Annotated in this window: 53 protein-coding genes (1 of these 53 cut by a window edge); 27 read left to right on the top strand and 26 right to left on the bottom strand. The window is 63.2% G+C overall.

Translation table 11 applies throughout. From position 1 onward, the window contains the following. The 3 genes from QRN22_RS00620 to QRN22_RS00610 all read left to right on the top strand — a co-directional run. Positions 1-449 carry the end of a LacI family DNA-binding transcriptional regulator gene (locus QRN22_RS00620; RefSeq protein WP_042552803.1) on the top strand. 580 nt of this gene lie to the left of the window's left edge, so only the last 449 of its 1029 coding nucleotides appear in the window; its start codon lies off the left edge, out of view; it ends in the stop codon at positions 447-449. 227 nt (positions 450-676) lie between these two features. Next, positions 677-1660, top strand: coding sequence for a 2-hydroxyacid dehydrogenase (locus tag QRN22_RS00615; RefSeq protein WP_042552802.1), 984 nt, complete (start codon positions 677-679; stop codon positions 1658-1660). 9 nt (positions 1661-1669) lie between these two features. Next, positions 1670-2869 (top strand): mandelate racemase/muconate lactonizing enzyme family protein, encoded by a 1200-nt coding sequence (locus QRN22_RS00610; RefSeq protein ID WP_042552801.1) that lies wholly within the window; start codon positions 1670-1672, stop codon positions 2867-2869. A gap of 8 nt (positions 2870-2877) precedes the next feature. Here QRN22_RS00610 and QRN22_RS00605 read toward each other — a convergent pair whose 3' ends face one another. From QRN22_RS00605 to QRN22_RS00530, 16 genes are all read right to left on the bottom strand, one after another. Beyond that, positions 2878-4092 carry an MFS transporter gene (locus QRN22_RS00605; protein WP_042552800.1) on the bottom strand — a complete coding sequence of 405 codons (1215 nt, stop codon included), beginning with the start codon at positions 4090-4092 and terminating at the stop codon, positions 2878-2880. A 158-nt stretch (positions 4093-4250) separates the two neighbouring features. Next, the gene (locus tag QRN22_RS00600; RefSeq protein ID WP_042552799.1) at positions 4251-4766 is read right to left on the bottom strand and encodes a GNAT family N-acetyltransferase; all 516 of its coding nucleotides are present in this window, start codon (positions 4764-4766) and stop codon (positions 4251-4253) included. 122 nt (positions 4767-4888) lie between these two features. Beyond that, positions 4889-5881 carry an ABC transporter permease gene (locus tag QRN22_RS00595; protein ID WP_042552798.1) on the bottom strand — a complete coding sequence of 331 codons (993 nt, stop codon included), beginning with the start codon at positions 5879-5881 and terminating at the stop codon, positions 4889-4891. 1 nt (position 5882) lies between these two features. Then, positions 5883-6875, bottom strand: coding sequence for an ABC transporter permease (locus QRN22_RS00590; protein WP_042552797.1), 993 nt, complete (start codon positions 6873-6875; stop codon positions 5883-5885). Next, positions 6859-8427 carry a sugar ABC transporter ATP-binding protein gene (locus QRN22_RS00585; protein ID WP_042552796.1) on the bottom strand — a complete coding sequence of 523 codons (1569 nt, stop codon included), beginning with the start codon at positions 8425-8427 and terminating at the stop codon, positions 6859-6861. Before QRN22_RS00585 ends, QRN22_RS00590 begins: the two co-directional genes overlap by 17 nt. Before the next feature lie 31 nt (positions 8428-8458). After that, positions 8459-9445 carry a sugar ABC transporter substrate-binding protein gene (locus tag QRN22_RS00580; RefSeq protein WP_042552795.1) on the bottom strand — a complete coding sequence of 329 codons (987 nt, stop codon included), beginning with the start codon at positions 9443-9445 and terminating at the stop codon, positions 8459-8461. A gap of 47 nt (positions 9446-9492) precedes the next feature. Then, positions 9493-9852 (bottom strand): hypothetical protein, encoded by a 360-nt coding sequence (locus QRN22_RS00575; protein ID WP_042552794.1) that lies wholly within the window; start codon positions 9850-9852, stop codon positions 9493-9495. Between the two features lie 10 nt (positions 9853-9862). After that, a complete protein-coding gene (locus tag QRN22_RS00570) occupies positions 9863-11095 on the bottom strand; it encodes an SfnB family sulfur acquisition oxidoreductase (RefSeq protein WP_042552793.1) in 1233 nt (410 codons plus the stop codon). Positions 11096-11293: 198 nt separating this feature from the next. Continuing rightward, positions 11294-12070 carry an ABC transporter ATP-binding protein gene (locus QRN22_RS00565; protein WP_042552792.1) on the bottom strand — a complete coding sequence of 259 codons (777 nt, stop codon included), beginning with the start codon at positions 12068-12070 and terminating at the stop codon, positions 11294-11296. A 73-nt stretch (positions 12071-12143) separates the two neighbouring features. Next, on the bottom strand, positions 12144-13478 hold the full coding sequence (locus tag QRN22_RS00560; protein WP_042552791.1) for an ABC transporter substrate-binding protein: 1335 nt from the start codon (positions 13476-13478) through the stop codon (positions 12144-12146). A 77-nt stretch (positions 13479-13555) separates the two neighbouring features. Then, a complete protein-coding gene (locus QRN22_RS00555; RefSeq protein ID WP_042552790.1) occupies positions 13556-14896 on the bottom strand; it encodes an ABC transporter substrate-binding protein in 1341 nt (446 codons plus the stop codon). 80 nt (positions 14897-14976) lie between these two features. Continuing rightward, entirely contained in the window at positions 14977-16041 is a 1065-nt protein-coding gene (locus tag QRN22_RS00550) for a branched-chain amino acid ABC transporter permease (protein WP_042552789.1), read from the bottom strand. Between the two features lie 4 nt (positions 16042-16045). Beyond that, positions 16046-16927 (bottom strand): branched-chain amino acid ABC transporter permease, encoded by an 882-nt coding sequence (locus tag QRN22_RS00545; RefSeq protein ID WP_042552788.1) that lies wholly within the window; start codon positions 16925-16927, stop codon positions 16046-16048. Further along, positions 16927-17706, bottom strand: a complete 780-nt coding sequence (locus QRN22_RS00540; protein ID WP_042552787.1) for an ABC transporter ATP-binding protein — start codon at positions 17704-17706, stop codon at positions 16927-16929. Before QRN22_RS00540 ends, QRN22_RS00545 begins: the two co-directional genes overlap by 1 nt. Further along, positions 17703-18662, bottom strand: a complete 960-nt coding sequence (locus QRN22_RS00535) for an AMP-binding protein (RefSeq protein ID WP_042552786.1) — start codon at positions 18660-18662, stop codon at positions 17703-17705. Before QRN22_RS00535 ends, QRN22_RS00540 begins: the two co-directional genes overlap by 4 nt. 16 nt (positions 18663-18678) lie before the next feature. Next, positions 18679-20082, bottom strand: coding sequence for an LLM class flavin-dependent oxidoreductase (locus tag QRN22_RS00530; protein WP_042552785.1), 1404 nt, complete (start codon positions 20080-20082; stop codon positions 18679-18681). Between the two features lie 350 nt (positions 20083-20432). On the opposite strand from QRN22_RS00530, the gene minC reads away from it, so the two are divergent. From minC to QRN22_RS00505, 5 genes are all read left to right on the top strand, one after another. Then, the gene (gene minC, locus QRN22_RS00525; RefSeq protein WP_042552784.1) at positions 20433-21164 is read left to right on the top strand and encodes a septum site-determining protein MinC; all 732 of its coding nucleotides are present in this window, start codon (positions 20433-20435) and stop codon (positions 21162-21164) included. Positions 21165-21387: 223 nt separating this feature from the next. Next, complete coding sequence (minD, locus tag QRN22_RS00520; protein WP_042552783.1) at positions 21388-22203, top strand: septum site-determining protein MinD; 816 nt, start codon at positions 21388-21390, stop codon at positions 22201-22203. Beyond that, positions 22200-22454: a cell division topological specificity factor MinE gene (gene minE / locus QRN22_RS00515; RefSeq protein WP_042552782.1), complete on the top strand. Its 255-nt coding sequence runs from the start codon at positions 22200-22202 to the stop codon at positions 22452-22454. Before minD ends, minE begins: the two co-directional genes overlap by 4 nt. A gap of 185 nt (positions 22455-22639) precedes the next feature. Further along, a complete protein-coding gene (locus QRN22_RS00510) occupies positions 22640-23275 on the top strand; it encodes an RluA family pseudouridine synthase (protein ID WP_042552781.1) in 636 nt (211 codons plus the stop codon). Beyond that, positions 23275-23847, top strand: coding sequence for a class I SAM-dependent methyltransferase (locus QRN22_RS00505; RefSeq protein ID WP_197076965.1), 573 nt, complete (start codon positions 23275-23277; stop codon positions 23845-23847). The genes QRN22_RS00510 and QRN22_RS00505 overlap by 1 nt, the downstream gene beginning before the upstream one ends. 80 nt (positions 23848-23927) lie before the next feature. Here the strand turns inward: QRN22_RS00505 and QRN22_RS00500 are convergent, their stop codons facing one another. From QRN22_RS00500 to QRN22_RS00490, 3 genes are read right to left on the bottom strand one after another with little or no spacing between them, the layout of a single operon-like run. Then, the gene (locus tag QRN22_RS00500) at positions 23928-24827 is read right to left on the bottom strand and encodes a TauD/TfdA dioxygenase family protein (protein ID WP_042552779.1); all 900 of its coding nucleotides are present in this window, start codon (positions 24825-24827) and stop codon (positions 23928-23930) included. A gap of 54 nt (positions 24828-24881) precedes the next feature. Next, a complete protein-coding gene (locus tag QRN22_RS00495) occupies positions 24882-25781 on the bottom strand; it encodes a TauD/TfdA dioxygenase family protein (RefSeq protein ID WP_042552778.1) in 900 nt (299 codons plus the stop codon). Between the two features lie 20 nt (positions 25782-25801). Next, on the bottom strand, positions 25802-28177 hold the full coding sequence (locus QRN22_RS00490; RefSeq protein WP_082045730.1) for a TonB-dependent receptor: 2376 nt from the start codon (positions 28175-28177) through the stop codon (positions 25802-25804). A 330-nt stretch (positions 28178-28507) separates the two neighbouring features. Here QRN22_RS00490 and QRN22_RS00485 point away from each other — a divergent pair, with 330 nt between their 5' ends. Next, positions 28508-29431, top strand: coding sequence for a LysR family transcriptional regulator (locus QRN22_RS00485; RefSeq protein WP_042552777.1), 924 nt, complete (start codon positions 28508-28510; stop codon positions 29429-29431). 73 nt (positions 29432-29504) lie between these two features. On the opposite strand, the gene QRN22_RS00480 is transcribed toward QRN22_RS00485, so the two are convergent. Next, entirely contained in the window at positions 29505-30563 is a 1059-nt protein-coding gene (locus QRN22_RS00480) for an ABC transporter substrate-binding protein (RefSeq protein WP_042552776.1), read from the bottom strand. A gap of 381 nt (positions 30564-30944) precedes the next feature. Between QRN22_RS00480 and QRN22_RS00475 the strand changes: the two genes are divergently transcribed. The 7 genes from QRN22_RS00475 (at position 30945) to QRN22_RS00445 (ending at position 40796) form a co-directional block, all read left to right on the top strand. After that, a complete protein-coding gene (locus QRN22_RS00475; RefSeq protein WP_042552775.1) occupies positions 30945-33095 on the top strand; it encodes a TonB-dependent siderophore receptor in 2151 nt (716 codons plus the stop codon). Between the two features lie 198 nt (positions 33096-33293). Next, entirely contained in the window at positions 33294-34127 is an 834-nt protein-coding gene (locus tag QRN22_RS00470; protein WP_042552774.1) for an HAD family acid phosphatase, read from the top strand. A 546-nt stretch (positions 34128-34673) separates the two neighbouring features. After that, a complete protein-coding gene (locus QRN22_RS00465; RefSeq protein WP_156152666.1) occupies positions 34674-34847 on the top strand; it encodes a hypothetical protein in 174 nt (57 codons plus the stop codon). A 26-nt stretch (positions 34848-34873) separates the two neighbouring features. Further along, the gene (locus QRN22_RS00460) at positions 34874-37789 is read left to right on the top strand and encodes a ribonucleoside-diphosphate reductase subunit alpha (RefSeq protein ID WP_042552773.1); all 2916 of its coding nucleotides are present in this window, start codon (positions 34874-34876) and stop codon (positions 37787-37789) included. Positions 37790-38105: 316 nt separating this feature from the next. Next, the gene (locus QRN22_RS00455) at positions 38106-39359 is read left to right on the top strand and encodes a ribonucleotide-diphosphate reductase subunit beta (RefSeq protein WP_042552772.1); all 1254 of its coding nucleotides are present in this window, start codon (positions 38106-38108) and stop codon (positions 39357-39359) included. Positions 39360-39723: 364 nt separating this feature from the next. After that, on the top strand, positions 39724-40164 hold the full coding sequence (locus QRN22_RS00450) for an REP-associated tyrosine transposase (RefSeq protein WP_231570118.1): 441 nt from the start codon (positions 39724-39726) through the stop codon (positions 40162-40164). A gap of 107 nt (positions 40165-40271) precedes the next feature. Beyond that, positions 40272-40796, top strand: coding sequence for an REP-associated tyrosine transposase (locus tag QRN22_RS00445; protein ID WP_042552771.1), 525 nt, complete (start codon positions 40272-40274; stop codon positions 40794-40796). 119 nt (positions 40797-40915) lie between these two features. On the opposite strand, the gene QRN22_RS00440 is transcribed toward QRN22_RS00445, so the two are convergent. Both QRN22_RS00440 and QRN22_RS00435 read right to left on the bottom strand, forming a co-directional pair. Next, a complete protein-coding gene (locus QRN22_RS00440) occupies positions 40916-41101 on the bottom strand; it encodes a DUF1289 domain-containing protein (protein WP_042552770.1) in 186 nt (61 codons plus the stop codon). Next, on the bottom strand, positions 41085-41420 hold the full coding sequence (locus tag QRN22_RS00435) for a hypothetical protein (RefSeq protein ID WP_042552769.1): 336 nt from the start codon (positions 41418-41420) through the stop codon (positions 41085-41087). The genes QRN22_RS00440 and QRN22_RS00435 overlap by 17 nt, the downstream gene beginning before the upstream one ends. Positions 41421-41570: 150 nt before the next feature. Between QRN22_RS00435 and QRN22_RS00430 the strand changes: the two genes are divergently transcribed. The 3 genes from QRN22_RS00430 (at position 41571) to QRN22_RS00420 (ending at position 43725) form a co-directional block, all read left to right on the top strand. Then, positions 41571-42263 carry a GNAT family N-acetyltransferase gene (locus QRN22_RS00430; protein WP_042552768.1) on the top strand — a complete coding sequence of 231 codons (693 nt, stop codon included), beginning with the start codon at positions 41571-41573 and terminating at the stop codon, positions 42261-42263. 96 nt (positions 42264-42359) lie between these two features. After that, positions 42360-43100 carry a hypothetical protein gene (locus QRN22_RS00425; protein ID WP_042552767.1) on the top strand — a complete coding sequence of 247 codons (741 nt, stop codon included), beginning with the start codon at positions 42360-42362 and terminating at the stop codon, positions 43098-43100. Then, positions 43066-43725, top strand: a complete 660-nt coding sequence (locus QRN22_RS00420) for a hypothetical protein (RefSeq protein ID WP_285400802.1) — start codon at positions 43066-43068, stop codon at positions 43723-43725. The genes QRN22_RS00425 and QRN22_RS00420 overlap by 35 nt, the downstream gene beginning before the upstream one ends. Before the next feature lie 47 nt (positions 43726-43772). On the opposite strand, the gene QRN22_RS00415 is transcribed toward QRN22_RS00420, so the two are convergent. After that, positions 43773-45872, bottom strand: coding sequence for a TonB-dependent receptor (locus QRN22_RS00415; RefSeq protein ID WP_042552765.1), 2100 nt, complete (start codon positions 45870-45872; stop codon positions 43773-43775). A 250-nt stretch (positions 45873-46122) separates the two neighbouring features. On the opposite strand from QRN22_RS00415, the gene QRN22_RS00410 reads away from it, so the two are divergent. After that, on the top strand, positions 46123-47151 hold the full coding sequence (locus QRN22_RS00410) for a hypothetical protein (RefSeq protein WP_042552764.1): 1029 nt from the start codon (positions 46123-46125) through the stop codon (positions 47149-47151). Positions 47152-47286: 135 nt separating this feature from the next. On the opposite strand, the gene QRN22_RS00405 is transcribed toward QRN22_RS00410, so the two are convergent. Then, entirely contained in the window at positions 47287-48030 is a 744-nt protein-coding gene (locus tag QRN22_RS00405) for a class I SAM-dependent DNA methyltransferase (protein WP_042552889.1), read from the bottom strand. A gap of 159 nt (positions 48031-48189) precedes the next feature. Here QRN22_RS00405 and QRN22_RS00400 point away from each other — a divergent pair, with 159 nt between their 5' ends. The 3 genes from QRN22_RS00400 to QRN22_RS00390 all read left to right on the top strand — a co-directional run bounded on the left by QRN22_RS00400 (position 48190) and on the right by QRN22_RS00390 (position 51059). Then, on the top strand, positions 48190-48723 hold the full coding sequence (locus tag QRN22_RS00400) for an REP-associated tyrosine transposase (protein ID WP_042552763.1): 534 nt from the start codon (positions 48190-48192) through the stop codon (positions 48721-48723). Positions 48724-48960: 237 nt separating this feature from the next. Beyond that, positions 48961-49623, top strand: a complete 663-nt coding sequence (locus tag QRN22_RS00395) for an ion channel (RefSeq protein ID WP_042552762.1) — start codon at positions 48961-48963, stop codon at positions 49621-49623. A 260-nt stretch (positions 49624-49883) separates the two neighbouring features. Further along, complete coding sequence (locus QRN22_RS00390) at positions 49884-51059, top strand: GGDEF domain-containing protein (RefSeq protein ID WP_042552761.1); 1176 nt, start codon at positions 49884-49886, stop codon at positions 51057-51059. A 26-nt stretch (positions 51060-51085) separates the two neighbouring features. Here the strand turns inward: QRN22_RS00390 and QRN22_RS00385 are convergent, their stop codons facing one another. Together QRN22_RS00385 and QRN22_RS00380 are read right to left on the bottom strand one after the other, a co-directional pair. Next, a complete protein-coding gene (locus tag QRN22_RS00385) occupies positions 51086-51883 on the bottom strand; it encodes an SDR family NAD(P)-dependent oxidoreductase (RefSeq protein WP_042552760.1) in 798 nt (265 codons plus the stop codon). A gap of 202 nt (positions 51884-52085) precedes the next feature. Then, a complete protein-coding gene (locus QRN22_RS00380) occupies positions 52086-52748 on the bottom strand; it encodes a DUF2076 domain-containing protein (RefSeq protein ID WP_042552759.1) in 663 nt (220 codons plus the stop codon). A gap of 233 nt (positions 52749-52981) precedes the next feature. Here QRN22_RS00380 and QRN22_RS00375 point away from each other — a divergent pair, with 233 nt between their 5' ends. The 4 genes from QRN22_RS00375 to QRN22_RS00360 all read left to right on the top strand — a co-directional run bounded on the left by QRN22_RS00375 (position 52982) and on the right by QRN22_RS00360 (position 56317). Further along, positions 52982-53329 (top strand): cupin domain-containing protein, encoded by a 348-nt coding sequence (locus tag QRN22_RS00375; RefSeq protein ID WP_042552888.1) that lies wholly within the window; start codon positions 52982-52984, stop codon positions 53327-53329. A 139-nt stretch (positions 53330-53468) separates the two neighbouring features. Further along, on the top strand, positions 53469-54191 hold the full coding sequence (locus QRN22_RS00370; protein ID WP_156152665.1) for a hypothetical protein: 723 nt from the start codon (positions 53469-53471) through the stop codon (positions 54189-54191). A gap of 119 nt (positions 54192-54310) precedes the next feature. Beyond that, positions 54311-55363: a GGDEF domain-containing protein gene (locus QRN22_RS00365; RefSeq protein WP_042552757.1), complete on the top strand. Its 1053-nt coding sequence runs from the start codon at positions 54311-54313 to the stop codon at positions 55361-55363. 132 nt (positions 55364-55495) lie between these two features. Then, positions 55496-56317 (top strand): HDOD domain-containing protein, encoded by an 822-nt coding sequence (locus tag QRN22_RS00360; RefSeq protein WP_042552756.1) that lies wholly within the window; start codon positions 55496-55498, stop codon positions 56315-56317. Positions 56318-56503: the final 186 nt, after the last annotated feature.

Below are 56503 nucleotides of genomic sequence, written 5' to 3'. Positions count from 1 at the left end.
CCACCCTGGGGGTCAACGATCCACGTGGCCAACGACGGCTCAATGCCTTCGTCGAAGAGCTGCAGGCCAATGGCATACACGAGGTGACGGGCGAACGCATCGAGGGCGTACCGACGCTGGAGCATGGCCGCAGCGGTCTGCGCAAACTGCTCGCCAACCCGGCACGGCCGCTGGTGGTGGTCTGCAGCTCGGACACCCTCGCCCACGGCGTGCTGACCGAAGCGCTGGCACAGGGCATCCGTGTGCCCGAAGAAGTGGCGGTGATGGGGTTCGGCGACATGAACTTCGCTGCCCATACCCACCCCGCGCTGTCGACCGTGAAGATCGATGGCAAGGTCATGGGCGATGCCGCCGCCAGCGCCCTGCTCGATCGCTTGCTGGGTAACGGTGATGAGATCGTGCAGCGCGATATCGGCTATCGACTGATAGACCGGCAAAGCACTCGCTAACTCGACGCTTCCCTGCAAACCCTCGTTGCAGAGGGCTTGCCGCCCGTTGAAGCCTGGCTAACGGAGAAAATCCACTTGTCAGCCTCGTCCGCCATGCACTACGGTGAGTCGCAAAATGGTTGCGCTACCATAAAATCGTTCAGGCGCATCCACGAACGAGAACCGTCATTCGCGAGCGTCCAGATGGACGCTCGCACAGGCATGACCGCGATACAGGAGAAGCACGCATGAAGATCGTCATGGTCGGCGAAGCCGCCACCCACCGCGATGAAATCGCCGCCGAACTGGGCTTCGAAGCCGACTACGTGGCCTTGCCGCGGGAAGCTCACGAATCGCCGGAGTGGGACGAGCAGATCGACGGTGCCGATGTGCTCGTCGCCATGCGCTTCAAACGCCCGAACAAGGCCGAAGTACCGCGCTTTCGCCTGCTCCATGTCCCAGGTGCGGGCCTGGATGGCATCGATTTTTCGCTGATGCCCGCAGGCAGTGTGGCCTGCAACGTGTTCGAGCACGAAATCCCCATGGCCGAATATGCCCTGGCGAGCATGCTCGAACATGAAGTGGGCCTGGCCGCCGCCCGTGCCAGCTTCGACAGCGAGCGTTTCGCATCCGCCTACCTGGGCCGCAAGCCACGCGGCGAGCTGTATGGCAAAACCGTCCTGATCGTTGGTTTCGGGCGCATCGGCCAGGCCGTGGCGGTACGTGCCCAGGCCTTCGGGCTGAAGGTCATCGCCCTCTCCTCCCGCGCCCTCAACGGCCAGTTGAAGGGCCCGTGCCATGAGGCGTACACGCCATCGCAGATCAACGAAATCCTGCCCCGCGCCGACTACGTGGTGTTGTCGTGCCCGCTCGATGATGAAACCCGGGGCTCGTTCGGCGCAGATCAGTTCCAGGCCATGAAAGAGGACGCCGTGCTGATCAATATCGCTCGCGCTGCGGTGGTCGACGAAGACGCGCTCTATCAGGCCCTGCTCGACAGGCAGATCGCCAAGGCGTTTCTCGATGTCTGGTACGCCTATCCGGCAGGCAGCAGCGACAGCGTGGCGCCGGCCCGACACCGCTTCGAGGAGCTGCCCAACGCCTTCTGCACGCCGCACATCTCCGGCTGGACCCATGGCCTGTTCGAACGCCGCTACGCCTTCATCGCCGCCAATATCAGGCGTCTGAAAAGTGGCGAGAAGCTGCATAACGTCGTCTACGGCGAGGCTTGAGGACAGCTCATGAAAATTACCAGAATCGACACCACCCGCCTGAAGAGCCTGCCCAACCTGATCTGGGTCGAGGTGCATACCGACGACGGCCAGGTCGGTCTCGGCGAGACCTTTCGCGGCTCGGAGGCCGTGGAGGCCTACATCCACTCGATCTCCGCCGGCATGCTGCTGGGCAAGGACCCGTTGCAGATCGAACGGCACAGCAAGACCCTGCTGCGCGGCTACCTCGGTTTCAATGGTTCCGGCGTGGAAACCCGCGCGGCCTCGGCGCTGGATATCGCCCTCTGGGATATCTTCGGCCAGGCGGTGAACCAGCCCATCTACCAGCTGCTCGGCGGTCTCGCCCACGACAGCATGCGGGCCTACAACACCTGCGCCGGTGGCAATTTCAACACCGGCGGCGAACAGCGTCGCACCATCGCCAAGGGCGAGGCCAGGGTCAGTGAACGCTACGACGACCAGGTCGCCTTCATCGAATGCCCCGACGAGCTGGCCCAGAGCCTGATCGAAGACGGCTTCAGCGCCATGAAGATCTGGCCCTTCGATGCCTTCGCCATGGCCAGCGGCGGCCAGTACATCAGCTCGGCGGATATCAGGAAGGGCCTCGAACCCTTCGAAAAAATCCGCAAGGCAGTCGGTGACCGCATCGAGCTGATGTGCGAATTCCACTCGTTGTGGAACACCACCACGGCGCTGGCCATCGCCCGTGAACTGAAGGACTACAACATCTTCTGGTCCGAAGACCCGATCAAGATGGACTCCGTGCAGGGCCTCGCCGATTACCGTCGCCTCAGTGGCCTGCCGGTGTGCGGCAGCGAAACCCTGGCGACGCGCAGTTCGTTCCGCGACCTGCTGGCCGCCGATGCGCTGGACTACGTGATGCTGGATCTGTCCTGGTGCGGCGGCATCAGCGAAGCCAAGAAAGTCGCTGCCCTGGCCGAGGCCTACCAGAAACCCATCGCCCCCCACGACTGCACCGGGCCGGTGGTGCTGATGGCCTCGCTGCACCTGGGGCTGTCCAGCCCCAACGCGATCTTCCAGGAAGTGGTGCGCGCCTACCTGGCCGGTTTCTATCAGGACCTGGTGACCACCCTGCCCGTCGTGCAGAACGGCTTCATCCTGCCGCCGACCGGCGCCGGCCTGGGCACCGCACTGAACCCGCGCCTGCGTGATCGGGCGGACTGCGTGGTACGTACCTCGCAGCTCTGAGCATCCCGTTACTTGCCGGACAGCACCCGCTGCTCCGGCTCAACCTGGCGCCCATTGCACAGCGCCACCAGCAGTGCCAGGGCCGGGAACGCGCCACCGATCAGCGCGGCGCCCTGCCAGCCGAAGCTTTCGTAGATAGGGCTGGCGATCGCCGAACCCGTGGCGCCACCAATGAAGATGCTGGTCATGTACAGCGCATTGAGCCGCGCCCGGCTGTTCTGCTCCAGGGCATACACCTCGCGCTGGCCCAGCACCATGTTCAGTTGCACGGCGAAATCCAGCAGCACGGCACACAGCACCAGGCCGATCACTCCGGCCAGCGGGCTGGCCAGAGTCAGCGCGAAAGACAGCGGCGCGAGCGTCAAGGCCACCAGGGTTGCACGACGGGTATGGCCGGCATCGGCCAGGCGACCCGCGAGCGGCGCGGCGATCGCCCCGATGGCGCCGACCAGCGCGAACAGCGCCACCTGGCTCTGGCTGAAGCCGTAATGGCGCACCAGTTCGAGGGGAGCCAGCGTCCAGAACAGGCTGAACGAAGCGAACATCAGGCCCTGATACAACGCCCGCTGACGCAGCGTCGAATAGCGCCGCAACAGGCCGAACAGCGACAGCAGCAGTTGACCGTAATGGCCACGGTTGTCCGGTGCATGACGGGGAATGGTGGTGGCGATCACCACCACGATGCCCAGCATCATCGCTGCCGCGCAAAAGTACACCGCACGCCAGCCGAAGTATTCGGCGATCAGGCTGGCGACCGGGCGCGCCAGCAGAATACCCAGCAGCAGCCCGGCCATGATGTTGCCCACCACGCGACCACGGGTGGCCTCAGGCGCCAGATGGGCAGCCAGGGGAATCAGCATCTGCACCGACACCGAACTCAGGCCGACCAGCAGCGACAGGCCGAGAAACAGGCCCGGCGATGACGACAAGCCAGCGGCCAGCAGGCAGACCATCGCGGCCAGGGTGGTCAGCAGCATCAGCCGGCGGTTCTCCAGCAGGTCGGCCAGCGGCACCAGAAACAGCAGGCCTACCGCGTAACCGACCTGGGTCAGGGAAACGATCAGGCTGGCCTTGTGCATCGACAGGCCCACCGAGGGAGCGATCAGTTCGATGATCGGCTGGGCGTAATAGAGATTGGCGACGATGGCGCCGCAACAGAAGGCGAACAACAGCACCAGCGCGGGCGGCAGGCTGTGGTGTTCGCGTGAAGTGGATGCGTTCATGGTTACCTCGGAGGTGAATCGGCGTGCACCGCGCGAATCGTCGGCCTATGGAACAGATGGGATGCCCGGCAATGCCATGGCCTCGGGCCGATGACATCGGATCACGCACCGGCAAGGCGACGCTCGCCCATCGAACAAGCTCGCGACGGGCGGTGACTCTAGCTCAACGCGGGCAATACACATTGCATATGCGTCGTCTGCCAGAGCGGATCTGCTTCCACATCCACCACAGCGAAGCCCTGCCGCTCCCAGAAGCGGATAGCCCCCGGCAGGAAGGGATGGGTATGCAGATAAAGTACCTGCACGCCGGCGGCAGCGGCGTGCTCGCGCAGCCGCTCGTACAGCGCCTTGGCCAGACCGCAACGGCGCAAGTGCGGAGCCACGAACAGACGCACGATTTCCACGGTCCGGCGCCCGACATAATCGAGCTGCGCGAAACGATGGTCATAGGGCAGATAGCCAATGGCTGCGACCACTTCGCCCGCACTGCGCGCCAGCCAGAAACGACCGTCCTGCCCATTCAGGTAGACCCGCTCGAAGTGCTGCAGATCTGCCGGCAGCACCCTTGCATCGAGCATGGGAAAGATTTCCGCGCGGGCGGCCATGACGAAATCGATTACCGCGCCAATGTCGTGCGGACCGACTTCGGCGATCTCCAACGGTGATACCTGCATGGGGTTCCTTCAACGGCTCAGGCAACATCTTCCAGCTTCGCAGCCGGCAAAGCCGCCCCGAATGGGCGGGCAACATAGCCCGCTCGGCGTGACCACGCAACGGTCACCCGCCGCGGGTCACCTCAGCGCGCCTGAACCAGGCGGCGGCTGATGAAGCTGAATACCAGCACCAGCAGAATCAGCGCACCGGTCGCGACCTGCTGCCAGTAGAAATTCCAGCCAATCAGCAACAGGCCATTGGCCGTGACGTTGAGGAACAGAACCCCCAGCAGCGTGCCAGCGATATTCGCCCGCCCCCGGCGGTTCAGCGTGGTTCCGATGAACACCGCGCCAATGGCATTCATCAGAAAGGCATTGCCGGACATCGGTACGTAGGCGTTCACCGACATCGTCAGCACGATGCCAGCCACCGCACTGGCGAATGCACTGGCGATGAACACCAGCGCAGCGACGCGCGACAGGCACAGCCCCGAGTAGCGAGCGACCAGAGGCTGAGTACCCAACGCCAGAACCTCACGACCAAAGCGCCCGCGCGCCAGCAGCACGCCATACACCAGGGCCAGCAACGCCACCAGGAGCAGCGGCAAGGGAATCCCCAGCAAGGGATCGACGAGAGCACCAGGTCGCACGGCGGCCGCCAGGTAAATCGGTTGTCCGCCCTCCGACAGCAGTTGCTGCACGCTGGTGCCGATGAACAACGTGCCCAGCGTGGCCAGAAACGGGGAAATGCCCAGCCCCGCGATCAGTCCGGCATTGAACAGGCCGGTAAGGCTGCCGGCCAGCAGTGCCCCCAGCACCGCGACGCTGAATCCGTGACCGGCATTGAGCAGAACCACGAAGGCCAGTGCCGAAAAATCCAGCGCCGTGCCCACCGACAGATCGATGCCCCCGGCCGCGATGGCATAGGTCATGCCCACCGCGACGATGGCCAGCAACACGAAGTTGTTCAGCAGCAGGCTGGTCAGATTGCCCGAACTGAGGAAGCCCGGCGCCTTCACGGCAAAGAACGTCAGCACCGCCAGGAAGGCTATCGGCAACAACAGGCGCACCAGCAATGCGACCAACGACGGAGCGCCACGCCCCAGGCGCTCGCCCCTGACAATCGAATCGCTCATCTCAGGCCTCCCGACCGCGCAGCAGGCTGGATGCCGCGACCACCGCCAGGATCAGCACGCCCTGCACGCCATTGACCCAGAAACTGGAAATATTCAATAGCTGGAAGCCGTTGATCAGGCAGCCCACCAACAGCGTGGCCAACAGGGTTCCGGAGATGCTCGGCTGCAGCCGGCGCGAGAAGATCACGCCCAGAAACGCAATGGCGACCACCGGTAGCAGCATGTCTGCGGAGCCGGTGGTACTGCCACTGAACCAGGCCGAGGAACAGAACGCCGCCAGGCTGCCGCACAGGCCGCTGATCAGATAGCTGCCGAGCACATAGCGGGGGACCGCGATCCCTGCAGCGGTGGCTGCCTCCGGGTACTCCCCCACCGCATAAAGCCGCAGACCGAAGGGCGTGTACTGCACCAGCACCAGCAGGATCGCCGCCACCACCGTCAACACCCAGGCCAGCGCCGGAACGCCCAGCGGCTCGGCAAAGCTCAACCAGTCGAGCAGCGCGGATTCGGTCGGCAACACGGTGTTCTCTGTAAGCACCAGCTCCAGCCCGGCGATCAGGTTCATGCTCGCCAGCGTCGCCAGCAAGGCAGGCAAGCGCAGCCCTACCACCAGGGCACCGTGGAGCAGGCCGATGGCCAGCCCGCAGGCCAGCGTCAACGCAACGGCGCTCGCAGCACCATAGCCCGCATTGTTGAGGGTCGCGTAGACCGCTGCGCAGAGGCCGAGGTTGGCCGCCAGGGATAGGTCCAGCCCACCGGATACGACATTGGAACCACCGCCGATGACCACCACCGTGAGGCCGAAGGCAAGAATGCCGAGAATCGCCGACTGGGTGAGGACGTTGAGCAGGTTGCCCAGCGACAGAAAGTTCGGCGCGCTGATGGCAAGCCCCAGCAGAATGGCGGCGAACGCCAACGATGCGCCGCTGCGCAACAGGCTGACAGCGAAGCGTCGCGGCAGCGCGGGTGTCGAGACGTCAGATAGCGATGGCATGGGGCGACAATTCCTGTACGGGCTCGGTGATGCGCTCGGCGCCGGTGGCCACGGCGAGCAGGCGGTCGCTGTCGGCTTCACCGGCAGCGAAGGTCGCGGCGAGCGCGCCGCGGTGCATGACGTGAATGCGGTCGCACAGCCCCAGCAGCTCGGGAAGATCGGACGACAGGATCAATACCCCGGCGCCCTCGCTCACCAGTTCGCCGATAAGCCGGTAGATCTCCACCTTGGCACCGATGTCGATGCCCACGCTGGGCTCGTCGAGCAGATAGAGGCTGGACTGGCGTGCGAACCACTTGGCCAGCGCCACCTTCTGCTGATTGCCACCACTTAGCTGGCGCAGCGCGCTCTGCGTGCCAGCGGCCTTGATCCGCAGGCGGCCGATCAGCGCCTCGCTGGTCCGACGCTCGACACGCCGACGCAGCAGCCCGAACCAACTGAAGCGGCCCAGGCTGGCCAGGGTGATGTTCTCCTGCACGCTCAGGTCCAGCGCGATGCCTTGCCTGCGACGCTCCTCGGGCAGCAGGGCGATACCGTTGCGCACGGCCTGGGAAGTACCGTGCAGACGCTGCACACGGCCATCGATGCGTACCTCGCCGCGCTCAGGGGGCAGCAGACCGAACAGGCCCCTGAGCAGCTCCTTGGCCCCGGAGCCGACCAGGCCGGTAAGGCCGACGATCTCGCCGCGGCGTACCTGCAGGTCGATGTCCTTGTAAGCTGCGCCACGACCAAGCCCGCGTACTTCCAGCAATGCCTTGCCCGGCGTGGTGGCCGCTTTGGGATAGAGCTCGCCGACCTCGCGGTTGACCATCAGCCGGGCGATGCTGTCGAGCGTGGCGCTGCGTGGATCGACCTCGGCCACGTCACGGCCATTGCGCAACACCGTGACCCGGTCGCACAGCGCCTCGATTTCCTGCAGATAGTGAGAGATGTAGATGATCGTAAGCCCCTCGCGGCGCAGCCGTTCGACGATGCGCAGCAACCGTTCCACCTCGCGCTGCACCAGGGCGACGCTCGGTTCGTCGAACACCAGCACACGCGGTTTGCTGATCAGCGCCCGGGTAATCTGCACGAGTTGCTGCTCGGCATTGCCCAGCTCGCCGATCAGTGCGCCACCGGGGAGACGCAGGTCGAAATAATGGCGCAGCAGACGCTCGGCTTCACGCTGCTGCGCGCGGCGGTCGAGCAGTGGCCCGCGGCGCAGCTCCTGGCCGAAGAACAGCGCCTCGCCGACGCTGAAGCTAGCGGGTAGCAGGCGTTCCTGATGGATGAACTGCACACCCAGGCGCTCGACCTGACGAGGGCTGAAATGGCTGTAAACCTGGCCATTGACGAGCAGGCTGCCCGCATCGGGTCGATGGATGCCAGCCAGGACCTTGATCAGGGTCGACTTGCCGGCGCCATTCTCCCCGACCAGCCCGTGCACGGTGCCACTGGCCACGCGCAGACTGGCACCGTCGAGGGCGCGGGTTGCGCCGAACTGCTTGACGATGCCCCGCAGCTCCAGAGCGATGTCACCTTCAGGCTGCGGACGGGGTTCGAGCGCGCTCATCAAAGCCCTCCCACACGGCAAAGGAGCCGGCTCACTGATCGCCCCGCAGTTGCCGCACCTGATCGAGGTTGGCGTGGGTCGTCAGCAGCGTCGGCACATGGGTTTCCTTGGGCAGGTCACGCTGCCCGGCCAGGTAACGCGCCACGTTCTGCACCGCCGTCCTGCCGATCAGCTCCGGCTGCTGCGCGACCACTGCGCCGACCGGCGAAGCGTCGCGGGCGAGCAGTTCGAGCACTTCGGGCGTGCCGTCGACGCCGTAAGTCTTGATTTCCGTGCGTCCGGCGTCGATCAGTGCCTGGCTGGCGCCAAGCTGAGGGATATCCCAGGCCGACCAGATCGCGGCGATTTCGCCCTTCGGGTACTTGTTGAGCAAGGCGGCTATCTGCGCACGGGCGTCCTGCACGGTATTGGGGATCACATCGCGCAACTCGGGCTGCAGGATCTTCAGGTTCGGGTGGGCGGCCAGCACCTTCTGCAGCTCGTCATAACGGATGGCGCATACCGGGACGCCATAGAAGCCATTGAACACCAGGATATTGCCCTTGCCACCGGCATCGCTGGCCAACTGCTCGGCCAGGACCCGGCCACTGGTGACATTGTCCGATGTGGTGTTGTTGATACTGTGCTGCGACGGCGCATCGATGGTGAACAGCGGTATGCCAGCCTTGCTGATGCGTTTGAGCCAGGGGTCGATCACGCTCAGGGTACCGAGGGTCTGGATCACCGCGTCGGGCTTCTGGGTGACCACGGTCTGCAGCTGGGTCACCAGATTCTTGTCGTTGCGCCCTGCATCCAGGGTGATCGGCGTCCCCCCCAGGCGCTTGATCTCATCGACCTGCGCCTGGAACGCCTTGACGTCGAAATAGTGACTGGTGCCGGTCATGCTGATGGCGATGCGTTTGCCAGCCAGCGAGGGCACATCCGCGGTTTGCGCGTAGGCTGCCTGCGCCAGCACGGCCGCCAGCGGCAGGATCAGGGTCAGCGCACGTCTGGCGCGCTGCAGTAGGGTCGTGTTCATGTCGGTCCTTGTGTTCGCCAGCAGCGGCCGCAGCCGCCGTGAAGGGATCATTCAAACGAAGTGCCGTTGAGGTAGTGATCGCCGAGCTGCCGACGTTGCTGGTGCAGCGGCGCCTCATCGTCTGCCACCGTGGGCCGTGGCAAGGTCTGCCCGCTCAGTTCCACCTGCAGGTCACTGGCCAGACGGGCCGCCTCGGCTGCCGCCAGACGCGCCTCGACCCGGGCGGATGCCGAGCGCCCGGCACGTGCCAGCAACGCATCGGCGGCGTCGATATGGATCTGCACCTGGCCGACGCTGGCGATTACCAGAGCATCATCCGTGCGAGCGTCCGCGCGCAGCTGTTCGACCAGTGCGCTGAGTGCGTTACGGGCGAAAACCAGATCACCCAGGGTGTGTGAGTCGGACATGGGCGTTTCCTCAGTTCCAGGAGTGACGTTGTGGCTTGATGCCGTTGAGGCGCAGGTTGCCGACCAGGTGATACTTCCAGCGCACCGGATCATGCAGCGTGTGGGTTCGCGCGTTGCGCCAGAAACGATCCAGCCCCTGGCTGGAGGAAACCGAACGCGTACCGCCCAGTTCGAACAGCCTGCTGGAGGCTGCCAGGGCGATTTCGGTGGACAGCACCTTGGCCTGACCGACCACCAGAGATGCCTCGGCCACGCTGTCCTCGCTGGGCTCGGCGACGGCGTGGTCCACCGCCCTGGCTGACTTCTGCAAAATCGCCTCGGCGGCACTCAGGCGCCAGGCCAGGTCGCCGATCAGCGCCTGGCTCAGCGGGTCCTGCCAGCCATGTTGCAGGCCGCTGTCGACCCAGGGCCGTGCCTGCCTGGCGACCTTCAGCAGTTCGGCGAAGGCGCCCCGGGCGATGCCGGTGTCCACCGCAGCCTGGATGATCTGCGACACGGGGCCATCGGCCGTAGGTTGGTCGTAGGCCTTCCAGGCCGGGATCACTTCGCTGCGGGGTACGCGGACCTTGTCGAGCAGCACCTGGCCACTGGCGGTACTGCGCTGACCGAAGCCGTCCCAACTGTCGATCACGCTCAGCCCCTCGGCATCGCGGGGCAGGAAGGCGATGAAGGGCCGATTGTCTTCATCCACCCCGACCGCTGGCACGATATGGGCGAACAGCGCACCGGTGCAGTAGGCCTTTTCTCCTTCGATCACCACACTGTCGCCCTCGAAGCGCACCTGGGTTTCGAACGCGGTGACGTTCTTGCTCCTGGCTTCGGAGAAGGCGTTACCGAAGCGATAGCCCTGCAGGACCTTGGCGAAGAAGCGTTGTTTCTGTTCTTCGCTGGCGGTGAGCGACAGGTTGTTGATCACCCCGAAGTGGTTCTGCGGCAACTGGCCAAGGGACGCGTCAGCCGCTGAAATCAACGCGATCACCTCGACCAGCGTGGCGTAGGACACGCCGGCACCGCCGTAGGCCCTGGGCACCGTGATCGCCCACAGGCCACTCTGGGAAAACCGATCGAGCTCCGCCCAGGGCAGGCGACGATCGCGATCACGCGCTGCGGCTTCGACGGCGAATGCCTCGGCCAGCTCCCGCGCGACCTCGATGGCTTCGGCATCGCTGCGGATTAGGTGGGCCGCCCGCTCTGGCGCCGAACGGGCCTGCGGGGGGAACGGAGAAAGCGTGGTCTGGCTCATGCTGCTCACCTCTTGCAATCGGGTTGCAGGAGGCTTTGCATAGCGCGTACCAGAAAATAATATTCAGCGAATTCAAAAGGTTAAGCTAAAAACCGCGACTTCTTGATTCGCCGCACCCTGACAATCTGTAGAAGCACTGTTGGCCAACCAACAGTGTCATCCCGGTCGGCTGCCCCGTAACCACCGGCTTGCACAGGGTCAGCCCGCCTTGCCGCCCAGATAAAAATGCTGAAGGTCATCGCGGCTGGCCAACTGCTCGGCATTGCCCTCACCCACCACACGACCGTTTTCCAGGATGTACCCGTAGCTGGCATGGCGCAGGGCGACGTTGATGTTCTGCTCGGCGACCAGAAAGCTGACGCCTTCGCGGGCATTGAGCTGGCTGACGATCTCGAAGATCTCCTCGACGATGATCGGCGCCAGCCCCATGGAAGGTTCATCGAGCAGCACCAGACTGGGTCTGGTCATCAATGCCCGGCCGATGGCGAGCATCTGCTGCTCGCCCCCCGACGTGAGCCCGGCCTGGGTCTTGCGCTTGGTCTTCAGGCGCGGAAACCAGGCATAGATGCGCTCCAGCTCCGCCTCCAGTTCCCAGCGTCCGGGATTACGCAGAAAGCCGCCGGTACGCAGGTTGTCCTCGATGCTCAGGTGAGCGAAGACATGGCGCCCTTCGAGCACATGAACCACTCCTTGGCGGGCCAGCATATTGGCCGCGATGCCGGCGGTGCTGCCACCGCGCAAACGGATGTTGCCGCGGCTGACCCGCGCCCGGTCGGCCTGGACCAGCCCGGAGATGGCCTTGAGCGTGGTGCTCTTGCCGGCCCCATTGGCCCCGAGCAATGCGACGATACCGCCCTGCTCGACACGCAGCGACACCCCATCGACGGCGAGGATGGCGCCGTCATAGATCACTTCGATATCGTCGACGACGAGCAATTCGCTCGACTGCGCGACGGGTCCACGTGCCTGGTTCATTGCCATTCCCCCGAGGCGCCGCAGCGCCTCCCTGTGATCAGGTTTCGCTGGCCGGGCGCCAGTTGCGCAAGCCTCATTGCTGCGCCGTGCAGTCGCGTGCGGTGACCTTCTTCTCCTGCGCGTATTCGGCCGCCTTGGCATCGATCAGCGGGCGCAGGATCTGACGGTCTGCCTGTACCCAGTCGGTCAGCAGGTTCCATTGCTTGCCATCCCACTGCTGCACCTTGGCCGCACCTCCCCCTTCATGGTCGCTGCACGACAGCTTGAGCGGCTGCATCAGGCCGAGAAAGCCTATCTCCTTGAGCCGCGCATCATCCAGGTCGAGGTGCTCCAGCCCCCAGCGACCTTCCTCGCCATTGAGCGGGCGCTTGCCGAACCTGGCCTGGCCGGTACGGATCGCTTCCACGGCGATGGCGGCATTCACCAGGCCGGAGTTGTAGTACACGCTGCCGAAGCTCTTCGGATCCTTGAGGTCGCTCTTGCCCTTGTCGAGGATGTGCTCCTTGATCCGCTGATGGATGTCGAACGTCGCACCGCCCGGATACGGGGTCAGCGCCAGATAGCCCTTGCCGGCTTCGCCCGCCGGCAAGACGTCTTCGTTGGAGCTGGCCCAGATGTCACCGACGATGCGCTCGACCGGAAAGCCGAAGCGCGCGGCAGTCTTGATCGCCACCGGTGTGGATACGCCCCAGGTGCGCAGGAATACCCAGTCCGGCTTGAGCTGACGCACCTGCCGCCACTGCGAAGCCTGCTCGTTACCCGGGTCGGCAACCGGAATCTGGATGTTCTCGAACCCGTACTTTTCCGCCAGCAGCTTGAGCGGCCCCTGGGTCTCCCGGCCATAGGCCGAGTCGTGGTAGACGGTCGCGATCTTCTTGCCCCTGAGCTTGTCCAGCCCACCCTCGCGTTCGGCGACGTAGTTGATGAACGCCGACGCCTCGCTGTAGAAGGTCAGCATCACCGGGAAGTTGTAGGGGAACACGCTGCCATCGGTGGCCTCGGTACGGCCGTAGCCGAGCGTGATCAGCGGAATCCTGTCGGCTTCCGCCTTGTCGGCCAGGGCATAGGCCGCGGGTGCACCATTGGGCTGGTAGACCGCCACGGGAGCACCGTTGAGACCATTCTTGAAGCGCTCGTAGCACTCGATGCCCTTCTCCGCCGTCCACTCGGTCTCGCACTCCTGCCAGACCAGCTTGACGCCGTTTATGCCACCTTCCACCTCGTTGATGTAGCGCAGGTAATCGATCATTCCGGCCCACACCGGAATACCGCTCGAGGCGTAGGCGCCCACCCGGTAGGTAGCCAGCGGGAAGAACTGCTCATCGGGCGCGGCCTGCGCGGGCACCGCCAGATGAACGCCGAGAATCAGCAGGGCCGAGGCCAGGGTACGCTGCAAGGAATGCTGCATGGGATTCACTTCCGTGGACGAAATTTGGGGGTTCGCCCTGTCCCGTTTTCGGGTCGAGGAACTCGCTTGTCGATGGATCACTGTTCGCTGCTGCAGTCCCGCGGGGTGATGCCCTTCTCCTGGGCATACGCGGCCGACTTGGCCTCGATCAGCGGGCGCAGGGTGTCGCGATCGGCCTGTAGCCAGTCGGTCACCAGCACCCACTTGTCACCGTCCCATTGCTGCACGCGCGCCGCACCACCGCCTTCATGGTCGGAGCAGGACAGTTTCAGGGGAGGTAGCAGCCCTTCGAAGCCGATGGCTTTCAGGCGTGCCGCGTCGATATCCAGGTGCTCGAAGGCCCAGCGCCCCTCTTCGCCATTGAGCGGGCGGTTGCCGAACTTCTTCTGCCCGGTGCGCAGTGCCTCCACGGCGATGGCCGCGTTGATCAGGCCAATGTTGTAATACACCTTGCCGAAGTAGCGCTGATCCTTGAGATCGCTCTTGCCGGTATCGAGGATGTGCTTGCTGAGGCGCTTGTGGATCTCGAACTGGTCCCCGCCGGGGAATGGCGCAAGGGCCCGATAGCCCTTGGCGGCCGGCCCGGCAGGAATCACGTCGGCCTCGGAACCGGCCCATACGTCACCGATGATGCGCTCGACCGGAATGCCGAAACGCGCGGCGGTCTTGATCCCTACCGGGGTAGACACGCCCCAGGTGCGCAGGAACACCCAGTCCGGCTTGATCTGCCTCACCTGACGCCATTGCGCGGACTGCTCGTTGCCAGGATCGGCGACCGGAATCTGAATGTTCTCGAAGCCATACTTCTCGGCCAGCAGCTTCATCGGCGCCTGAGTTTCCCGGCCATAGGCGGAGTCGTGATAGACGGTGGCGATCTTCTTGCCCTTGAGCTTGTCCAGCCCGCCCTCGCGCTCGGCGATGTAGTTGATGCCCACCGACGCCTGGCCGTAGTAGTTGAGCAACAGCGGGAAGGCATAGGGGAACACCCGACCGTCGGTGGACTCCGTGCGCCCACCGCCGCCGTCGATGAGCGGAATGCGGTCAGCCGCGGCCTTTTCCATCAGGGCATAGGAGCCAGGCGTGCTGTGGGTGAAGAAGAACGCCGTTGGCGCACCATCGAGGCCGCCCTTGTAACGCTCGTAGCACTCGACGATCCGGTCCACGCTCCACTCGGTCTCGCACTCCTGCCAGACCAGCTTGACGCCATTGACGCCACCTTCCACCTCGTTGATGTAACGGAAGTAGTCGATCTCGCCAGCCCACCAGGGAATGCCGCTGGAGGCATAGGCGCCGACCCGGTAGGTGGCCATGGGGATGAACTGTTCGTCGGCGGCCGCCTGAGCCAGCGTCGGCAGCCAGGCCTGGGCAGCCAGGGCGAAGGCAGCGCCCAGCAACGTGCGGTGCAGAGGTTTGCGCATGGTGCTCACTTTTCTTTTCTCGATAGTGGTGTCGGTTGCCCCTCCCGTGATCGGGTCAAGGTGTTGGCGATAAGACGGTTTCAGAAACGCAGCGGCCAGGTCCTGAGGCGCTCGCCGAGATTGCTCAGCAGGCGCACCAGGCCTTCAGGCTCCTTGATCAGGAACCAGATGATCAGTGCGCCGAAAAGAATCTTCTGCAGGTTCTGCAACTGCCCGGCATCGACGTGACCGCCGAACAACCATTGCCCGGTGTGGCTGAGCAGGATCGGGGTCAGGCTGATGAACGCCGCACCGATGAAGTTGCCCGCGATGCTGCCCATGCCACCGATGATGATGATGAACAGCAGCTGGAACGAGCGGTTGATATCGAAACTGCCGGCACTCGCGGTCCCCAGGTAGGCGAATGCCCAGAGTGCACCGGCGATGCCCAGGTAGAAGGAGCTGACGGCGAAGGCCAGACGCTTGTAGCGATTCACCGGAATACCGATCACCGAGGCGGCGGTGTCCATGTCGCGGATGGCCATCCAGTTGCGTCCCACCTGGCTGCGCACCAGATTCACCGCCACCCAGGTCAGCAGCACCACGCAGCTCAGGGTCAGCAGATAGCGACCGACCGGTGAGCCGAGGCTGTAGCCGAACAGCTCCAGGCGCGGTGCGCTGATGGTTCCCGAGGAGGCATAGTTGTAGAACCATGGGAACTTGGCGAACACCCACTCGATGAAGAACTGCGCAGCCAGCGTGGTGACCATCAGGTAAAAACCCTTGATCCGCGAACTGGGGATACCGAACACCAGCCCCACCACGCCGGCGATCAGGCCACCGCCCATCAGCGCCAGGGGCAACGGAATTCCCGGCACCCGCAGCAGCAGCCCGTAAGTGGCGAAGGCCCCCACGGCCATGAAGCCGGCCGCCCCTACCGAGGTCTGTCCGGTATAGCCGGTCAGCAGGTTCAGCCCCAGCCCGGCCAGTGACAGCACCAGAAAGGGAATCAGGATCGCGTTGAGCCAGTAGTCGCTGCCAGTCAGCGGTACGCCGATGAAGGCCAGCGCCAGCAGTGCCGTCAGAGCCAGCGGCCAGCGCCGTCGGGTCAGCGCCAGAGGTGCGTTGTCATAGGTCGCGGCCAGGGGGGAAGTGGTCAGGGTCATGGCATCAGACTCGTTCGATGGCGCGGTCGCCGAACAGGCCCGCAGGACGGATGTAGAGGAAGACCAGCGCGAGGAAATAGGCGAACCACGGTGTGATGCCACCACCGATCAACGGGCCGATGTAGGCCTCGGCGAGGTTCTCCGCGGCACCGACGATCAGCCCGCCGACGATGGCGCCACCAATCGAGGTGAAGCCGCCGATGATCAGCACCGGCAGTGCCTTGAGCACCACCAGCGACAGCGAGAACTGCACGCCCTGTCGAGCGCCCCAGAGCAGCCCGGCAACCAGCCCCACCACGCCGGCGACGGCCCAGACGATCTGCCAGATGCGGTTCAGGTTGATGCCGACCGACAATGCCGCACGGGTGTCATCGGCCACCGCACGCAGGGCGATGCCGATGCGGGTCTTGTTGAACAGCAGGGCCAGTACCGCGACCAGCGCCACGGATACCCCGGCAGCGATCAGGTCGAACTGACTGATCATGATCTCGCCGAGGAACAGCGGCACATCCTCGATCCCCAGATCCAGCGCCCGCACCTGGGCGCCCATCAGCCCCTGGGCCAGCCCCTCGATCACGAACGACAGGCCCAGCGTCGCCATGAACAGCGTGATCTGCGAGCGATTGACCAACGGCCGCAGCACCAGCCGCTCGATCAGCAGCGCGGCGATGATCATCACGACCACCGTGAGCGCCAGTGCCACGATGAAGGGCAGGCCCTGATCGTGCAGGCTGACGAAGGTCAGCGCGGCGAACAGCAGCATGGCGCCCTGGGCGAAGTTGAACACGCCACTGGCCTTGTAGATCAGCACGAAGCCGATGGCCACCAGGGAGTACATGGTGCCGGCCAGCAGCCCGCCGATCAGGGTTTCCAGAAAGAAGCTCATCAGTGGGTCACTCCCAGGTATGCCGCGATCACCTCCGGGTTGGCCTGCACCTCGGCCGGCGTGCCGTCGCCGACCTTGCGGCCGTAGTCCAGCACCACCACATGGGTGGACAAGCCCATGACCACCTTGATGTCGTGTTCGATGAGAATCACCGTGGTGCCCAGGTCACGATTGATGTCGGCGATGAAGCGACTCATTTCCTGTTTCTCCTGCGCATTCATCCCGGCCATGGGCTCGTCGAGCAGCAACAGGGTGGGCTGGGCGATCAATGCCCGGCCGAGCTCGACACGCTTCTGCAAGCCGTAAGCCAGGCTGCCTACGGCGACATCACGCCAGGGCTGCAGCTCGAGAAACTCGAGAATGCTTTCCGCCCGCTGGTCGAACTCGCGAGCTTCGCGACGCGCTCGGGGCAGCGTCAGGGCCTGCTCGAGGAAAAAGCTGCGCTGGAAACGCGACAGGCCGGTCAGCAGGTTGTCGCGCACACTCATCTTCTTGAACAGCGCGTTGTTCTGAAAGGTGCGGCCAATGCCCAGTCGCGCAGCGCCGAGCGGCTGGATACGCCCCAGGCGCTCGGCGTTGAACAGCAGTTCTCCGGCGTCCGCCCGATAGACTCCATTGAGAATGTTCAGCAGTGAGCTCTTGCCGGCCCCATTGGGGCCAATCAGCGCGCAGATCTCGCCACGCCGTACGCGGAACGACAGATTGGAGATCGCCTTGACCCCCTGGAATGACAGGGAGACATTGCGTACATCGAGAATGGCCGAGCAAGCGCTGCTCATGCGGCACGCTCCAGGTATTCACGGATCCACAGCGCAGCCGGGGCATCGTTGGGCAGCCCCGGGGCACCCTGAACGATGCGTTGCAAGCGCTGAAAGCCAAGCAACTGGCGCACACGTGTCTTGATCCAGCGCCGCACACCACGGCGTGGATCGTGCAGCGTCCAGTCGCACAGGCGCCGGCGCCAGCTGCCGACGGGCGCCAGGCGAGCCTCGATCTCCACGGCCAGGGTCCGCAGACGTGGCGGCGACAGCAACAGGGTCTGCGGGGCGATCTCGCGACGATCCCGGGCTGCCGACTCGCTGCTCTCCGGGAAGGCCAGCCCCTGCCCGCCTTGCAGCCAGTGCAGTAGCAACAGATGCAGCCCGTCGCCCCACTCGCTGCCCTCGTCACACCACAGTGCCGCTTCGCGGTCTGCCTGGCGCCAGCTCAAGCGGTCCTGCGAGGGTTGGCCTTCGATCAGTTCCGCCAGCGCCACCACCTGCAAGACGCCTTTGCTCACGCTCACCGGCTGAGCGCAGAACAGCATCAGTGGACGGCGCTCGTCGGCCAGGGCTTCGAGCCAGGCAGCCGCCTGATCACGCCGTTGCACGAAGGCGAAACCCGCCCTGCCCGCCAGCAACTGACGACGCAGCGTCTCGCCACGGCTGTATCGGGAAATCAGCTGGACATGCCCGCCGAGCCTCTTCGCCGCCAGGGCCAGTAACAGCAGGGTCGGCTCATAAGCGCCGCTGAGCGCCAGCCGTGATCCCGCCGTGAAGCCCTGCTGAGTCAGCAAGGCCGCCTTGCGCTCCACCTCACGTGACACATCGATCCAGCGCCAGGCCTTCCATTGGCCCCGGCGTCGATGACGCAGGGCGATGCCCAGCGGCTGCTGCGCCGCCCAGCGCTGCACCAGGGCAAGGGCCTCGTCGGGCACCTGATCGACAGGCACGGGGTTCAGTTGGTGTACGCTCATGTGCACTCCTCGCCGATCAGGCCGATGCCGCCTTGGCGGTACGCGCAGACAGCGCCTGCAGGTCCCGATAGGCAGCGGCCGGGTGGCTTTCCGGCAGGCGCGGCCCCTCGCCGAAGAGTTTTTCCCGCAGGGTGCCCGGCGCGTACTCGGTCTTGTAGACGCCACGCTTCTGCAGCTCCGGGACCAGCCACTCGACCACATCGCTGAACGTCTCGTGGGCCAGCGCATAGGCGAAGTTGAAACCGTCCACGTCGGTTTCCTCGACCCAGGCTTGCAGTTCATCGGCCACGGTTTGCGCACTGCCGACGATGAGAGGCCCGAAACCGCCGATTCCGACCCAGTCGGCCAGTTCCTGTACCGTCCACTGCTTGCCCGGGTCCGCGGTGGAGAACGTCTCCACCGCGGACTGGATGGCGTTGGTATGAATATGCTTGAGCACCTGATCGGGTCGGTACTGGGCGAAGTCGATTCCGGTCCAGCCCGAGATCAGCGCCAGGGCACCCTCGTAGCTGCTGTAGCTCTTGAGCTCCTGCCATTTGGCTTTGGCCTTGGCGTCGGTCTCGTCGACGATCACCGTCTGCAGGTTGAAGATCAGCACCTTGCGCGGATCACGTCCGGCTTCCGCAGCGCGGCGACGAATATCGGCCACGGTCTTCTTCAGCGTCACCTTGGACGGCGCCGCGACGAACACGCACTCGGCATGGCCCGCCGCGAACGCCTTGCCGCGGTTCGACGCCCCAGCCTGATAGAGCAGCGGCGTGCGCTGTGGCGAGGGCTCGCACAGATGAATGCCAGGCACCTGAAAATGCTTGCCGTGGTGGCCGATCTCATGAATCTTGCTCGGGTCGCTGAAAATGCCGCGCGCCCGGTCCCGCACCACGGCATCCTCCTCCCAGCTGCCTTCGAACAGTTTGTAGAGCACCTCCAGGTACTCCTCGGCATAGTCGTAACGCGCATCGTGGTCGCTCAGGGCCTTCTGCCCGAGATTGCGCGCCCCGCTGTCCAGATAGGAAGTGACGATGTTCCAGCCGATGCGCCCCTTGGTCAGATGATCGAGAGTCGACAGACGTCGGGCGAACGGGTACGGATGTTCGAAGGTCAACGAGGCGGTGAGACCGAAGCCCAGGTGCTCGGTGACCAGCGCCATTGGCGTGATCAGCGCCAGCGGGTCGTTGACCGGCACCTGGGTGGCCTGACGAATGGCGGCGTCGCCGTTGCCACCCAATACGTCATAGATGCCGATCACGTCGGCGATGAAGATGCCATCGAACTTGCCGCGCTCCAGCAGCTTGGCCAGATCGGTCCAGTAGGACAGATCCTTGTACTGCCAGGCGCGATCGCGAGGGTGAGCCCACAGCCCGGGCGACTGGTGACCGACACAGTTCATTTCGAACGCGTTCAAACGAATTTCTCGTGGCATGGATCCTCCGGTACGCAGTGATTCGCGGCGCCTCGGCGCAGCCTCTACAGCCTCTGAATCACAAACCATGCCATTCGATAAATCTTTAACAATCAATGACTTGAAACACCATCGAGCGATCGCCCCTGTACCGCGCCATGCAGGCTGCTGATCAGCTGTTCGTTGGAGAACAGTTGCACCGCCCTGCCCTGCGAGCCCTTGGCGCGGTACCCTGCAAGCTCAGGAACAGCGCTGCACGACCCTGGGCTCAGGCCGCACCGGTGGCGACACCCGAGGCTTTTTACGCTTGAGCCCGGCAGCCGTTCTCGTTATAAGTCCCGCTACTTTTCCAAGGCCGTATCAGGCAGACCATGAGCCAAGCTGATCTCCTCGACCAAGACCCCGTGTTCCAGCTCAAAGGCAGCATGCTGGCCATCACCGTGATGGAACTGGCGCACAACGACCTCGCCCGCCTCGACCTGCAACTGGCGGAAAAAGTCGCCCAGGCCCCGAACTTCTTCAGCAATACCCCGCTGGTGCTGGCTCTCGACAAATTGCCCAGGGATGAAGGCACCCTCGATCTCGGCGAATTGATGACCCTGTGCCGCAAGCACGGCCTGCGCACCCTGGCCGTGCGCGCCAGCCGCGAAGAGGACATCGCCGCCGCCAATGCGCTGGATCTGCCCGTGCTGCCACCCTCCGGCGCCCGCGAGCGGGTCATCGACCCTGCACCGAAGCCCGTCGAGCCGCCCAAGCCTGTCGAGCCGGAAGTCAAGCCGACCCGCGTGGTCACCACACCGGTGCGCGGCGGCCAGCAGATCTATGCCCAGGGCTGCGATCTGGTGGTGCTGGCCCCGGTCAGTGCCGGCGCGGAACTTCTCGCAGATGGCAACATCCATGTTTACGCCCCGATGCGCGGCCGGGCTCTGGCCGGGGTCAAGGGCAATCGTCAGGCGCGGATTTTCTGTCAGCAGATGGGTGCCGAACTGCTCTCCATCGCCGGCCAGTACAAGGTCGCCGAGGACCTGCGCCGTGACCCGAACTGGGGGCGTGCAGTACAGGTCGGCCTGTCGGGGGATGTGTTGAACATAACCCGTCTTTAACGGATACTGCCGCCACTTTTAACGGACACAAAGGGCACCTGGAAGCCTTCAGGCGGACTGTCAAAACAATCACCAGCACATGGCCATTTGGCATCGTTCGGCGCCTGAAGCAAACCGCTTTTCCTGCCGACCGAGCCGCACCAGAGCCCGCTACCGATTTTTTCGACAGACCGCCAGTCGCTGGCAGGTTCCTGCTTTTTATTCATTTTTGGGGTGAATCACCTTGGCCAAGATCCTCGTAGTCACATCCGGCAAAGGTGGCGTCGGTAAAACCACCACCAGCGCTGCCATCGGTACCGGCCTCGCCCTGCGCGGCCACAAGACCGTCATCGTCGACTTCGACGTCGGCCTGCGTAACCTCGACCTGATCATGGGCTGCGAACGCCGCGTGGTGTATGACTTCGTCAACGTCGTCAATGGCGAAGCCACCCTCACCCAGGCCCTGATCAAGGACAAGCGCCTCGAGAACCTCTACGTGCTGGCCGCCAGCCAGACCCGTGACAAGGACGCCCTGACTCAGGAAGGCGTCGAGAAGGTCATCAACGAACTGCGCGAAAACTTCGAATACGTGGTCTGCGACTCGCCGGCCGGTATCGAGAAAGGCGCTCACCTGGCCATGTACTTCGCTGACGAAGCCATCGTGGTGACCAACCCGGAAGTGTCCTCGGTACGTGACTCCGACCGCATGCTGGGCCTGCTGGCCAGCAAATCCCGTCGCGCCGAACAGGGCGGTGACCCGATCAAGGAACACCTGCTGCTGACCCGCTACAACCCGGAGCGCGTGACCCGTGGGGAAATGCTCGGCGTGGAAGACGTCGAGGAAATCCTCGCCATCCGCCTGCTCGGCGTGATTCCGGAGTCCCAGGCCGTGCTCAAGGCGTCCAACCAGGGCGTGCCGGTCATTCTCGATGACCAGAGCGATGCCGGCCAGGCTTACAGCGATGCCGTGGATCGTCTGCTCGGCAAGGAAGTGGCACACCGTTTCCTTGATGTGAAGAAGCAGGGCTTCCTGCAACGTCTATTTGGAGGTCGCGAATGAATATTTTTGACTTCTTGCGTTCGCGCAAGAAGGAAGCCACTGCCTCCATCGCCAAAGAGCGCCTGCAGATCATCGTTGCCCACGAACGTGGCCAGCGCACTCAACCGGACTACCTGCCTGCCCTGCAGCAGGAACTGGTCGAAGTGATCCGCAAGTACGTTGCCATCGACTCCGATCAGGTTCAGGTCGCACTGGAAAATCAGGGCAGCTGTTCGATTCTGGAATTGAACATTACCCTCCCTGATCGTTGATCCGCATACCGTAGGGTGGGTTAGCAGCGCCTGGTAGTGATCGTCACTTCACAACCAGAGTCAGTGCGCTGCGTAACCCACCAAGCGATGCCGGAGACGGCATCGCCCATATGCGTTAAACAGCTTCACGAATGGCGGCCTCGATGGCCGCTTTTCGTTTTTACCGCCCAACCGAAAGAACGCCCATGCCGCTCAGCCAAATCGAAATCGTCCATCAGGATGCTGCTCTGCTGGTGATCAACAAGCCCACCCTGCTGCTCTCGGTGCCCGGCCGCGCCGAAGACAACAAGGATTGCCTGGTCACCCGCCTGCAGGAAAACGGCTACCCCGAAGCGCGCATCGTGCACCGCCTCGACTGGGAAACCTCCGGCCTGATCGTCCTCGCCCGAGATGCCGACAGCCACCGCGAGCTGTCCCGACAGTTCCACGACCGCGAAACGGAAAAAGCCTACACCGCCCTCTGCTGGGGCTCGCCGGACGGCGAAAGCGGCAGCATCGACCTGCCACTGCGCTATGACCCGCCGACCAAGCCGCGCCACGTGGTCGACCACGAACAGGGCAAGCACGCCCTGACCTTCTGGCGCGTACTCGAGCGCCATGCCGAGCACAGCCGCGTCGAACTGACTCCGATCACCGGCCGCTCACATCAGTTGCGCGTACACATGCTGTCCATCGGTCATCCGCTGCTCGGTGACGGTCTCTACGCCCACGAGCAGGCCCTGGCCGCCTACCCGCGCCTGTGCCTGCACGCCAGCATGCTCAGCCTGACCCACCCGCAGAGCGGCGAACGCCTGCGCTTCGAGTGCCCGGCGCCGTTCTGATGAACGCCCGACGCTTCTACGAAAACACCCGCAATACGCCAGCGCTGCCATCGCTGCTCCTGGCCCTGGATCACTGGCGCGATGCTCCCGGCCAAGCCATCGACCTGGGCTGCGGCGCTGGCCGCGACACGCTGGAGCTGCTGCGTCGCGGCTGGCAGGTACAGGCCATCGACGCAGAACCGCTGGCATTCGAGTACCTGAACGCGCTGGTGCCACTGGAACATCAGGCCGCGCTGCAGACCCGCTGCAGTACATTCCAGAGCGTCGAGCTGATGCCAGCCGAGCTGATCAACGCCAGCTTCTCACTGCCTTTTTGCCCACCGGGAGCGTTCCCGGAACTGTGGCAGCGTATCGAGCGAGCCCTCGAGCCAGGTGGCCTGTTCGCTGGCCACTTCTTCGGTGAGCGCGACGACTGGGCAACGGACGGCCTGACTATCCATACCCGCCACGAAGTCGAAGACCTGTTCACAGGCTGGCAGATCATCGACCTGCAGGAAATCGACCGCCAGGGCCAGACCGCCGTCGGCAGCAGCAAGCACTGGCACCTGTTCGCGGTGGTGGCCAGGCGCTGATTGCGCTCGTAAATCCGCTCCTGGGCATCACTGTGCTCGACGCCAGATTACGCCTGACGTCCCGGGCAACGTGCCGCCGTTCAGAACGGTCGGCTTCCCGCCAGGCTGATGCGTTGCAGGCGCCTGCGCTGCTCGGCAGGGAATGCGTTGCGTGCATGCAGGGTGGCCTGGTTGTCCCAATAGACGATATCGCCCACGCTCCAGCGATGGCTGTAAGACAGTTCAGGCCTGGCCAGGTGCTCGCGCAGTCGCGCGATCAGTGCCTGGCCACGCTCGGGTGCCACGCCAACCAGCTCCACCTCCGTACGCGCACCGAGATAGAGCAGGCGCTTGCCGCTCTCGGGGTGGGTGCGCACCAGAGGGTGCTCGGTGCCCTGGATCGGTTCGATGTCCGGCGTGCGGTAGGCAATCGACCCCATGCGGCCATAGTCACCGTTGCGGATGCGCACGAATGGGTTGTAGTTGATGAGCCGCAATCCCTCGATCTCGGCCTTGGTCTGCTCGTCCAGCGTGCTGTAGGCCAGGGCCAGGTTGGTCCATACCGTTTCTCCGCCGTGCTGCGGCACCTCCTGGGCATACAGCAACGAGCCGCTCGAGGGCGTGGGCGTCCAGTGATGATCCGAGTGGGCCGACAGCTCGCTATGGCCGAGTTCGCCGTCGTCGGTGTTGGCTACCTTGACGATATCCGGTGCCTTGCCGTCCGCGCCCGACGACAGCACCAGAAAGTCCGGATGGGGCTGGAATACCGAACCGAACCAGGAAGTGAAACGCAGGAACTGCGCCTCATCGAGCTGCTGGTCGCGGAAGATCAGAATGTGGTGGTCACGTAGCGCCTGCTTGAGTTGCAGGATCTGCGCCGGGCTCGGTGACTGCCGTGCATCGAGGCCATGGACGATCGCGCCCAGCGGAGCCTGCTGGGGCTCGATGCGAAAGTCATCATGGCTCGCTGTCTGCTGCAGCGGGTGGGCGGTCTGGGTCATGGTGGTGCGCCTCGTGAAGATGGGTTGCCCTGCCACCTCGGTGGCAGGCGCGGATCAGGATTTGCTGATGGTTCTGCTGCGCTGGCCGCTGATGCTCACCGGCACGTCACCGGCCAGCGTTACGCGGCGCACCACGCGAGGCTGGTCACCGTAGTCGTTGACGGCATAGTGCTGGGTCGCGCGGTTGTCCCAGATGGCGACGTCACCCGCGCGCCAGCGCCAGCGAACGGTGTTTTCCAGGCGTGTCACGTAGCCCTGAAACACCTCGAACAGACGCTGCGAATCGCTCTGCGAGAGCCCCTTGATCCGCTTGACGAAATGACCGAGCAGCAAGCTGCGCTCACCGCTTTCAGGGTGCACGCGTACCAGCGGGTGCTCGGTCTCGTAGACCGTGGAGGCGAAGACCTTGCGGTACTGCTCCAGGCGCACCGGGTCGGCATCCGGGCGTTTCGCCGCATAGTCGAAATCGTTGCTGTGCACTGCCCACAGCGTGTCGGCCAGCACGCGCAGCGCCTCGGGAAGATCCTCGTAGGCGGCACTGGTATTGGCCCATACGGTATCGCCACCGGCAGCCGGCACTACCACCGCGCGCAGGATCGAAGCCTTGGGGTAGGCATCGACAAAGGTCACATCGGTGTGCCAGGTGTTGGCTCTGGTGCCGTGGGCGCTATCGAGTTCCAGCAGGTAGCGGCTGCCGTCACGCACCGGCACGGTGGGATGGGCGACAGGCTCGCCAATGCGCTTGGCGAACGCTTCCTGCTCGGCGTCATCCAGCGCCTGATCGCGGAAAAACAGCACCTTGTGGCGCAGCAGCGCTCGTTCGATGGCCGCCACGTTGGCTTCGTCGAGGTTCGCGGACAACTGCACTCCACGCACTTCGGCGCCGATGCGGCCAGCGACGGGAAACAGATCCAGCTCTGCAGGCGGGGTTGATACGGCGACAGCTTGAGTCATGACGTGCTCCTTGAGGGCGCTTAGAAGTCGTAACGCAGGGTCAGGCCTGCCGTACGTGGCTGGCCGACCGACGCGGTGTAGGAACCGTTGGTGAAGGCGAATGCGGTGAGGTAGTAGTCCTGATCCGTGACGTTGCGCATCCACAGCGAGGTATCGAGTTCGCCGTCGCCCAGGTCGACACGCACCCCAGCGGAGAGATTGAGCAGGCCGTAACCGTCGATCGTCGACAGATCGGAGTTGTCCAGGGTGCCTTCGGCCTCGGAGCGGTAGGCGTAACCGGCGGTCACGTATGGCCGCAGGCCGCTGTCCAGCTGCCAGAGATACTCACCATTGAGGTTGCCGATCCAGCGTGAAGCGCCAACCACCCGTTCGCCGGTGAGGTCGCAGACCGCTGCAGCGTTGACCGTGCTGACTTCGCCTGGGCAGGGCGCATTCTTGAAGCTCAGGTAGGTGACGTCGTTGAACGAACCGTTGAAGTTCAGGGTAAGCCCCCGAATCGGCCGATAGCTGGTTTCCAATTCCAGACCACGCGAGCGCACACTGCCGGCGTTGGCCATAACCGAGGTGGCCGTCAGCGAGCCCGGCGGCGTGGTCAGCGTGGTGGCCTGGTAGCCATGAATGCCCGTCCAGAACAGGTTGGCATTGAACTGCAGGCGGCCGCCGAGCAGCGTGCTCTTGAAGCCAAGTTCGGCATCGTTGGCGCGTTCCGGCCCGACCACCAGGGAATCACTGCCAAGGCCCGCCTGGGGTGCGACCAGATTGACCCCGCCGGATTTTTCGCCATGGGCCAGCGAGGCATAAGCGAGCAGGTTGTCGCTGGCCCGGTAGCTGAGGCTGATCAGGCCAGACGGCGCCGCGTTGTGCAGGCCGAACTCACCGGTATCCAGCCCGCCCATCTGGCGCTGGCGAATGGCATCCACGGCCGGCGCCAGGTTGGCGCCGCCCTGCGGGGCGAAGCGGTGCAGGCGCGCTTGCTTCTCTTCGTAGGTACCGCGTACACCGATGGTCAGATCCAGACGCTCGGTCAGGTGCCAGTTGCCCTGAGCGAACAGCGCGAAGCTGTCGGTGACGATCTTGCCGTTGGTCTGCGTGGTGACATCGTTGAACACCCCACGATTGACGCCCGTCAGGAACAGGTCGGCCTGCGGACCGTAACGTTGCACCGTCTTGTTACCCAGGTTCTGGCGGAACATATAAGCGCCAAGCACGTAGTCGAAGCGTTCGCCAGTCGGCGAGGCCAAGCGGATTTCCTGAGAGAACTGCCGGTCATGCACCTCCACTCCGCCATGGCGAATCGCGGATTGATCGGTGAGGTCGGTGTCGTTGAGCGGGCTGAAATGCCAGTAGCGGTAGCCGCTGATGGAGGTCAGCGTATAGCCGCCGTCGAGCTGCCAGTTGGCCTCCAGCGAGGTGCCGCCCTGCCAGACGTTGACCGCCTGATCGGAATCGATATTCACCTCGCGCTTCTTGATGTCGTACTGCGGGTTGGCGCCGATCAGCGCAGCGCGCTCGCGGAAACGGTCGGACACCCCGTACAGCGCCCACACGCCATTGGTGGATTTTTCCTGGTTGTAATCGGTGATCCAGCGCAGGCTGAAATCCTCGTTCGGCTCGAACAGCAGCTGTCCGCGCAGGCCTTCCCGCTCGCCCCCCAGAAAGGTGCGGCTGTCATGCTGGTTGTCGATGTAGCCGTCTTCTCGAGTACGGTAGAACGACAGCCGCCCGGCCAGGGTATCGGTGAGGCCACCGGAGACGCTGCCCTTGCCCTGGAAGTAGCCGCGTTCGCCACCCGAGATTTCGAAGCTGCGCTCCGGCGTGAACGTCGGTTTGCGGGTCGTGATGTTGATCACTCCCGCCGTGGTGTTCTTGCCGAACAGCGTACCCTGCGGCCCGCGCAGCAACTCCAGTTGCTCGACGTCGAGCAGGTCGAACACCGCCATGCCGGGGCGACCCAGGTAGATGTTGTCCAGATAGATGCCGGCGCTGCCCTCGAGCCCGTCACTGGCCGGGTTGTTGCCGATGCCGCGTACCGCGACGCTGGACTGGCGGGCGTGGATGTAGGCGACGTTGACGCTGGGCAGTACCTGCTGCAGTTCCTGCACGCGATAGACCTTCTGCGACTCCAGCATGGCGCCGCTGAGCGTGGTGATCGGCGTGGGTACGTCCTGAGCGTCCTCTTCGCGACGGCGCGCCGTGACCGTCACCTTCTGCAGGGCGGCATCATCCTGCGCAACGCTGGCTTGCGCCGCGGCGCTCTGCGCATGCAGCGGGCCGCTGGCGGCCAACCCGGCCACGGTCAGAAACAGAGTCAGGGCGTAATCGGCAGAGGCGATGCGTGGCACGATGGCCGTGCGCCCGGCAAGGCGGCGCCGGATGAAGGGTGGTGTCGAACTCATCAATCGTGATCCTTGATCATGGCGCGCGGAAAGCAGGCCGCACGAAGCCGTGCCACATGAATGCGTGGCCCTATGGAAAGGCAGGTTCTAAGGGAGGTGACGGGTGAACCCGATCAACCAGGGCGACAACGCCACGCAGGGGCCGGGCTCGAGGCCGAGACATCGACATTCATGGGCAGATCCTTGCACTCGCTCAGCAGGCTAATATTCAATCTAGTTCTATTTAAATAATAAAATTGCGTTTGACGGAATAAGAGTCTGCATTTAAAACCACCGGCCATGGCACTCGCAAATGCTTAAAACCTATTTTTCAAATGCCGGGAATGCATCATGGATCTGCGCCAGCTTCGCTACTTCATCGCCCTGACAGAGCACCGCAGTTTCGTTCGCGCAGCGGAAGCCATGAGCATCACGCAACCGGCCTTCAGCCGCAGCATTCAAGGGCTGGAACACGAGTTCGGCTGCCAGCTGGTGGATCGCGGCAGCAAGGACCTGCGGCCAACTCCCGAGGGTCAGGTGGTGCTGCAGCATGCCCTCGCCCTGGTGCAGGGTGCGAGCAACCTCGCCAACGAAGTCAGCCAGATGAGCAAGCTCGATGCCGGTGAACTGCACTTCGGCTCGGGCCCGGTGCCTGCGGCAAAACTGGTGCCCGACAGCCTGATGCAGTTCATGGCTCGCTATCCGGGCATTCGCCCGCGGCTACTGGTCAATAACTGGGAAAGCCTGGGGCGCAGCCTGAGCCGCAACGAGATCGAATTCTTCATCGCCGACATCCGCCCGTTTCACGCCGATCCGAACTTCCAGGCCTACGCCCTCACGCCTCGCCCGACGGTGTTCTTCTGCCGGGCCACGCACCCGCTGGTAGCCAAGGAAAGCCTGTCGACCAACGACCTGTTCGAGTACCCGCTGGCAGCCGTGCGCATCCCCATGGGCACGCGCAAGGCCTTGGCCAACCTGAGCGGCAAGGCCAGCTTCGAACAGCACATCGAGTGTGAGCATTTCCCGCTGCTGGAGCAGATAGTGCGCAACACCGACGCCATTGGCGTCGGCCCGCTGGAGGCGCTGCACGAGAGCCTGGCGCGCGGCGAACTGGTGCGCCTGGCGTTGCGCAACCTGCCACAGAGCATGACGCTGCAAGCTCATTGCGGCATCGTCACGCGTACGGGGTACCGACTCTCGCCGGCGGCACGGGCAATGATCGACCTGATCAAACAGTGCGATCAGGACCTGGCCGCAGCGGCAGCAGCGGCCTGAGCGTCAGGGCAGCAGAAGGAACGCCTGCAAGCCGCCCTTCAGGCTGAGCAACGGACGGGCGAGAGGATCGCGTTCAGCGACGGGCGGCGACCGCAGGTGCCGCGTTCAGCGCCGTGTCCAGGAAGCGTGGGTCGGCCCACTCGGCGACCTTGAAACCCTTGCGGATCAGACGCTGCTCGACAGCCAGATCGACCCCGGCCTGCAACCTGGCCAGGAATTCGGCATCCAGGCGCGGGTCGAACATCCGCTGCACGTCGCTGGCGTCGAGATCGCTCTGCAGCAGGGTGCGCGGGTAACCGGACAAATCGGCGACCAGCTCCACGTAAGCCTGCTTGTTGGCCTCATCACGCAGCCATCGCACCGCCTGCTGCTGGGCCTCGATCAGGCGCTGGACGACTTCAGGGTGGCGATCGACGAAGCCACCGGCGCCTACCAGCATCGCCTGCACACTGCCGGCACCGCCCAGATCGTCGGTGCTCAAAGGCAGCTCGGCCAGGCCACGCTGCTGCAGAGAGATCAGATTGGCGCCGCCCCAGGTAGCGTCGATCTGCTTGGCCGCCAAGGCGGCCGACGACGCATTGCCGTCCAGGTTGATCACCTGCAGGTCACGCTCGCGCAGGCCCTGACTGGCCAGTGCCTGAGCGAAGGACAACTGGTAGGCCGTACCCCGGAAGATCGCCACTCGTTTGCCGCGCAGATCGGCCAGGCTCTTCACCGCAGAACCAGGCACCACGCCCAGATACAGGCGAATATCGCGGGCGGTCGCACTCAGTAGCCGGGTATCGAGCCCACTGGCCTTGCCAACGATGGATGCCATGTCGCCCAGATACGCTAGGTCCACCTGGCCGTTGGCCAGTGCCTCGTTGACCACTGGCCCGGCGCCCTTGAAGAAACTCCACTGTATGGAAATGCCATCCGCCGCGAACTCTTTCTCCAGAACCTGCTGACTGCGCAGCACATCGACGATGCCACCGCCACTGTGCTTGCCACTGGCGCTGAGATCCGGAACAGCGATGCGGATCTCCTTGAGCGGCGGTTCCGCCATCACCGCCGTGCAGGCAGTCAGAGCCAGCAGCCCGGTAAATAGGGACGCAAGTACCCTGCGCAAACCAGTATCGAACCTGTGTTTCATGTTATGACGCTCCTGAACCATCGAGACCGCGACCGCCCGAGGCCACGGCTACAGCCATGAAGGCACAGGCTCCTATGCTTGCTTAAATAATAAAAAAGCAGCCGTTATGAACATTGGGAAATAAGCCACCAACGATGGGCCATCCGCCGCAGATACCTTGCGCGCATAAAAAATATGATGCGAAGGCATTGGCCAATGCCTTGGCATCCATGTGCAATGGCCGGCTAACTCCCCTCGCCCGGCCTTTCGATTCGCGAACGTGGCAAGTGCTCGGCCGATAAGCGACAATGCCGCCCCGCCAAGCGATGGCCGCCCTGTGCCGACAAAAATCGCCCGCGTACCGGATAGCCAATCGCCGACCTCCGCACCCAAGGAACTTGCATGGCCCTGCCTCGCCCGCGTTTTGCCCCGACCCTGCTCGCCATTGCGCTGAGCCCGACGCTGTCATGGGCTGCCGACTCGGTGGTCGCCCTCGACGCCACCACCATCGAAGATCAGGCCGGTGACAGCTATCAAGCACGCGGCGCCACGGTCGGAGGCTTCACGGAGACGCCGCTGCTCGATACCCCCGCATCGGTTTCGGTGGTCACCCGGCAGTTGCTCGACGACCAGCAGGCGCGCCTGCTCAGCGATGTGCTGAAGAACGATGCGTCGGTGGGCGAAGCCTATGCCCCGATCGGTTACTACGAGAACTTCGTGGTGCGCGGTTTCTCGCTGAATGCCGCCAACAGCTACCGGGTCAATGGTCGCAGCGTGGTCGGCGAACAGAACGTGGCACTGGAGAACAAGCAGCAGGTCGAGCTGCTCAAGGGGTTGTCCGGCCTGCAGAGCGGCGTGGTCGAGCCCGGCGGGCTGGTCAACTACGTGACCAAGCGTACCGAGCAAGTGCGCTCGCTGAGCGTGGCCAGCAATCAGGATGGCGAGCGCTATATCGCCGCCGACCTCGGTCACTGGTTTGGCAACGAGCAGGAGCTGGGCTTGCGCCTCAATCTGGCCCACGAGGACATTCGCTCCTTCGTCGAGCATGCCGACGGCAAGCGCGACTTCATCTCCCTGGCGCTGGACTGGAACCTGTCGCCCAACGCCACGCTGCAACTCGACGCCGAATACCAGACCCGCGAGCAGCGCTCGGTCGCCGGGTATCAATTGCTTAGCGGCACTCAGGTGCCGAGCGGCGTCGACCCGGATAAACGCCTGGGCCATCAGAGCTGGTCGAAGCCGGTAGGTATCGACTCACTGAACCTGGGCGGGCGTTTCGAATACCGTTTCGACGACAACTGGAAAGCCGCCATCGATGCCTCGCGCAGCCAGGTGGTGATAGACGACTACAGCAGCTTTCCGTATGGCTGCAGCCCGGACTCCGGGTGCAGCGACTGGCTTGCACACTTCAGCCCGGAAGGCGGCTACGACATCTACGACTACCGCAGCCCGGACGACACCCGCCGCCATGACGAACTGCAGGCCACGCTATCGGGCGCCTTCACTACGGGCACGATCGGCCACGAGCTGACCGTAGGCAGCAGTGCACTGCGTCGCACGGTGGATCGGCGCAGTTCGGTAAACGTGCCAATCGGCACCGGCAACATCAATGAAGACGTTGCCGACTTCGCCCCGACCGACGTCCCGCTCAACCCCAAGAATCGCCGACTCGACAGCCGCCAGTACGGCCTGTTCTTCAGCGACCGCATCAGCTTCGACGAGCACTGGCAGGTGCTGCTCGGCGGGCGTCAGGTGCGTCTGGACGAAGAAGCCTTCACCAGCAGCGGCATCAGTGACCGCCGCACCCGGCGCAGCGAATTGCTGCCCAATGCCGCGCTGCTCTACAAGCCGCAGGCCGACACCACCTTGTATGTGAGCTACAGCAAGGGCCTGTCCCTGGGCGGCGAAGCGCCGTGGTTCACCACCAACAATGGCGAAATTCTCGCGCCGACCATTTCCCGCCAGCTGGAAGCAGGCTTCAAGCGTGACTGGCAGGGCCTGAGCCTGGGCGCAGCGCTGTTCCGTATCGACCAGGCGCTGCAATACAGCCGCCCCAACGACGATGGCACCCTGACCTACGTGCAACAGGGCAAGCAGCGCAATATCGGCCTGGAGCTCTCCGCCAGCGGACAGGCCGCCCGCGATCTGCAACTGTCGGCCAGCGCTGCGGTGATTCGCGCCCGAGCGATCGACAGCGGCACCGAAGCCTATGAAGGCCATCAGGCGGTCAACGTACCGCGCGTGCGCGCCAGCCTGTCGGCCGATTACCGGATCCCCGGCGTCCAGGGCCTGTCGCTGCTCGGCGGCCTGCAGTACAGCGGCAGCAAGTACGCCAACCCGAGCGGCACGGTGAAGGTCGCCGACTACACGGTATTCAACCTCGGCAGCCGTTACACCACGCGTATAGAAGGCTATGAAACGGTATTGCGCCTGACCGTCGACAACCTGTTCGACAAACGCTACTGGCGCGACACCGGCGCCTACCAGGGCGATGGCTACCTGTTCCCGGGCGACCCGCGCACCGCACGCCTGTCCGCCACCGTGAGTTTCTGACGCAACGTTTAACCTGTGGGAACGGGCCATGCCCGTGATTTCGCGGGCGTGGCCCGCTCCCACAATGAACAGCTGCGAGCCGTAGGGTGGGCTTCAGCCCACCAATATGGCGCGCAACGCGCAAATGTGGCCGTCCGCTACCGACGTTTTGCGGCCGTTTCATCTGAACCAGTGTCGGAAACACAAGGAGCATCCCAAATGCGTGGCACGCCATCGTTATTGACCTTCTGCTTGCTGGCAAGCCTGCTGACTGGCTGCCAGCAAACACCCAAACCGCATGATCAGCTCGACGCGGTACTGTGGACGCAAACCTCCATCGAGCACGAGCTGCTCTATCGCCAGGTCTACGCCGCCGCGACCCGTCAGTTGCAACCTGCGCTGGCCGATCCGCACTGGGATGCCCTGGCACAACCGCCGCGCAACCTGGCGGGCCTGCCGCCCGCGCTGATCGTCGATATCGACGAAACGCTGCTCGACAACACGCCCGTGAATGCCAAGTCGGTAGTCGATGGCGGCCCTTATGACTACGCCGAATGGTATCGCTGGGTGGCCAAGGCCGAAGCCCGCGCCCTGCCCGGCTCGGTAGCCTTCCTGCAGGCGGCTGCCAAGCTTGGCATCAGCGCCTATTACCTGACCAATCGCGAGCCCGGCCAGGAAGCCGACACCCTGCGCAACTTGCGCCAGGCGGGTTTCCCCATCGTGGACGAAGGGCAAATCCTCACTGCGGGAACCGCCATCGGCGGTTGCCAGAGCGCCGGGTCGGACAAGACCTGTCGCCGCCAGTGGGTCGGCGAGCGCGCTCGGGTTCTGCTGCTGGTGGGCGACAGCTACGGCGACTTCATCGCCACGCCCAATCGCCTGGGCGAGCAACGCCAGAGCGTAGCGCCCTATCAGGCCTGGTTCGGCCAGCGCTGGTTCCTGTTGCCCAACCCAACCTATGGTGGCTGGTACACCGCACCCTATGGAGATCGCGATGAACTGCCGGACGCGCAGAAACGCGCCCTGAAGCACAGGGCGCTGATCCTGCCCTGAAACCGATCGGATCCATGCATACCGTCGGCGGGGCGCGTGCCGAAGGCGAGCTGCCGCGCATTTGCATATTGCAGGCCAACGTTCACGAATAAACCCTACATATTGTGTTTATGTGACGAAGTGAATTTCCCTCGCCGGCCCCGGAAAAAAAACTGCCTGCGGCAATCGGGCCGCCAACTCTGCCATCGCCAGTATTCATGGGCTTTTGCGCCACTTACCCCGCATTAACCCACAGATTTATCCACAGGCCTTAGGGGTTGCCTTAGCTCCCCCATCGCACTATCTTGTATCCCCAGCTCGCCAAACACCTACATGTTGGGTTTTTGGCCAAAATGGACCCAAGCATAGATGCCCTGAAAAAGTCCATGCCCAGAGTCGTTTCGGTGCACTGAACGGTCACCGGCCATCGCACTCCGGCAAGCAGATACACAGCGTCACCGAACGACCCAGGTCGGTCGGCCCATACAGAACACCGCTCGCCACGCTTGCACCGGCAACACTACATCTAGTGACCGCGCGCAGCAGGAAGCACAGGTTAAGCCAGGGATGAAGCGTTCCGGCATCGAAACAGTACCGACTGCCGCTGTGCATGAAGCCAGCCAGTCCATCAACGCCTTTTTGCAACACCCTGCTGCCAGCCTTGTGCAGGCCTCAGGCTTTGTCGATTGGAATGAAAGCCAGGTACCACGTAACGATCAGCGGCAGAACGCTCACCTCTGAAAATTTCATTGATCATGGAGACCTTCATGCATACCGACACCACCCGCGAGAACCCTCAGGCCCAGGCGCCTCAGGGTGAAGACGCCAACCAGGCACTGGCTGCGACCGCACCAGGCCAACTGCGTGTGATCAAGCGTAACGGCACCGTCGTGCCGTACACCGGTGACAAGATCACCGTCGCCATCACCAAGGCGTTTCTCGCAGTGGAAGGTGGCAATGCCGCCGCCTCCTCGCGTATCCATGACACCGTTGCCCGTCTGACCGAGCAGGTCACCGCGACCTTCAAGCGTCGCATGCCGTCGGGCGGCACCATCCACATCGAAGAGATCCAGGATCAGGTCGAACTGGCCCTGATGCGCTCCGGCGAACAGAAAGTTGCCCGCGACTACGTGATCTACCGCGAAGGCCAGGCCAACAAGCGCAAGACCACCGACGCCGCCGATGGCATCGCTCAGCCGCACCCGAGCATCCGCGTGACCCTGGCTGACGGCAGCCTGGCACCGCTGGACATGGGTCGCCTCAACACCATCGTCACCGAAGCCTGTGAAGGCCTGCTGGAAGTCGACGGCGCGCTGATCCAGAAAGAAACCCTGAAGAACCTGTACGACGGCGTTGCCCAGAAAGACGTCAACACCGCGCTGGTGATGACCTCCCGCACCCTGGTCGAGCGTGAGCCGAACTACAGCTACGTCACCGCCCGCCTGCTGATGGACAACATCCGCGCCGAAGGCCTGAGCTTCCTCAACGTCGCCGCCAGCGCCACTCACCACGAGATGGCCGAGCTGTACGCCAAGGCCCTGCCCGCCTACGTCGAAGCTGGCGTCGAGTTCGAACTGCTCGATCCGAAACTGAAAACCTACGACCTGGAAAAACTGGGCAAGGCGATCAACCACGAGCGTGACCAGCAGTTCACCTACCTGGGCCTGCAGACCCTGTACGACCGTTACTTCATCCACAAGGACGGCATCCGTTTCGAACTGCCCCAGGTGTTCTTCATGCGCGTGGCCATGGGCCTGGCCATCGAAGAGCCGAAGAACCGCGAAGACCGCGCCATCGAGTTCTACAACCTGCTGTCGTCGTTCGACTACATGGCCTCCACGCCGACCCTGTTCAACGCCGGCACCCTGCGTCCGCAGCTGTCCAGCTGCTACCTGACCACCGTGCCTGACGACCTGGGCGGCATCTACGATGCCATCCGCGACAACGCCCTGCTGAGCAAATTCGCCGGCGGCCTGGGCAACGACTGGACTCCGGTTCGCTCGCTGGGCGCCTACATCAAGGGCACCAACGGCAAATCCCAGGGCGTCGTGCCGTTCCTCAAAGTGGTCAACGACACCGCCGTGGCGGTCAACCAGGGCGGCAAGCGCAAAGGCGCCGTGTGTGCCTACCTGGAAACCTGGCACATGGACATCGAAGAGTTCATCGAGCTGCGCAAGAACACCGGTGATGACCGTCGCCGTACCCACGACATGAACACCGCCAACTGGATCCCGGATCTGTTCATGAAGCGCGTCTTCGACGACGGCCAGTGGACCCTGTTCTCGCCAAGCGAAGTGCCGGATCTGCACGACCTGACCGGCAAGGCCTTCGAAGAGCGCTACGAGTACTACGAAGCCCTGACCGAGTACCCGGGCAAGATCAAACTGTTCAAGACCATCCAGGCCAAAGACCTGTGGCGCAAAATGCTCTCGATGCTGTTCGAGACCGGCCACCCGTGGCTGACCTTCAAGGACCCATGCAACCTGCGCAGCCCGCAGCAGCACGTGGGCGTGGTACACAGCTCCAACCTGTGCACCGAGATCACCCTGAACACCAACAAGGACGAGATCGCCGTCTGCAACCTGGGCTCGATCAACCTGCCGAACCACATCACTGACGGCAAGCTGGACACCGCCAAGCTGGCGCGCACCGTGAAGACCGCCGTGCGCATGCTCGATAACGTCATCGACATCAACTACTACTCGGTGCCGCAAGCGCGCAACTCCAACTTCAAGCACCGTCCGGTCGGTCTCGGCATCATGGGCTTCCAGGACGCGCTGTACCTGCAGCACATCCCGTACGGCTCCGACGCCGCCGTCGACTTCGCCGACAAGTCCATGGAAGCGGTCAGCTACTACGCCATCCAGGCTTCCTGTGACCTGGCCGACGAGCGTGGCGCCTACGAAACCTTCCAGGGTTCGCTGTGGAGCAAGGGCGTTCTGCCGCTGGATTCCCAGCAGATCCTCATCGAGGCCCGTGGCCAGAAGTACATCGACGTCGACCTGAACGAAACCCTGGACTGGGCACCGGTGCGTGCTCGCGTGCAGAAAGGCATTCGTAACTCGAACATCATGGCCATCGCGCCGACCGCGACCATCGCCAACATCACCGGCGTATCGCAGTCCATCGAGCCGACTTACCAGAACCTGTACGTGAAATCGAACCTGTCGGGCGAATTCACCGTGATCAACCCCTACCTGGTTCGCGACCTCAAGGCGCGCGGCCTTTGGGACTCGGTCATGATCAACGACCTCAAGTACTACGACGGCTCCGTGCAGCAGATCGAGCGTATCCCGCAAGAACTGAAAGACCTGTACGCCACCGCCTTCGAAGTCGACACCAAGTGGATCGTCGATGCCGCCAGCCGTCGCCAGAAGTGGATCGACCAGGCGCAATCGCTCAACCTGTACATCGCTGGCGCCTCGGGCAAGAAGCTCGACGTGACCTACCGCATGGCCTGGTACCGTGGTCTGAAAACCACCTACTACCTCCGTGCCCTGGCCGCGACCAGCACCGAGAAATCGACCATCAACACCGGCAAGCTCAACGCCGTGTCCAGTGGTGGCGACCAGGGCCTCAGCGCAGCACCTGCTGCCGCGCCGGCCACCCAGGCCTCCCCTGGCCCGGCTCCGGTTCCGAAGGCGTGCGCCATCGACGAGCCGGATTGCGAAGCCTGCCAGTAAGAGGTTGTTCAAGGCCTTGCGAGCTAGAGCGATACAAGGCAAAAACAAGCGAGGAAGCGAAGTTTAGGAGTAGTAAATGAGCATTCCGAGCTTGTTTTTAACGCAGTAGCGCCGACGCGCAGCAGGTCGTGGACGGACTCTTAAAGGTACCAGCCGGGTTGCAGCCTTCACTGCAACCCGGCACCGATAACGCGAAGCCAGGCGCAGCCCTGGCAATAATCAGCCGTAGCGCTCTGCGTGCACCGCGAGCCACCGACGATTAGCCACTATCCACACAGGCCGGCTCTCACGCCGACCCTCTAGCAGGAGCCAACCCATGCTGAGCTGGGATGAATTCGACAAGGAAGACGGCGCTGAAGCTGCCGCTCCGAAACAGACCGCCGCACAAGCCAGTGCCGACATGAGCCTGGAAAGGCTCAACCAGGTCGGCGACGCCGCCGCCCTCGAAGCCCGTGCCATCGACGCCAATGACTCCGATGCCATTGCCCGTGCGAAAAAGGCCCTGAACGACCTCGACATCCAGGAAGGCCTGGACGAGCTCGAAGGCACCTCCGCACGCGTGGAAGTCGGCGACAAGCAGATGATCAACGCCCGCGCCGACCTCAACCAGCTCGTACCCTTCAAGTACGACTGGGCCTGGCAGAAGTATCTGGATGGTTGCGCCAACCACTGGATGCCGCAGGAAGTGAACATGAACGCCGACATCGCCCTGTGGAAATCCACAGACGGTCTCAGCGAAGACGAGCGCCGCATCGTCATGCGCAACCTCGGCTTCTTCTCCACCGCCGACAGCCTGGTTGCCAACAACCTGGTACTGGCCGTGTACCGCCTGATCACCAACCCCGAGTGCCGCCAGTACATCCTGCGCCAGGCCTTCGAGGAAGCGATCCACACCCACGCCTACCAGTACTGCATCGAATCGCTGGGCATGGATGAAGGCGAGATCTTCAACATGTACCACGAGATCCCGAGCGTCGCGAAGAAAGCCTCCTGGGGCCTCAAGTACACCCGCTCGATCTCCGACCCCAAGTTCGAAACCGGCACCCCGGAAACCGATCGCCAGTTCCTCAAGAACCTGATCGCCTACTACTGCGTACTGGAAGGCATCTTCTTCTACTGCGGCTTCACCCAGATCCTCTCCATGGGCCGTCGCAACAAGATGACCGGCACCGCCGAGCAGTTCCAGTACATCCTGCGCGACGAATCCATGCACCTGAACTTCGGTATCGACGTGATCAACCAGATCAAGATCGAGAACCCGAGCCTGTGGGACGCGCAGATGAAAGACGAAGCGACCCAGATGATTCTGCAGGGCGCCCAGCTGGAAATCGAATACGCCCGCGACACCATGCCCCGCGGCGTGCTCGGCATGAACGCCGCGATGATGGAGGACTACCTCAAATTCATCGCCAACCGCCGCCTGACCCAAATCGGCCTGAAAGAAGAATACCCAGGCGCCAGCAACCCGTTCCCGTGGATGAGCGAGATCATGGACCTCAAGAAGGAGAAGAACTTCTTCGAGACCCGTGTGATCGAGTATCAGACTGGTGGGGCGTTGAGCTGGGATTGATGGTGATCTGACGCTCGAAATCAGTAGAGCGTGAAACAGATACCCCCAAAAGGGCTGCCAATGGCAGCCCTTTTTCATTCTCCGGCGACGCCCTGCCCATCCAGAGTGAGCGTTGCCACGCGAAGCTCGGGCCCTCAGGGAGGCTGATCCGTAAGTATTGTCGTTTGATCGTTCCCACGCTCCGCGTGGGAATGCCGCCCTCGACGCTCTGCGTCGACAACCAGCAAGTAGCCCGGAAACCCCGCAATGGTGGATGAAAAGAGCGTCATCCACCCTACGCAAGGCGGAAATCGGGGCGTAGGGTGGACAACGCGAAGCTTGTCCACCATGGTTCAGGCAACACACTGCTCAAGGATGAGCCGCCATGCCCGATTACCGCCGCGCCCGTGTTCCCGGCGCCACTTACTTCTTTACCGTCAACCTACGCGACCGCACCAGCGATCTACTGATCCGCGAGATCGACCTGCTGCGTGAGACCGTGCGGGCCACACGCTCGCGACATCCGTTCCATATCGATGCCTGGGTTGTACTGCCCGAGCATATGCATTGCCTATGGACGTTGCCGCCTGGAGACGCCAACTTCGCCTTGCGCTGGAAAGTAATCAAATTCGCCTTCGCCAAGCGCTTGCCGATCACCGAAACACTTGCAGCCAACCAGAAACGTCGGGGCGAGCGCGGTATCTGGCAGCGACGCTACTGGGGACACTTGATTTTGATCGTTCCGACGCTTCGCGTCGGAATGCAGCCCTCGACGCTCTGCGTCGACAACCAGCAAGTAGCCCGGAAACCCCGCAATGGTGGATGAAAAGAGCGTCATCCACCCTACGCGAGGCGGAAATCGGGGCGTAGGGTGGACAACGCGAAGCTTGTCCACCATGGTTCAGGCAACACACTGCTCAAGGATGAGCCGCCATGCCCGATTACCGTCGAGCCCGTGTTCCCGGCGCCACTTACTTCTTTACCGTCAACCTACGTGACCGCACCAGCGATCTACTGATCCGAGAGATCGACCTGCTGCGTGAGACCGTGCGGGCCACACGCTCGCGACATCCGTTCCATATCGATGCCTGGGTGGTACTGCCCGAGCATATGCATTGCCTATGGACGTTGCCGCCTGGAGACGCCAACTTCGCCTTGCGCTGGAAAGTAATCAAATTCGCCTTCGCCAAGCGCTTGCCGATCACCGAAACACTTACAGCCAACCAGAAACGTCGGGGCGAGCGCGGTATCTGGCAGCGGCGTTACTGGGAGCACTTGATTCGTGATGAGCTGGATTACCAGCGACACTTCGACTACATCCACGTCAATCCGATAAAACATGGACATGTCGAACACCTGTTGGATTGGCCCTATTCAAGCTTCCATAGAGCAGTGGCAATGGGCGTTTATCCCAAAGACTGGTGTGCCGAAGTGGATGGTGGCGATTACGGCGAGTAAGTAACCCGGACAACACCCATGGTGGATGAAAAGAGCGTCATCCACCCTACGCACTGTACGCGGAGCGTACCCAACGACATGCCCACGCAGAGCGTGGGAGCGAGCATTCTTCGCCCGCTTTATTTGCCTTTCTTCTTGGCAATCGCCTTCATCCGCGTCGCCGCCTTCTGCACGGTGGCCATTTTCTCGGGGCGTTTCATGCCGCGCCATTTGCGGATCTCCTCTCGGGTGCGGCCGCAGCTCACGCACATTTCGCTGTTGAGCTGGCACAGCGACACGCAGGGATTTTCAATGTCCTTGGCCACGTTTGCCCCTTGCCGGTTGCTCGACCGAAAACGCCACATGGTCGGCGGTGCGTGTCACGCTGATACCTACCTCCTCGAAAGCAGCCAGGGTCAGCGCCAGCATTCTCGCCTCGTCCGCACAGGCGAGTGCCTTTGCCTTGTTGGCCTCGGTATCGAACATCCACGTCACGCTCAGGCTCTGCGGAAAGCGCTCGTAGTCCACGTCATGGGTGAGCCACTGGAAGCCGACGATCTCGCTCTTTGCCGTTTCGCAGGCATCTGTCAGCGTGCGAATCAGCTCGCGCTCGATGCCTGCATATTTTCGTTTCGAGGCTGCCATAAGGCCCTTATGGATTGGTGTTCGTTGCGGCGCCATGTTACCCGAGGTACGCGCCCTGAGATGAACAGCTCGTACCCTCTCCCTTACACAACGTCAGCGGCCACACGCGTTACAATGCCACCCGCCGTTTTATAAAGAGCCCGCCTGTCGATGTTCACCCTTACCCACCTCAATGCCACGCCGCCCGAGTCCCTCAAAGCCCAGGTGCTGCAGATGGTGGTGGACTATTTCAGTGACATCAGCCCGGTGCCGCTGACGCCCAGCAACCCGCTCTATCAGCTGTATCAATACGTGATCGGCTACGAAGTGCATCTGTACCTGCAGGCCATGGACGGCGAGGCGCACAGCCCCACGCAATTGCTGCTGGCCCTGGATGATCAGGATCCTGCCGTGCTGCTGGGTTTCGCGCTCTACCTGCCCAGCCAGGACGACGCCGAAGCCTGCACCCTCGCCTACATGGCCGTAGCGGCCAGCCATCGCCGGCGCGGTGTTGCCCGCGCCATGTTGCAACGCATCATCGAGCGCCATCCGCATATGGAGCTGGCCTGCGTGGCCGGCAAGGTGCCGACCTTCGAGGCCATGGGCTTTCAGGTGCTGGCCGCACAAGGGCCGCAGGTGCTGATGAACACCCGCGACCACCGCTCCGATGGCCTGGTGGCGGTGCAGGATCTGGCGCCGGTGTTTCAGTCCACCGAGGTGCGGCAGATCCACGCCTACTTGCTCAAACAAAACGGCAAGAAGGCCATGAGCGAAGCCGAGAAACAGCGCGACTATCACCTGGATCAGCTGACCCATCAAGCTCGTCAGCTGGTGGCAGAGCGACTTACTCCGACGCTGCACTGACGCGCTCGCACTAACGACACCTTTGTGAAATGGATCACTCACGGCCTACGGCGAGCCGTCAGAAACTGACAGCGATACCTACCTAAGGGAGCAATCATGTTCAACGATGAACAATTTCCGTCTGGACTTCTGCAAGGGACGCGGCCTGTTTTGAAATATGCAGCCGCTTGCATACTGGCGGTAATGCCCCTCTGCTCAGCCACAGCGGGCGAAGAAGAGATAAAGGGAGAACGCCAGTATCGACAAGCGGTTGAAATGCTAGAGCCGTTAGATGGGATGGTTATGGCAATGTTCAACGCCTCCAGGGCAGGCTCCCCCCCTGAAGAACTTGACGAACGGGCGGCTGCCATTTCACGGTTAGTGGCCCCAGCCGGCGAGATGCTGCAGGAGGCGTCCCGGTTCGACCACCCGATCGCGCAATATCGTCTTGCGCTGCTTCACATGTCCTTGATGCAGGGAACGGAGGACACCTGCACGTTATTGAATGAAAGCGCTGATCACGGCTTCGCGCCAGCAGCGGTTCTTCTTGCAGTGGAGTGCGTTCCCTTTGAAACCACCGCGCGCCATATGGCGCAGCTGAAAAAGGCGCCAACCGAAATAACGCGCTACACGGCGTACTACCCACAACCGACGGTTGACCTACGGTGTATTCCAAAGCGCGACGAAGGTCTCCTGCTACAGCTGGGCCAGAAAGAGGATTATCTGGCTGAGATTTATAAATTGCTTGCCGAAAGATCAGGCAGGAATACACCAGAGCGCACGCAGTACCTCAAGCAGGCCGTGGCCGCCAATGGCTGTATTTATGCAGCAAGGCGTCTTGAACGCAGACGGCCTTAATTGCAATAACAGAAAGAACGAACACCGCACGGCAAGCATTTCCACATCACCCAATAATGCTCGGCATAGGCCTTTTTCTATTCGGGTCAAGCCAGGGAAATCGCTTATGGACATCCGCTTTCTGACCTTCCCCGACTTTCACAGCGTGTACTTCTACCGCTCCATCACCCTGGCCATTCTTCTGGTAATCGGTGGCGTGGTGCTGTTCAAGGCGCCAGCCACGCGGCTGCCTGAACTACTGCTGGTCAGCGGCTGCTTGTTGCTGATGGGATGGCGGTTTGCGCTGGAATGGCGGCGGTTGAACAAGGCCGGGGCGGCCTCCATTCATAACGACGAGCTGATCGTCTCCAGCGAAAGTGGCCACCGGCAGATTCCGCTGAGCAGCGTGCGCTCTGTGACTTCGAAACACAGCCTGTTCATGGTACGGCGCTATCGCTCGTGGTCTGAGCACCTGGCGTTCGTGGAGTTCACGCTGCACAACGGCGAGCGCTTTTACACACTGGCGGAAAGTGCGGTGTTCGAATCACCAGCGGCCAAGCACAGCCTGGCAGCGATACAGGCCGCCGTGCTGGCTGCCAAGGTAAAAAGCGCAGCGGCTGAAAGCGCTGTGGCATCGGCGAAGTAGCCAACGCCACAGCGAGTGGAGCATGCCGGGCGACATACTGCGAGGCTTCAGAAACTGTAGGTGCCTGTGACCACCAGGTTGCGCGGCTCGCCGACGCGGATCTGCCCGGCGCTGGTGGCGGAGCTGTAGTAGGTGCGGTCGGTGAGGTTGTTCAGCGCGGCGCGCAGGTCCCAGTCCTTTTGGCGCAAGCCAACCAGGGCATCCCAGCGGCCGTAGCCGGGCAGCACCGTGGTGTTCTGGTTATCGGCAAAGCGACTGCCCACCAGGGTCAGGCCGGTTTCGGCGTACCAGCCCTGCTCCGGCTTCCAGGTCAGGAACAGGCTGCCGTTGCGTTTGGCGACATTGCTGACGCGGTTGCCTGCCAGGCCGTTGTTGTCCTTGACGATGGTGGCGTCCTGCAGGCCGATGCCGCCGCGGACGTACCAGTTGCCCGCCAGTTGGCCAGTGGCCGTGAGTTCGATGCCGCGCGAACGCTGCAGGCCGCTGAGGATGAACAGCCCCGGATTGTTCGGGTCGCTGGTACGGCGGTTGTAGAGTTCCAGCTCGTAGACCGCGAAGGTGGTGCTCAGGCGGTCGCCGAGCCAGTCGCTCTTCACGCCGATTTCCTTCTGGCGGGTCTGCTCCGGATCCAGGTCATTGGTATTGCCCGTGGCGTTCGGGGTGATGCCGATCTGCCCGCCGCCGACCGGCGAGTAGCTCTTGCTCCACGAGGCGTAGAAGGAGTGATCCTGCAGCGGCGTCCAGACCAGGCCGACGCGCGGGCTGATGCTGTTGTCGTCGCGGCCATCCGGGATATTGGTCAGCTTGTTGGTGGTATCCACCTCGAAGCGGTCATAGCGCAGGCCTGCCAGCAGTTGCCATTGATCGTTCAGGCGCAGTTGATCCTGCACGTAGATGGCGCGACTTTCGACTTCGGTGTGGTTGTTGCTCGAGGCCGTCATGGGGCCGGTGTGGCTCTGGTTGCGGTCCGGGTTGTAGAGGTCCAGCGTCGGCACTGCCTGGCCGCCCCGGTTGACAGCGAGCGAGGTGTAAAGCTTCGGATCGCGTCGTTGGCTGCCGATCTCGACGCCAGTCAACAAGCGGTGTTCGAGGCCAAAGGTGTCGACGGTGCCTTCGGCTTCCAGGTTGTTGAAGATATTGCGGGTGCGCAGATCCTGCTGAAAGCGCGCACGGCTCACCCGGTTGGTAACGGCATTGGCGCTGGTCAGGTAGGTGTTGTCGAAGTCGCTGTCGAGCTTGAACACGCTCAGGGTCTGACGCAGTTGCCAGTTGTCGTTCAGCTCGTAGGTGAGTTTGGAGCGCAGCGATTGGGCTTTGTCGTCGATGTAATCGCGGTCATCACCGTAGGTGGTCTCGCGCTTCACATCGGCCGGGCGCCCGTTCACGCCAGGAATGCCACGATCCGGGGTACGGTCGAAGCGGCTGTACTCGTACTGCGCCAGCCAGTTGAGCCGGGGCGTCAGCTGCCAGCTGATGGACGGCGCGAACAGCTGGCGGTGGCTGGAAACGTCGTCGCGAAAGCTGTTGGCGTCCTGATTGCCCATGTTCAAGCGCAGGCTGATGTTCTCGGTCGCATCCGCACTCAGGTCGGCGTACAGGCTGCGCATGTCTTCGCTGCCGCCCTGGGCCTCGATGCTGGAACGGCGCCCGGCTTCAGGCACCTTGCTGACACGGTTGACGATGCCGCCCTGGCTGCCGCGCCCGTAGAGCACCGCAGCCGGGCCCTTGAGCACATCGATGCGCTCGATGTTGTGCAGGTCGCGCACGTACTGGCTGTCATCACGCACGCCATCCAGATAGAAATCGTTGCTGGCCTCGAAACCGCGAATGCGCAGCCCGTCGAAGCGTGTATCCGCCCCGCTGCTGACGTTGGGAATGCCGCTTAGCGCCGTGGCCAGGTCGTTGGTGCCGTAATCGAGCACATTGGCGGTTTTCACTGAGTCGATGGCTTGCGGAACATAACGAACCGGCGTCGTGGTGCGCGTCGCAGTGCTGACTTCTTTGACGCGGGGGCTATCGGCTTGCGCGTCGACATCCGCGTTGACCGACGTTTCCGGCAGCACGGTTGGAGCCGCGTGGGTGAAGCCGGCGGTGAAAAGGAAGGAAAAGCCAAGCGCAACAGAGTTGAGACGCGGAAAGGCAGGCATGAAGGAGGCGCATCCAAGAAGGGAAAGTTATTTTTGGGGCGCGAATGATAATGCTTAATATTTACTTACGAAATAGCGTCGCATTCATATTTACATACGGCGCTCGCAGATTTTCCTGCCCGCCTGCCAAGGGATGACGGAGAACGGGAAATACACCTAGAAATACATTCCAAACTTTCTCGTTGCGGCCCTAGTCATCTGGAGTACGAGCGATTGGCTCGTACTGCCATTGAATTAAAGGGCTGCCATCATGATTCGCGACGATCGTAGTGCTCCAAACGGCTACACCAATCCTGTCTACCACGACACTGCCGCAGTAGCGCCGCTGCTCAAACGTATTTCCTGGAGTGCGGTTCTGGCCGGCGTAGTGCTGGCCATGATGGTTTCCCTGCTGCTCAGCGTGCTCGGCACGGCCATCGGCAGCGCCAGCATCGACCCGCTGCAGGAAGCCGACCCGGTATCGGGCGTGGGTACCGGCGCCGCCATCTGGGTGGTCGTCAGCTCGGTGATTTCCCTGTTCATCGGTGGTTGGGCCGCTGGCCGCCTCGCACAGCGTGAAGGTGCCTTCCATGGCCTGCTGGTGTGGGCGAGCGCTTCGCTGATCACCGTTTACCTGGTCTCCAGCGCGGTGACTGGCGTGGTACGCGGCGGCCTCAACCTGGCCGGCAGCGGTGTGTCTGCGCTGGGCAGCGGTATCGCTCAGGTGGCGCCAGCCTTGGGCGGCAAGATCCAGGACGAGCTACGCGAGCAAGGCATCGACTTCAACCTGGACGATATCCAAGGTGAACTCGAACAGGCCATGCGCCAGACCGGCAAGCCCGAGCTGAACCCGGACAACCTCGATCAGCAAGCTCAGGCCACCCAGGAGGATGCCCAGCAGACTGCCCAGCGCAGCGCTGAAAACCCGCAACAGGCAACCGAGCAACTGGGTGGCCTGCTGGACCGCATCAAGGCCAAGGGCGACCAGGCCTGGGACGCTGCCGACCGTGAAGCGCTGGTCAATCTGATCAAGGCGCGTGGCAACAAGACCGACGCCGAGGCCAACCAGATCGTCGATCAGGCCCAGGCCAGTTATCGCGAGGCATATGCCAAGTATCAGGAACTCAAAGCCCAGGCCGAGCAGAAAGCCCGTGAAGCGGCTGAAGTGGCGGCCAAGCGTGTATCCCAAGGCGCCTGGATTCTGCTCATCACCCTGGTGATCTCGGGCCTGGTCGCTGCAGGTGCCGGGGTGCTGGGTCGTCGTACTCAGCCGCCAGCCAAGGTAGTCGCTGCCGTCTGAGCCGCTTGCCGTAACGGCTGAATACTGGCTGATAAACATGCCCGCACTGGCCTCAGGCCACGCGGGCATTTTTGTTTGAGGCAACGAACTGCCCAGGCGCCGGGTGATCGGTCCTTGCAGGTTACCGGCTGTTGGTCAGCGTTTCACGCAGGCGAACAGTGCGTTACCGGAGGCCTGATCCCAGGGCAGGATCTTTTCGTAGTCATGCTCGAGCACATGCACCTCGAAGTAGGGCTCAAGGAGCGCCTGCAGCTCGGCGAACGTCACCGCGACCATGGGATGTTCGTCGTGCCAGACCAGGTGCTCATGCGCGGTGGTCTTTTCGATGCTCAGCCTCAACGACTGCTTCTCGCCCTCACCGGCGTAATGCCAACCCGAGCTGAAGGTGAACAGGCCTTCGTCGTCGTTGACGCTGTGTGCCGCGAACAGGCTGTTGTCGATTTTGCTCTTGTCGACGACGTTGAAGCAGAACAGCCCGTTGGGCTGGAGCGCGGCATGCACGCTGGCGATGCAGGCCTGGAGCCTGTCGATGCCACCGCTGTAGTGAATGGAGTAGAGAAAGCAGGTAATCAGATCGAGCCGCTCATTGACCCTGAAGTCGCACATGTCCTGCACGGCGAACTGCGCCTCGGGGCAACGCGCAGCGGCTTTGTCCAGCATGGGCTGGTTGATGTCGAGCCCGCTGCTGCGATAGCCGGCATCGAGAAAGTGGCGAACATGGGGCCCGGTGCCGCAGGCCAGATCGAGGTGCCGATTGCCCCCGTTGCCGAACAGCTGCTGCAGCCGCTGAATGCAGTGGCTTTGCGCCTTGTAGTCGATGTCGGCGCACATCAGATCGTAATGATCGGACAGGTCGGTATAGAGGGCGTTGGCGGACATGGCGACCTGATGATGTGCGAGGGCTTTGCGCGGTGGCGCATCATAGCCGAAGTACCGCTGCGCGCTCGCCTCTATCGATGGGCGCGGCGCAGACTGGATAAGGCCGCCTCCATCTACCATGCTGTAGTGAACGAACACCACGCTCAAGGATGAGCCGCCATGTCGCTCTATCGCCGTGCCCGCGTTGCCGGGGCTTCGTATTTCCTTACCCTCACCCTGCTCGACCGCCGCAGTGATCTGCTGACCCGGCATATCGATCTGCTGCGGGAAACGGTACGGGCCACCAAGGACCGCCACCCCTTCCATATCGACGCCTGGGTCGTGCTGCCCGAGCACATGCATTGCGTCTGGACGCTACCCGAAGGCGACAGCGAGGTCGCCCTGCGCTGGAAGGCCATCAGGTTCGCCTTCTCGCAAGGCCTGGACAAGACCGAACCGCGCCGCCTGCACCAGTTGATCCGCGGCGAGCGTGGCCTCTGGCAACGGCGCTATTGGCGGCAACGGATCGCTGATGACCTCGACTACCAGCGCCACCTCGACTACATCCACTTCGACCCCGTCAGGCATGGCTACGTGAGCCAGGCACGGGAGTGGCCGTATTCGAGTTTTCATCGCGCGGTGCGCGATGGCCTTTACCCGGCCGACTGGACAGGTAGTGGATGCACCGATGATGAGCAGAACTGGGGAGAGTGATCGGCTCGATGGTCGCGCTCTGCCCGTATCCCGGTGTTCGAGGTGCCGCAGCGATGCGGTTGCGCGACCGCGCTGACGGGCGATGCGAAGCGTCTCAGCAGGCTTACCTACCCGGTGCGCAGGTAAGCTCGCGAATACCTTGAACGGCAGCATACGCCGGGCTCGCGATCCATTAGACTGCCCGGCAAAATAGCCCCGTGCCCTCCCTCCAGCACCCCCTCGCTCCGGTTCAATTCGATGCCCAAGGCCCACACGTACCTGATCCGCTACCCCTCTGCCAGCCTGCTGTTCGTGCAATTGCTGGGCATCGTGCTCTACCCCTTCATGGAGCGGCTGTCGGAAGGCCGTGCCATCGTGGGTGCCTTTGGCATCATCGTGCTGGCGATGTCGTTGCGCATGGTGCGCAGCAGCCCGACCATCCAGTGGATCGCGTTCACGCAAGCTGCCTGCATCCTGGCCCTGACCGTAGCCGTGGAGTTCGAATACAACACCGCGCTGGCGATTCTGCTCGCGGCCCTGGAGTCGAGCTTCTACTTCTATGCCGCTGGCGGCCTGATCGCCTACATGATGGAGGACCAGCGAGCGAGCACCGACGAGCTGTTCGCGGTCGGCGCCACCTTCACCCTGCTGGCCTGGGCCTTCGCCCACGCCTTTTCCGTGTGCCAGTTGCTCAGCCCTGGCAGTTTCACGGCGGCGATCAACCCGGAAGCGGAACGCACCTGGGTGGAGCTGCTGTTCCTGAGCTTCACCACCCTGTCGGGGGTCGGCCTGAGCGATATCCTGCCATTGAGGCCATTCGCCCGGGCGCTGGTGATGCTCGAGCAGTTCGCGGGCGTTATGTACATCGGTCTGGTGGTGACCCGTCTGGTCAGCCTGACGGTACGGCCCAAGCCGCAATGAGCGAGCCCACCAGTGGAAAACGCCATGCAGTCTGCCAGACTGCATGAAACCGGGCAGGCAGCACGATCAAGTGGCAGAGAGACAAGGCTGAGAGAAGCCTGCCATCCATCCGTTTCTTTACGTTGCCCTGCCTGAAATCGACAACCGAACGCTTACAATCGCGACCGAAAACCGTAGCCCTGTGCACTATCTGCAACGGCTCAAGCCCCCGCGATGCCCCCAACACTTCCACCCTACAAACAGGCAGGCCCGACCAGAACATGGCGTTCGATCCCTTAACCATGTTGACGATCACCATCGCCCTCGCCCTGGCGGCGGCGCTGTATCTGGCGATCGAGTGGCAGACCGTTCGTGAACCCTCCCTGCTCTTCTGGAGCGCCGGTTTCGCCCTGATCAGCGTGGGCTCGACCCTGGCCCTGTTGCGCAGCAGTGGCCTGCTGCTGGTGGGTATCTGGTTCGCCAACGGGCTGCTGATCACCGCACACTGGCTGTTTCTGGTGGGCGTGGCGCGTTTTACCGAAACGCGCCTGTCCCGGGCCTGGTACCTGATGGTGGTGGTCTGGTTCGCCATGCTGCTCCTGCCGGAGGGCCCGCTGTGGTCGAAGGTGATGCTGCTGGTCAACTCGCTGCTGGTCGCGCTGACGGCGCTCTGGGCCAGTTGGCTGCTAAGGCCTCAGGGCAAATCGCTGGGTGCCGGTGCCGCGCAGTTGCGCTATGTGCTGCTGGGCCACGGCCTGTTCTACGTCGCCAAGACCATACCGGTGCTGGTGCCGGGCACGCTGATCGATCTGGCGGCCTTCCGTGGCGAGATCATTCAGATTTCGCTGGTCGAAGGCGTGATGGCGCTCATGCTGATCGCCCTGTCGATGACCGGGACGGTACGTTACCGTCGCGAGAAACGCATCGAGCGGCTGGCCGCGCGCGACCCGCTGACCGCCATGTACAACCGCCGCGCCCTGGAAGCACGAGCGCCCAGGCTGCTCAACGAGGTATCGCCCAGGAGCCCCGGCGCGCTGCTGCTGATCGATATCGACAACTTCAAGCTGGTCAACGACCTGCACGGGCATAGTGCGGGCGACCGCCTGCTGGTGGCACTGGGCGAGATGATTCGTCTGGTGCTGCCCGAGGGGTCACTGGCAGCCCGTCTGGGGGGCGACGAATTCGTGATTCTGCTGCGCGATGCGTCCCACGAACGCATCGTCAGCCTGGGCGACGGGCTGCGCGAGCGCTTCCATGGCGTAGCCGCGCAAACCTTCGCCACCCCTGAAGCGGTAACCCTGAGCATCGGCGCCAGCCTGTTCGATCAACCGCCGGCCAGCCTGGCGGCGCTGATCGAACAGGGGGACGTGGCGCTCTATCAATCCAAACGCGGCGGGCGCAACAGCATTCGCCTGGTGGACCGCACCCTGCTGGGCAGCCCTGCTTCGGCCACCTGAGCCGCAGAACGCGGGTACGTCCGGGCTCAGTTCTGCACGGCCTGGACGGAGCCGCCATCGACCCGCAGGTTGCTGCCATTGATGAACGACCCCCGCTCGGATACCAGCAAGGCAATGGCTGCCGCCACTTCGTCAGCCTGACCGCGGCGTTTCTGGACGATACCGGGGCGTTCCTCCTCGAGAAAGCTCGCCACGGCCTCGTCGAAGGAAACGCCCTGCTCCTCGGCCCGCTGCCGCATCATGCCATCGGTCATGCTGGTTTCGATGAAGGCTGGGGCCACGGTATTGCACAACACGCCGTGGGCCGCTTCCTTGTAGGACAGGTTCTTGATGAAGGCGCCGAGTGCGGCCTTGGATACGTTATAGACGGCTTCCTCCCAGTAGGGCTGCACGGCATTCTCCGAGGTGATGCACACCAGCCGCCCCCAACCGCGCGAGCGCATCGCCGGGACGGTGGCCCGGGCGACGCGCACGGCGGAGAAGAAATCGGTGGCCCAGGCCTCCTCGTAGTCGCTGTCGGGCAGCGCCAGTGGGTCGCCCTTGGCGCCGGTGACCCCGGCGGCATGCACCACGATATCGATTTGCCCAAAGCGTGCTTCGCCAGCCTTTACCAGCGCGTCGACCTCTTGCTGACGGGTCATGTCGGCAGCGACCCTCAGCACTTCACCGGGTAGGTCGGCGCAGGCCTTGTCCAGGGCGGCCTGATCCTTGTCGGTCAGCAGCAGGTGTACGCCTTCCTCGACAAGCAGTTTCGCCGTCGCCAGGCCGATGCCCCCGGCAGCGCCGCTGATGAGCGCAACGCGCCCCTTGATGTGCAAATCCATAGAGACCTCATTGACGTGCGAAAGGTGGTGGGCGCAGCCGCCTGGTCACCATCGAGCCTGCGCTCGGTGGTGCTGCGCTGGCGGCTGAACGCGCTCGCCCAATCGTGAGCAACCTGTCGATGGACTCGACCCGCACGTGCAAGATTCACAGTAAATGACGACTTGCGCCCGGCGCCCGTTGCACCGGGGCTGCCTGGATTGCCTAACTGAAGGTGTCGCCGTCGTCGAAGAAATCCGAGCTGTCGAAGGCATCGGTGTCGATGTCCTCGGTACCCGCGTAAGGGGCCTCGCCCAGATCGCTGGCGAAACTGTCCTGGGCAGGTAGGTCCTCGCGGATGACCTCGACGATCTCCTGCGGCTGGTCGTGGTGGAACATGCTGGTCAGCAGATCCGCCACCATCACCCCGCCCGCCACGCCCGCGGCTGTCTGCAAGGCGCCACGCATGAAGCCACCACCCTGGGCCGCCGCTGCGCCTGCCTGTGCACTGGCAGGCGCAGCGGCGGATGCTGCAGCGCTCTGAGAGAATCGGGTTTCACCCCAGCCAGCGGGACGCTGGGCAGGCTGCGGCGTGGAACTTTGCTGGCCGCCGCCGAACAGGCCGGCGAGAAAGCCGCCGTTGCCCGAGCGCTGTCGTTGTTGCTCGGTGGCTTGGGCCTCGAGTTCACGAACGCGCTGATCCAGGCGTTTGATCGCGGCTTCCTGAATCAGAATCGCCTGGGCCATGTAATAGGCAGCAGCAGGCTGGCGGGCCAGATGGTTCTTGATCTGCAACTCGGCGTCGGTATCGCGTAGGCCACCCTCGTGCTCGGCTTCTTGCAGGCGGGAAAACAGGCCATCGATCAGGGTTTGCTCTTCGGAATTCATGGGCGCCTCGATTGAGCGATGAAGGGTAAGACATCCCTGTGCGGCTTGCTGATGCGGCGCCTGGCGCCACCTCTCAATGAGAGATAGGACTGAAAGGGAAAATTACAAGTTCCGGGCCGGCGGCAGTAAAGATGCCTATAGCGCGGATGGGCACAGCGGTGTCGAGCCTGGACAATTGGCCGCTGCCGCACGGCTCTATGCTGGGTGACCTCTACCGCCACCAGGAGCCACTCATGGCCAACCAACCGATCACCGTACTGCGCGATACCCAACCGATGCCCGTCGTCGATGCCTGCAAATGGGAACGCATCGAAGGCGAACCGCATACCGTCAACCTCAACGCCTACACCTCCGATGACGGCAGCAAGATCATGGGTACCTGGATCTGCACACCCGGCAAATGGCGGGTGGACTACGTGAAGTGGGAGTACTGCCACTTCCAGGAAGGCTACTGCATCATCACCCCGGACGGCATGGCGCCGATCCACCTCAGGGCCGGGGATATCTTCGTGGTCGAGCCCGGCATGAAAGGCACCTGGGAGGTGGTAGAGACGGTGCGTAAGTATTTCGTGTTTGCCTGACAACGGTGCCCTGAGCGATGCCACACAACGCTCGAGCTGTACATACGCTGGTATCTCGGCGTCCGATCAGGGTAGCGTCGAATCCTTGCGCGCAACCATGGTCGTACGCCTTACATCAAGGTTTCGTCATCAGGTTCACATGCACAACTCTTCATTGGCTTGCCTCCTTGCGCTGGGCATTTCCCTGTTCAGCCTCACCAGCGCGGCGGCAACTACCAGAGCCGAGGCCTTTTACGAACAGGGGATGGAGGCGCTGAACCAGCTGCAACGCTCGATCAACGAACAGAGCGGTGACACCGAGGAGCTCGACCGCCACCTCGATGACTTCGGCACCAATATCGATCGCGCTGCGCAGCTCGGCCACCCGGCTGCCAGGCTGTTTCAGGCGCAGGAGCGCCTGAAGAGGCGGTCACAGGATCCCCTCGTGGCACTGGAGGACCGACGCCAGGGCTGCGCTTCGCTGGATGCCTTGGCCAGAACGGGCTTCGTGGCCGCAGCCGTGCTGAACGCTCAGGCGTGCGACACCGCCTACAAGCGTTTCGAGTTCAACAGCCCTGAACATCTGGCAGTGATCGATGCTGTCGAGCGGTCACTGTTGCAGGAAGATCCCGCCATGGCCTATTACCCGCTGCCGATGAGAGCCAGCCAGTGCTTCGCCGTCGATCCGGCTCAGGTCAATACGTTGAGTCATGAGCAGTTTCGCGCCGAGGCCGAATACATCCTCGGCAACAGCCGGGCTCCGGAAAGCCGTGAGGCCATCGAACGCAACCTCGAATGGCTGGAGGCGGCCTTCGAGCATGGCTGCACGGCCTCGCTGGATATGCGTCCCGTGCTGCGCCAGCAGTTGGCGAAGCACCCCTAGTGGCACGATGCCTTCTTCGTGCAAAATCGTCTGCAATCTGCTGCGTGAGCTGGCAAGGGCTGCAATAGTCAGAACGCGCCGCTACGCTTGTTACCCATGATCGTCTGCAGAACTCATAGATGCCCAAACCGCTCGACCACAGTGACCAAACGCGACGCGTCATGCTCAAGGCACTGCTGTGGGTAACGATGTGCTTCGGCGTGCTGTTCTCGATTTTCAACGCAACCCGTGGGCTATGGCTGCTGGCAGGCATGGAGCTGGCCTACACGCTGGTGTCGTTGTACATGCTGCTGATCATCGACCGCACCCAGCGCTTGCGAGCATTGACCATCATCTATCTGGTCCCGTTTCTGACGGTGATGATGTTCACCCTGGCCAACCCGCATACGTCGGTGGGCATCTTCGCCTGGATCCAGACCATCCCCATCATTCTCTACCTGCTGCTCGGCCTGCGCCTGGGGCTGATAGGTTCGCTGGTGTTCGTGAGCCTGGGGCTGTACCTGTACACCCTGCATTACGCCGACAAGGACCCGATGGACAATATGGGCTTCCTGCTCGACATCGGCCTGGCAACGCTTGCCATCACCATCTTTTCCCACACTTACGAACAGACCCGGGCAATCACCGAGAGGCGGCTGATCGAGCTGATCAGCACCGATAACCTCACCGGCCTGGCCAACCGCTCGAAACTCGCCGAGGTGTTTCATCGCGAGCGCAACCATGCCCGTCGCAACCACACCCCGCTGGCTCTGGTGTACCTGGACATCGACCACTTCAAGCAGATCAATGACCGCTTCGGCCACGAGGCCGGTGATCAGGCGCTCCAGCACTTCGCCGCCGTGCTATCGCAGCGGCAGCGCGCCACCGACCTGCTCTGCCGCCTGGGCGGCGAAGAGTTCGCGGCGCTGTTACCCAATACCAGTGCACAGCAGGCTGCGGTGATTGCCGAAGAACTGCGTGAACGCCTGGCCAGCACCCCGATGGAACTCAATGACGCGCCTTTGCAGATGACCCTCAGCGCCGGCGTAGCCAGCCTCGGTGCGGATGGCGACCGCCTGGACGAACTGATGAACGCAGCGGATCGGCGCACCTATGCGGCGAAGCGTGCGGGGCGAAATCAGGTGGTTGCCGATGAGCTGCAAGTTTCGGCCGGACACCAGGCTACGTCTTGAAAACACGTGCGTTTCTCAGCCTGTGCGGCCCCGCCCTGTTGCGAAAAAGGCGGATCTGCGCCTGGCAGCGGCCGCCAGCGCGACTATGCTGAAACTCCATATCGTCCCCCGGAATCTGCCCAGGAGCATCATATGGATATCACCAGTCTCTTCGCCGAACTGCACAGCCTGCCCAGCGTTCCCAAGGTCGCCCAGGATCTGATCCAGCAATTCGACAACCCCGCCACCAGCCTGGAAAGCGTGGCGCGCAATATCGAGCGTGACCCGGTGATCGCCGCCAAGGTGCTGCGCCTGGCCAACTCGGCGCGCTTTCGTGGCTCGCGGGAGGCCAACAGCGTGGAAGATGCGGCCATGCGCCTGGGCTTCAACACGCTGCGCACCCTGGTGCTGGCTTCGGCCATGACCGGCGCCTTCAAGGTCGACACGGGATTCGACCTGAAGAGTTTCTGGATCCGCAGCTTCCGCGTCGCCAGCATCGCCCGTACGCTGGCCAAGCAGCTCAAGCTCGACGCCGATGCGGCCTTCACCTGCGGGATGATGCACAACATCGGCGAGCTGCTGATCCAGAGCGGCGCGCCGGACTTCGCCCGCCGCCTGAACCGTCACCCGCACCGCGAAGCCGCTGCCCAGGCTGCCGAGGAAACGTTGCAACTGGGCTTCGGCTACCCGGAAGTCGGCGCCGAGCTGGCACGCCGCTGGCAGTTGCCGGCCCTGATCCAGAACGCCATCGCCTACCAGGGCAAACCCGCCCAGGCACCGGACGGCAGCCAGTACGCGCGCCTGGTCGCGCAGGCCATTCACGTCGAGGAAAGCCTCGAAGCCCACGGCCTGACGGACGAAGCCCGCCAGGATCTGGAAGGCCCGCTGTTCGAAGAGGTGGATCTGGGCAAGCTGTTCGACGCCTTGCCAGCCGTACTGGAAGCCGACAAGGCGTTCGGAGAGCTGCTCGCGTAGGCGCGCATTTGCGGGCAATACGATCGCGGCCATATCGCAACACATCGCCGCATCCGCGTTGCCCGTGTAGGAGCCCGCTTGCGGGCGATACGTTAGTGGTCATCCAGCAGAATCGGCAGTGACGCCACCATTCGCCGGCAAGCCGGCTCCTACGGTCCGGTACCCCGATAACATCGCCGCATCCGC

Source organism: Pseudomonas sp. MEJ086, assembly GCF_030209025.1.
Taxonomy (GTDB): Bacteria; Pseudomonadota; Gammaproteobacteria; order Pseudomonadales; family Pseudomonadaceae; genus Aquipseudomonas; species Aquipseudomonas fulva_A.
This window is presented reverse-complemented; position numbering and strand designations above follow the sequence as displayed.

What these genes read in the sequence shown, in the direction of transcription:
- QRN22_RS00615 (WP_042552802.1), top strand. Translation starts at nt 677, where the DNA reads ATGAAGATCGTCATGGTCGGCGAAGCCGCCACCCACCGCGATGAAATC.
- QRN22_RS00610 (WP_042552801.1), top strand. Translation starts at nt 1,670, where the DNA reads ATGAAAATTACCAGAATCGACACCACCCGCCTGAAGAGCCTGCCCAAC.
- QRN22_RS00605 (WP_042552800.1), bottom strand. Translation starts at nt 4,092, where the DNA reads ATGAACGCATCCACTTCACGCGAACACCACAGCCTGCCGCCCGCGCTG.
- QRN22_RS00600 (WP_042552799.1), bottom strand. Translation starts at nt 4,766, where the DNA reads ATGCAGGTATCACCGTTGGAGATCGCCGAAGTCGGTCCGCACGACATT.
- QRN22_RS00595 (WP_042552798.1), bottom strand. Translation starts at nt 5,881, where the DNA reads ATGAGCGATTCGATTGTCAGGGGCGAGCGCCTGGGGCGTGGCGCTCCG.
- QRN22_RS00590 (WP_042552797.1), bottom strand. Translation starts at nt 6,875, where the DNA reads ATGCCATCGCTATCTGACGTCTCGACACCCGCGCTGCCGCGACGCTTC.
- QRN22_RS00585 (WP_042552796.1), bottom strand. Translation starts at nt 8,427, where the DNA reads ATGAGCGCGCTCGAACCCCGTCCGCAGCCTGAAGGTGACATCGCTCTG.
- QRN22_RS00580 (WP_042552795.1), bottom strand. Translation starts at nt 9,445, where the DNA reads ATGAACACGACCCTACTGCAGCGCGCCAGACGTGCGCTGACCCTGATC.
- QRN22_RS00575 (WP_042552794.1), bottom strand. Translation starts at nt 9,852, where the DNA reads ATGTCCGACTCACACACCCTGGGTGATCTGGTTTTCGCCCGTAACGCA.
- QRN22_RS00570 (WP_042552793.1), bottom strand. Translation starts at nt 11,095, where the DNA reads ATGAGCCAGACCACGCTTTCTCCGTTCCCCCCGCAGGCCCGTTCGGCG.
- QRN22_RS00565 (WP_042552792.1), bottom strand. Translation starts at nt 12,070, where the DNA reads ATGAACCAGGCACGTGGACCCGTCGCGCAGTCGAGCGAATTGCTCGTC.
- QRN22_RS00560 (WP_042552791.1), bottom strand. Translation starts at nt 13,478, where the DNA reads ATGCAGCATTCCTTGCAGCGTACCCTGGCCTCGGCCCTGCTGATTCTC.
- QRN22_RS00555 (WP_042552790.1), bottom strand. Translation starts at nt 14,896, where the DNA reads ATGCGCAAACCTCTGCACCGCACGTTGCTGGGCGCTGCCTTCGCCCTG.
- QRN22_RS00550 (WP_042552789.1), bottom strand. Translation starts at nt 16,041, where the DNA reads ATGACCCTGACCACTTCCCCCCTGGCCGCGACCTATGACAACGCACCT.
- QRN22_RS00545 (WP_042552788.1), bottom strand. Translation starts at nt 16,927, where the DNA reads ATGAGCTTCTTTCTGGAAACCCTGATCGGCGGGCTGCTGGCCGGCACC.
- QRN22_RS00540 (WP_042552787.1), bottom strand. Translation starts at nt 17,706, where the DNA reads ATGAGCAGCGCTTGCTCGGCCATTCTCGATGTACGCAATGTCTCCCTG.
- QRN22_RS00535 (WP_042552786.1), bottom strand. Translation starts at nt 18,662, where the DNA reads ATGAGCGTACACCAACTGAACCCCGTGCCTGTCGATCAGGTGCCCGAC.
- QRN22_RS00530 (WP_042552785.1), bottom strand. Translation starts at nt 20,082, where the DNA reads ATGCCACGAGAAATTCGTTTGAACGCGTTCGAAATGAACTGTGTCGGT.
- minC (WP_042552784.1), top strand. Translation starts at nt 20,433, where the DNA reads ATGAGCCAAGCTGATCTCCTCGACCAAGACCCCGTGTTCCAGCTCAAA.
- minE (WP_042552782.1), top strand. Translation starts at nt 22,200, where the DNA reads ATGAATATTTTTGACTTCTTGCGTTCGCGCAAGAAGGAAGCCACTGCC.
- QRN22_RS00510 (WP_042552781.1), top strand. Translation starts at nt 22,640, where the DNA reads ATGCCGCTCAGCCAAATCGAAATCGTCCATCAGGATGCTGCTCTGCTG.
- QRN22_RS00505 (WP_197076965.1), top strand. Translation starts at nt 23,275, where the DNA reads ATGAACGCCCGACGCTTCTACGAAAACACCCGCAATACGCCAGCGCTG.
- QRN22_RS00500 (WP_042552779.1), bottom strand. Translation starts at nt 24,827, where the DNA reads ATGACCCAGACCGCCCACCCGCTGCAGCAGACAGCGAGCCATGATGAC.
- QRN22_RS00495 (WP_042552778.1), bottom strand. Translation starts at nt 25,781, where the DNA reads ATGACTCAAGCTGTCGCCGTATCAACCCCGCCTGCAGAGCTGGATCTG.
- QRN22_RS00490 (WP_082045730.1), bottom strand. Translation starts at nt 28,177, where the DNA reads ATGAGTTCGACACCACCCTTCATCCGGCGCCGCCTTGCCGGGCGCACG.
- QRN22_RS00485 (WP_042552777.1), top strand. Translation starts at nt 28,508, where the DNA reads ATGGATCTGCGCCAGCTTCGCTACTTCATCGCCCTGACAGAGCACCGC.
- QRN22_RS00480 (WP_042552776.1), bottom strand. Translation starts at nt 30,563, where the DNA reads ATGAAACACAGGTTCGATACTGGTTTGCGCAGGGTACTTGCGTCCCTA.
- QRN22_RS00475 (WP_042552775.1), top strand. Translation starts at nt 30,945, where the DNA reads ATGGCCCTGCCTCGCCCGCGTTTTGCCCCGACCCTGCTCGCCATTGCG.
- QRN22_RS00470 (WP_042552774.1), top strand. Translation starts at nt 33,294, where the DNA reads ATGCGTGGCACGCCATCGTTATTGACCTTCTGCTTGCTGGCAAGCCTG.
- QRN22_RS00465 (WP_156152666.1), top strand. Translation starts at nt 34,674, where the DNA reads ATGAAGCGTTCCGGCATCGAAACAGTACCGACTGCCGCTGTGCATGAA.
- QRN22_RS00460 (WP_042552773.1), top strand. Translation starts at nt 34,874, where the DNA reads ATGCATACCGACACCACCCGCGAGAACCCTCAGGCCCAGGCGCCTCAG.
- QRN22_RS00455 (WP_042552772.1), top strand. Translation starts at nt 38,106, where the DNA reads ATGCTGAGCTGGGATGAATTCGACAAGGAAGACGGCGCTGAAGCTGCC.
- QRN22_RS00450 (WP_231570118.1), top strand. Translation starts at nt 39,724, where the DNA reads ATGCCCGATTACCGCCGCGCCCGTGTTCCCGGCGCCACTTACTTCTTT.
- QRN22_RS00445 (WP_042552771.1), top strand. Translation starts at nt 40,272, where the DNA reads ATGCCCGATTACCGTCGAGCCCGTGTTCCCGGCGCCACTTACTTCTTT.
- QRN22_RS00435 (WP_042552769.1), bottom strand. Translation starts at nt 41,420, where the DNA reads ATGGCAGCCTCGAAACGAAAATATGCAGGCATCGAGCGCGAGCTGATT.
- QRN22_RS00430 (WP_042552768.1), top strand. Translation starts at nt 41,571, where the DNA reads ATGTTCACCCTTACCCACCTCAATGCCACGCCGCCCGAGTCCCTCAAA.
- QRN22_RS00425 (WP_042552767.1), top strand. Translation starts at nt 42,360, where the DNA reads ATGTTCAACGATGAACAATTTCCGTCTGGACTTCTGCAAGGGACGCGG.
- QRN22_RS00420 (WP_285400802.1), top strand. Translation starts at nt 43,066, where the DNA reads ATGCAGCAAGGCGTCTTGAACGCAGACGGCCTTAATTGCAATAACAGA.
- QRN22_RS00415 (WP_042552765.1), bottom strand. Translation starts at nt 45,872, where the DNA reads ATGCCTGCCTTTCCGCGTCTCAACTCTGTTGCGCTTGGCTTTTCCTTC.
- QRN22_RS00410 (WP_042552764.1), top strand. Translation starts at nt 46,123, where the DNA reads ATGATTCGCGACGATCGTAGTGCTCCAAACGGCTACACCAATCCTGTC.
- QRN22_RS00405 (WP_042552889.1), bottom strand. Translation starts at nt 48,030, where the DNA reads ATGTCCGCCAACGCCCTCTATACCGACCTGTCCGATCATTACGATCTG.
- QRN22_RS00400 (WP_042552763.1), top strand. Translation starts at nt 48,190, where the DNA reads ATGTCGCTCTATCGCCGTGCCCGCGTTGCCGGGGCTTCGTATTTCCTT.
- QRN22_RS00395 (WP_042552762.1), top strand. Translation starts at nt 48,961, where the DNA reads ATGCCCAAGGCCCACACGTACCTGATCCGCTACCCCTCTGCCAGCCTG.
- QRN22_RS00390 (WP_042552761.1), top strand. Translation starts at nt 49,884, where the DNA reads ATGGCGTTCGATCCCTTAACCATGTTGACGATCACCATCGCCCTCGCC.
- QRN22_RS00385 (WP_042552760.1), bottom strand. Translation starts at nt 51,883, where the DNA reads ATGGATTTGCACATCAAGGGGCGCGTTGCGCTCATCAGCGGCGCTGCC.
- QRN22_RS00380 (WP_042552759.1), bottom strand. Translation starts at nt 52,748, where the DNA reads ATGAATTCCGAAGAGCAAACCCTGATCGATGGCCTGTTTTCCCGCCTG.
- QRN22_RS00375 (WP_042552888.1), top strand. Translation starts at nt 52,982, where the DNA reads ATGGCCAACCAACCGATCACCGTACTGCGCGATACCCAACCGATGCCC.
- QRN22_RS00370 (WP_156152665.1), top strand. Translation starts at nt 53,469, where the DNA reads ATGCACAACTCTTCATTGGCTTGCCTCCTTGCGCTGGGCATTTCCCTG.
- QRN22_RS00365 (WP_042552757.1), top strand. Translation starts at nt 54,311, where the DNA reads ATGCCCAAACCGCTCGACCACAGTGACCAAACGCGACGCGTCATGCTC.
- QRN22_RS00360 (WP_042552756.1), top strand. Translation starts at nt 55,496, where the DNA reads ATGGATATCACCAGTCTCTTCGCCGAACTGCACAGCCTGCCCAGCGTT.